General features: G+C 44.5%; 31 protein-coding genes, 1 tRNA gene and 2 pseudogenes. 18 read left to right on the top strand and 16 right to left on the bottom strand.

Annotation, left to right across the window (positions count from 1 at the left end; translation table 11 throughout):
* Positions 1–989, bottom strand: a pseudogene (locus tag C510_RS0115275) (hypothetical protein); the annotation flags it as partial.
* A 546-nt stretch (positions 990–1535) separates the two neighbouring features.
* On the opposite strand from C510_RS0115275, the gene C510_RS0115270 reads away from it, so the two are divergent.
* Complete coding sequence (locus tag C510_RS0115270) at positions 1536–2867, top strand: AAA family ATPase (protein WP_026320252.1); 1332 nt, start codon at positions 1536–1538, stop codon at positions 2865–2867.
* On the top strand, positions 2851–3006 hold the full coding sequence (locus tag C510_RS17435; protein ID WP_018712141.1) for a hypothetical protein: 156 nt from the start codon (positions 2851–2853) through the stop codon (positions 3004–3006). The genes C510_RS0115270 and C510_RS17435 overlap by 17 nt, the downstream gene beginning before the upstream one ends.
* Positions 3007–3288: 282 nt before the next feature.
* Here the strand turns inward: C510_RS17435 and C510_RS0115260 are convergent, their stop codons facing one another.
* The 4 genes from C510_RS0115260 to mnmA all read right to left on the bottom strand — a co-directional run bounded on the left by C510_RS0115260 (position 3289) and on the right by mnmA (position 7438).
* The gene (locus C510_RS0115260; RefSeq protein ID WP_018712140.1) at positions 3289–3723 is read right to left on the bottom strand and encodes a hypothetical protein; all 435 of its coding nucleotides are present in this window, start codon (positions 3721–3723) and stop codon (positions 3289–3291) included.
* A gap of 82 nt (positions 3724–3805) precedes the next feature.
* Positions 3806–4909 (bottom strand): site-specific integrase, encoded by a 1104-nt coding sequence (locus C510_RS0115255; protein ID WP_018712139.1) that lies wholly within the window; start codon positions 4907–4909, stop codon positions 3806–3808.
* Positions 4910–5031: 122 nt separating this feature from the next.
* Entirely contained in the window at positions 5032–6135 is a 1104-nt protein-coding gene (locus C510_RS0115250; protein ID WP_025893044.1) for an OmpA family protein, read from the bottom strand.
* 175 nt (positions 6136–6310) lie between these two features.
* A complete protein-coding gene (gene mnmA / locus C510_RS0115245; RefSeq protein ID WP_018712137.1) occupies positions 6311–7438 on the bottom strand; it encodes a tRNA 2-thiouridine(34) synthase MnmA in 1128 nt (375 codons plus the stop codon).
* A gap of 81 nt (positions 7439–7519) precedes the next feature.
* On the opposite strand from mnmA, the gene ruvB reads away from it, so the two are divergent.
* From ruvB to C510_RS0115230, 3 genes are all read left to right on the top strand, one after another.
* Positions 7520–8545 (top strand): Holliday junction branch migration DNA helicase RuvB, encoded by a 1026-nt coding sequence (gene ruvB, locus C510_RS0115240; RefSeq protein WP_018712136.1) that lies wholly within the window; start codon positions 7520–7522, stop codon positions 8543–8545.
* Between the two features lie 195 nt (positions 8546–8740).
* Positions 8741–10231, top strand: coding sequence for a lipopolysaccharide biosynthesis protein (locus C510_RS0115235; protein WP_018712135.1), 1491 nt, complete (start codon positions 8741–8743; stop codon positions 10229–10231).
* Positions 10232–10254: 23 nt separating this feature from the next.
* Positions 10255–11610 carry a TIGR00341 family protein gene (locus C510_RS0115230; RefSeq protein WP_018712134.1) on the top strand — a complete coding sequence of 452 codons (1356 nt, stop codon included), beginning with the start codon at positions 10255–10257 and terminating at the stop codon, positions 11608–11610.
* Positions 11611–11704: 94 nt separating this feature from the next.
* Here C510_RS0115230 and C510_RS0115225 read toward each other — a convergent pair whose 3' ends face one another.
* The 4 genes from C510_RS0115225 to C510_RS0115210 form a co-directional block, all read right to left on the bottom strand.
* Positions 11705–13633, bottom strand: coding sequence for a DEAD/DEAH box helicase (locus tag C510_RS0115225; protein ID WP_018712133.1), 1929 nt, complete (start codon positions 13631–13633; stop codon positions 11705–11707).
* A gap of 103 nt (positions 13634–13736) precedes the next feature.
* Entirely contained in the window at positions 13737–14672 is a 936-nt protein-coding gene (locus tag C510_RS0115220; RefSeq protein WP_018712132.1) for a bifunctional riboflavin kinase/FAD synthetase, read from the bottom strand.
* The gene (locus C510_RS0115215; protein ID WP_018712131.1) at positions 14669–15295 is read right to left on the bottom strand and encodes an HAD family hydrolase; all 627 of its coding nucleotides are present in this window, start codon (positions 15293–15295) and stop codon (positions 14669–14671) included. Before C510_RS0115215 ends, C510_RS0115220 begins: the two co-directional genes overlap by 4 nt.
* A gap of 6 nt (positions 15296–15301) precedes the next feature.
* Positions 15302–17932: a calcium-translocating P-type ATPase, PMCA-type gene (locus tag C510_RS0115210; RefSeq protein WP_018712130.1), complete on the bottom strand. Its 2631-nt coding sequence runs from the start codon at positions 17930–17932 to the stop codon at positions 15302–15304.
* A 162-nt stretch (positions 17933–18094) separates the two neighbouring features.
* Between C510_RS0115210 and C510_RS0115205 the strand changes: the two genes are divergently transcribed.
* From C510_RS0115205 to C510_RS0115160, 10 genes are all read left to right on the top strand, one after another.
* Positions 18095–18168: transfer RNA gene (locus tag C510_RS0115205), tRNA-Ile, on the top strand.
* A 613-nt stretch (positions 18169–18781) separates the two neighbouring features.
* Positions 18782–20275: a tyrosine-type recombinase/integrase gene (locus C510_RS0115200; RefSeq protein ID WP_025893037.1), complete on the top strand. Its 1494-nt coding sequence runs from the start codon at positions 18782–18784 to the stop codon at positions 20273–20275.
* A gap of 12 nt (positions 20276–20287) precedes the next feature.
* A complete protein-coding gene (locus C510_RS0115195) occupies positions 20288–21532 on the top strand; it encodes a DUF6043 family protein (protein ID WP_018712128.1) in 1245 nt (414 codons plus the stop codon).
* Positions 21533–21711: 179 nt separating this feature from the next.
* Positions 21712–22032: a DUF3853 family protein gene (locus C510_RS0115190; protein WP_018712127.1), complete on the top strand. Its 321-nt coding sequence runs from the start codon at positions 21712–21714 to the stop codon at positions 22030–22032.
* A 1-nt stretch (position 22033) separates the two neighbouring features.
* Positions 22034–23419: a virulence-associated E family protein gene (locus C510_RS0115185; protein WP_018712126.1), complete on the top strand. Its 1386-nt coding sequence runs from the start codon at positions 22034–22036 to the stop codon at positions 23417–23419.
* A 135-nt stretch (positions 23420–23554) separates the two neighbouring features.
* Entirely contained in the window at positions 23555–23902 is a 348-nt protein-coding gene (locus tag C510_RS0115180) for a hypothetical protein (RefSeq protein WP_025893036.1), read from the top strand.
* A gap of 50 nt (positions 23903–23952) precedes the next feature.
* A complete protein-coding gene (locus C510_RS0115175) occupies positions 23953–24483 on the top strand; it encodes a hypothetical protein (protein ID WP_025893034.1) in 531 nt (176 codons plus the stop codon).
* A gap of 165 nt (positions 24484–24648) precedes the next feature.
* Positions 24649–25047, top strand: coding sequence for a plasmid mobilization protein (locus C510_RS0115170; protein WP_018712123.1), 399 nt, complete (start codon positions 24649–24651; stop codon positions 25045–25047).
* Between the two features lie 5 nt (positions 25048–25052).
* Positions 25053–26264: a relaxase/mobilization nuclease domain-containing protein gene (locus C510_RS0115165; RefSeq protein ID WP_018712122.1), complete on the top strand. Its 1212-nt coding sequence runs from the start codon at positions 25053–25055 to the stop codon at positions 26262–26264.
* Between the two features lie 24 nt (positions 26265–26288).
* Positions 26289–26831, top strand: a complete 543-nt coding sequence (locus tag C510_RS0115160; protein ID WP_018712121.1) for a hypothetical protein — start codon at positions 26289–26291, stop codon at positions 26829–26831.
* 313 nt (positions 26832–27144) lie between these two features.
* Here the strand turns inward: C510_RS0115160 and C510_RS0115155 are convergent, their stop codons facing one another.
* From C510_RS0115155 to C510_RS0115130, 6 genes are all read right to left on the bottom strand, one after another.
* Positions 27145–29568 carry a DNA-directed RNA polymerase subunit alpha C-terminal domain-containing protein gene (locus C510_RS0115155; RefSeq protein WP_018712120.1) on the bottom strand — a complete coding sequence of 808 codons (2424 nt, stop codon included), beginning with the start codon at positions 29566–29568 and terminating at the stop codon, positions 27145–27147.
* Between the two features lie 124 nt (positions 29569–29692).
* On the bottom strand, positions 29693–31363 hold the full coding sequence (locus C510_RS0115150; RefSeq protein WP_018712119.1) for an RNA-binding domain-containing protein: 1671 nt from the start codon (positions 31361–31363) through the stop codon (positions 29693–29695).
* Positions 31364–31520: 157 nt separating this feature from the next.
* Entirely contained in the window at positions 31521–33518 is a 1998-nt protein-coding gene (locus C510_RS0115145) for a radical SAM protein (RefSeq protein ID WP_154651999.1), read from the bottom strand.
* Positions 33508–35331: an ATP-binding protein gene (locus tag C510_RS0115140; protein ID WP_081621859.1), complete on the bottom strand. Its 1824-nt coding sequence runs from the start codon at positions 35329–35331 to the stop codon at positions 33508–33510. Before C510_RS0115140 ends, C510_RS0115145 begins: the two co-directional genes overlap by 11 nt.
* Positions 35332–35343: 12 nt before the next feature.
* Positions 35344–36999 (bottom strand): ATP-binding protein, encoded by a 1656-nt coding sequence (locus C510_RS0115135; protein WP_018712116.1) that lies wholly within the window; start codon positions 36997–36999, stop codon positions 35344–35346.
* Positions 37000–38172 (bottom strand): hypothetical protein, encoded by a 1173-nt coding sequence (locus C510_RS0115130; RefSeq protein WP_018712115.1) that lies wholly within the window; start codon positions 38170–38172, stop codon positions 37000–37002. It lies immediately after the preceding gene.
* A gap of 368 nt (positions 38173–38540) precedes the next feature.
* Between C510_RS0115130 and C510_RS16725 the strand changes: the two are divergent.
* Positions 38541–39714, top strand: a pseudogene (locus C510_RS16725) (IS4 family transposase).
* A 1129-nt stretch (positions 39715–40843) separates the two neighbouring features.
* Here the strand turns inward: C510_RS16725 and C510_RS0115115 are convergent.
* A complete protein-coding gene (locus C510_RS0115115) occupies positions 40844–41431 on the bottom strand; it encodes a porin family protein (protein ID WP_022339043.1) in 588 nt (195 codons plus the stop codon).
* Between the two features lie 363 nt (positions 41432–41794).
* On the opposite strand from C510_RS0115115, the gene C510_RS0115110 reads away from it, so the two are divergent.
* Positions 41795–42709: a site-specific integrase gene (locus C510_RS0115110; RefSeq protein ID WP_018712112.1), complete on the top strand. Its 915-nt coding sequence runs from the start codon at positions 41795–41797 to the stop codon at positions 42707–42709.
* Between the two features lie 426 nt (positions 42710–43135).
* Positions 43136–43610, top strand: a 475-nt coding sequence (locus tag C510_RS0115105; RefSeq protein ID WP_018712111.1) for a DUF3575 domain-containing protein, incomplete at its 3' end; no start/stop codon positions are given.

The raw sequence follows: 43610 nt of genomic DNA, 5'->3' as shown, positions 1-43610 counted from the left end.
CTCAAGGCATATTTAATGTTGGCATTGTTGTCGCTTGTAGCAAAATCATGAATCATGTCTTCTGCTGTCTTGTTCTTGTCGAATTCAAGTGTCAACACGTAGTCACCCTGCTTAACATCTTTATATGTAACTGATGCCTCTCTGCTTCCTGTGTTAAGTGGTCCGTTGTCCTGTGAAGGATGTGCAATTACTTTAACAGCAGCTTCTTCACCTACTGAAGGAACCAATTTCAACTCAGCAGTTTTAAGGTCAAAGTTAATCGGACGAACAGAAACTTTAGCAGCAGTAATCTGACCTACGACCATTTCATTAGCTTTCGGAGCTCCTTTCGGACCGTCCCATTCGAAATCCTTGCTGGCAATAGCCCAATGGATACCGTATTTCTGGTCATCGCAGTTATACCAACTAGTAGCCTGCTTGCCTTCATTGTATTCGGTAAATACAAAGAATGTTTTACCATCATCATCAAACTCATTAGCATTCTGTAATGAAATTTTTACATTAGCGAAAGCAATCGGTAACTGGATAGTCTCGTTGTTTACTGTGAGTGAATAAGTACCGGCATCATTGTTTTTAACACCAATCACATTGCTGTCAAAGTTTACGTTCAGTTCCTGAGCTTCACCGTCGATGTAAAGAATACCGTTCTTTACTTCTACTGTCTGAGCCTTGCCGACTTCTACACCGTCTACATACAAAACACCGTTAGTCAGTTCAACCTTAGTGATGCCTACCTTGTCAGGAATGTTATAGGTAGCGCTTCCTGCATCTGTAGTCACTGTCAAGACACCGTCCGCAAAGGTTACATCCTTTACACCGCCCATTGATTCAACCTTAGTCTTCAGGTCGTTCAGGCTGCTTGCGATGGTGTTAATCTGTTCCTGCAAGTTGTTGATGTCGTCATCATAGTCTTTACAAGAAGTAAAAGTTCCTGCTGAAGCGAACAGAAGCGCTCCGAACAGAAGTGCACTTAAATACTTTTTTCTCATAATAATAAAAATTTTTAATTTATAAATCAAAAAACTCAAATTGTTTCAACTCAAGTTATCCCCGCTCCCCATATACAGAAACGGTTAGAGGCAGCTGCCATCGGAGGGACGGATAAGGGACGGTGGAGGGACAAAAAGCGAGGAAGAAACAAACAAATACCCCGCCAGAAGGCCTTCTGGACGCGATTTCAGCCGGTTCTGTAGCCGCGGCGTGAATGAAAAAGTCTTTGTTACTGATTTATTATAAGAGAATTAAGTGTTTGGGTACCTGAAAAGAGACGGATGGGGGGCGGAAAGACTACAGAACAACAAGATTTTTGATATGTACAATGGTATATGCAGACATGGATAATCTCTTCTTCCGGTATTATAAACATCAGAGGTGAAAATTTCACGCTTATCTGTTTACTTAATCATAATTTTGCCTATATTTGTATAGTTGAAAGTATTACCTGACAGAGCCAGACATGAGAATCGGTTTCTCATACGTCTCTATGTGTAACTTTCCATGAATTATATTGGCCTTGTGCTCTAAAACTTTAATATATGTTACTTAGATTGGTTATACAGAATTTTCTGTCTTTTGATGATGTGATGCAGTTTGATATGTTTCCAAACATGAAACGTACCAGCCTGTCTAACCATGTCTATACGAAAGATACAGATGTACCCCTGCTCAAACAAGCTGCTGTATATGGGCAGAACGGTGCCGGAAAATCCAATCTGGTCAAGGCTTTGGAGTTTATCAAGTCATTTGCACTCGACAAGAATTTCCTGAAAAGCATCGAACTCGATAAGTTCTTCTACCGACTGAAAGAGAATTATATGGAAACTCCCATCTGTCTGGCCATAGAGTTCAGTCATGGAGGTAAGTATTATTTCTATGAGATGGAAATCGGCAACAAGTCCGTCATCCGGGAAGCCCTTTCTGAGACATTTCCGAAGTCCGGACAGATAGAACTTGTGTATGAGCGTAAAAAGGGGAAAGTAGAATATGCAGACAAGGTGGAAGTGGATGACGTAATCCGCTCAGCCACAGAAGTCCTACTCAAGAAGAACCCTTTGTCTTCATTGCTTTCGCTAAACCGTGAGTTCCCGATACTGCAGGACCCTCGTGCCACCGCAGCCTACAGATGGTTCAATGGGAATCTGGAAATTATCGGAGTACATACCCTGCTGCCGACACTCATTGAGATACTTCGTAAGGATACACAGATGATGGAATTCGCGCGCAGGCTGATAGCCGGACTGGAGGTTGGGGTGCAGGATTTCAACCTCACCGATGAAGATTTCGAGCAATGGGCACAGAAGCACATCCAGCTGGCAAGCATGCTTCCGGTAAATCTGGAGAAAGGACAGCACCTGGCACTTCATGCTGACAACACGCCTGTCCTGTCCATCAACATAGAGAACGGTATCAAGAAAGTCTACCAGCTGATATTCGACAATATCGGGAAGAATGGCTTTATCGGACATCTTGATGCCAGAGCCCAGTCCGACGGTACTTTAAGAGCCCTGACCCTACTTCCGGCCTTGTATATGGCCTCCCGGCAACGAAAAACGGTGGTGGTGGACGAGATTAACTTCTGCCTGAGCCCGACCATGGTCAAAGGAATTGTCAGTTTCTTTGCCCATACTGAAGACACCAACGGACAGCTGATATTCACGACTCACGATACCCAGCTTCTGGATGAAAAGGATGTACTGAGATCGGATGAAGTCTGGTTCATCGACAAGAAGGAAGGTGCTTCTGTTCTCTATTGTCATAACGATTTCAAGGAGCATCATACCATTTCCATGATGCGCGGATACAACGAGGGCAGATACGGAGCCATCCGGTTTGTCAATCTGATGGATACCTATGAAAAAAAACAGTAGGCTTACATACACGAAGAAGGATGGAGGCCGTGAACTGAAACAGTCATCGGTAACACCGGAACAGGTGGCAACCGAATCTGTACACCCTTTCCCTACACTCTCGCTTCCCGAGGGATATACCAAAACGGACGGTATCTAAGTCCTACACAAGCTGGGGGATGAGTTCCTTCGGTGGAAGCAAATAAAGGCAACGCAACGGATTAACAGAAGGAAGAGGTGAAATTAATCTTTAGGAACGAAAAAGAGGATGCATCATTTTGACACACCCTCCCTGAATATAGTATTGTATTTTACAATCAAGATTCCACTATAAATCCTTTAATTATTTTTTCAAGTTCCGCAAGTTCAACCTGCTTACTGAGAACGTCTTCTCTACAGCGTTGGGCAAGCTGCGGAACTTGAATGATAGATAGGTGATTTATCAGTATTTTTTAGTTAGCTTGATCAGTTCGCTGGCACCACCGAACGGGAGGTAAGCTCCTTCCAGGCGGGTTCCTACCAGTTTCTGAGCCAGCAGCACACGAGCCGTAGCATAGACATCGGTCAATACAGCTTCCAGGAAGCCTTGTGGAAATTTATAATCGTGTGTTCCTTTTTCCGGGTTACTTACATATTCCAGGCTGCTCAGGCTGATGACTTCGAGGGTGAAACGGAAACGCAGGAATGCGGCGATTTCCTTTTCGGGAGTAGTGAAGCCTACCTGTGCCACGATGGTAAGCAGGTTTTTCTTGATATCAGACATCAGTTCGAATCCCATCTGCGGGTGAAGTACTTTCGAGGTGTCGGCCAGGATTTCATCGTTCTTGGTAAATCCGTCCTCGGCAATGCGCCGAAGGCTAATTTTAAGTTCTGCCATAATTTTTTGTATATTAGGTTATTAATTTCTCTGCGCAAATGTAGGCAAAAAGATTGATTTTTCGTATAGCAAATGTGGGAAATTAATCGAAAGGTAGCGGAGGAAGGTTGTCTACAGCCTGTTGTTTCTGTGTATCGATAATGTGGATGTACTTTTCGGTATGTCGTGTGCTGGAATGTCCGGCCAGCGAAGCGGCGGTCTTGATGTTGGCACCGCTGGCCATCAGGTTGGTGATGAAGGTATGGCGGGCGCAGTGGAAAGAGATATGCTTGCGGATGCCGGCTTTGCGGGTCCATTCGTTCAGCATGCGCAGGCAGTAGGAGTGCGACGGGAGGCGGAATACCCGTTCTTCGCTCAATCCGGACTGTACCTTCAGCAGGTAGAGGGCACTGGCGTTCAGATTCAGGTGAAGTACCGAACGGCTGGAATGGCCGGCCACCTTTTTTTGGATAAGTGTAATCCTTTTCTGGGCGAAATCAATGTTCCGGTAGCACAGAAGTTTTACATCGCACCAGCGCAGACCGCTCATGCATGAAAACAGGAAGGCCCGTTTCACTTCCGGACTGCGGCAGGGGGTCAATGCCAGTTGGGTCAGTTCCTTTTCAGAGAGAATCTCTTTCGTTACATCGTTGTACTGGTGCAGGCGGATGCCGCTGGCCGGATTCTGGAGGATTAGCCCGGATTCTACGCAGGCACTCAGGCACATCTTGAATTTCTTGAAGTAGTTTACCGGCGAGTTTCCGTTCAGGTTCCGTTGCAGGTAGTCCAAAAAAGCGTTGCAGAAGCGGGGAGTGATATTGTCCAGCAGCAAGACTCCCGTGTGGAATTTCCGTAACTGGGTAAATGCTCCTCGCACCAGCCGGATATCCTTCTGGTGATACTGTGTCAGGTATTCTTCGGCGTAACTGAAGAAGTCGATGCCGTTGCCGGCGGTTTGTGGCAGTCTGAATGGCATTTCGGTCATCCGGAACGGATACCGTTCCTTCAGGTATTCGATTTCTTTTTGTGAGCGTAATACTTGTGCCAGTTGGAGTTTGGCACGGTTGGTGGCACGGGTGTGTTTGTCGGTAGGGGAGTCCAGAATGATTCCCAGGTATTGCCTTTGGCGTTTCCCGTTGAAACAATAGTCCAGATACAGTGATAAGCGCCCGTTTCGGAGCGATTTTCTTCCAAGTGTGATTCCCATAACGTTGAATTTAGACAAAAAAAAAACTGTATTCCATGAGAAAACAAACTTATGAAGTCTGTTTCTCACGGAATACAGTTATTTATGAGACACCGGAATTTCCGGCAGGTCGTTATTCAGGCTTATTCAGCGATACAGATAGTTACGCGGTTTTCTTCTGCGGTACCGAACGGCTGTGCGGTATCACCCTTGTAGTCTACCGTGATACGGCTTTCAGCGATACCCTGTGCCTTCAGTGCCTCAGCTACAGCTTCTGCACGTTCTTTAGACAAGCGTTCGTTGATACGGGCATTACCGGTCTGCTTGTCGGCATAACCACAGAGACTGACTTTGGCATTGCTGTGCTCTTTCAGGTAAGATACCAGGCTGGCAATCTTGTTTTCTTCTGAAGTACGGATTTCAGCCGAATTGATTTTGAAGAATACATTCTGTGTCATTGGTTTTACCTCTTCTACAACCGGAGCAGGTGCCGGTTCTTCTTTTACAGGAGCCGGTGCTGGCGGAGGAGTCGGAGTCGGTTCGTAGTAAACCGGTTCGGTAGTTCTGGACGGTTTGCCGAACTTGAATGTGAAACCTGCCAATGCATTGAACTGCCAGTCAGCATTACTTGCTTTCTTTGAGTTGAACTTGTCGCTCATCACGTTGGCATTGGCTTCGATGTTGAAGAATACCTTTTCAGCCAAACGGATAGCCACACCCAATCCGGCACGTCCGGCAGGACTGATCTTGTTCTTGTCCCACAGATAAGCCATTTCGTAGCCTTGATTGTTTAAAGCTACAGCTTCATCGTTGTTGAATGCGCCGTTCAGACCAACTCCTACAAAGAAATACGGGTTGAACAGGCGGTTGGCTTTGTAACCGCAGAAAAGATTGCCTAAATCGAGGGTTACATCGACGTTACCCTGCAGGTAGTTATATTTATAGGTAGTAGCCGGACTTGCCCAACCACCTTTGGCCTGCCAGCCGCTTACGCCAAAGCGGAGTCCCCAAACGGGAGTGAACTGGTAGCCGAAGTTCAAGGCAGCTGCCGGAGAAATCAGGTCTCCGAAATCAGCTTCTCCTACGGTATAACCAACTCCACCCTGTACCTGCATAAACCAATGCGGGTTAAATACAGTTTTGCCTTCTTCCTTAATCTGGCGTGTTTCTGTGTTGCCTGTCTGGGCAAACGCTGCAACGGTGCTTAGTCCAAGCGCGATTGCGGTAAGATCTCTTCTTAGTTTCATAATCCTTTTATTTTTGTGTTATACAATTTCTGTTTTTTATGACAGGTTTGTGAATGTAAAGATAGACAAATATTTCAGATTCTTCTTATTATTTGGTTTATATTTTTATAAATTTCACGTTTTTCGCTTTGAAATTTGGTAGAATTCCATTATTTTCCGTCCCATTTTTCAGAGACTAAATATTTTCTGCATATTCTTGCGCTAATTTCCTGATTCCTTGCTGGAAAGCAATAAATCCACCGCCCAATACCCGGTTGCCGTCATAAAATACAGCTGATTGTCCCGGCGTGATGGCTGAAGCCTCTGCCAGGAAGCGTACCAGCAGGTGACCGTTTTCCAGGGGAAAGACCCGGCAAGGAATGGGCCGGCTGCGGTAACGGATACGGACTGAGAGTTCCGGACAAGAAAGCAGTTCCTCCCTGTTTATTATACTGACATCTTCCAGCAGCATGTATTCGGCTTTCAGCTGTTCAGCGTCACCGAGCATGACGGTGTTCTTGGCCGGATTGATTTTCAGTACGTAGGCCGGTTTTCCTAAGGCTATCTCCAACCCCTTGCGCTGGCCGATGGTGTAATAGGCGAAACCTTTGTGCTGTCCGAGCTTCAAGCCTTTGCTGTCGACAAACCATCCCGGACCGATACGTTCATCAATGTCGGGGCAGTGTTCCTTCAGAAATTCCCGGTAATCCTTGTCGATGAAACAGATTTCCATACTTTCTCCGCCCTGGGCCTTTGCTTCGAAGCCTTTCTCTGCCAGATAGGTGCGGACATCGGTTTTGTTCATGCCTCCCAGTGGGAACATCATTCGCCGGAGAATGCTCTGTGGCAGTTTCCAAAGAAAATACGACTGGTCCTTGGTGGAGTCGTCGCCTGTCACGATATAACGGTGACCGTCCTTGTCTACCAGCCGGCAGTAATGTCCGGTGGCAATACAGGCACATCCGGTACGGTCCGCCCACTCGCAGAGTACCCGTTCCTTGAAGAGGGGATTACACAGTACACAGGGGTTCGGAGTCCGCCCCCGCATGTATTCCTCGATGAAATAACGGACGATGACCTGCCGGAATTCTTCGCGTACGTCGGCTACATGGTGTTCGATGCCTAACCGGCGGGCAAGTGACCGGGCTTCCAGTACTTCGTCCGGCTCCTCTTGTCCGGGAGTGGAAAAGTGTGAGGGAACATCCCAGGTGCGTAAGGTGACGCCTACCACTTCATATCCTTGTTCCTGTAGCATGAGGCAGACTGCAGAACTGTCTATACCGCCACTCATACCTACCAGAACGCGTTTCTCGGTTGTTTGCATAAGTTCTGTTTTTGAGTTTGGAACAAAAATAAGGTTTTTCACGGAATCTTTTGTACTTTTGTTTTCGTATTCAGAAAAGATATGGAAGAACAGTTTGATATACGTGACTATCGGCCCAGCGGCAAGGAACGCGATTTTGAAAACGCCTTGCGTCCGTTGCAGTTCGAGGATTTCAGCGGACAGGACAAGGTGGTAGATAACCTGCGTATCTTTGTCAAGGCGGCCCGTCTGCGGGCGGAAGCGCTGGACCACGTGCTGCTGCACGGACCTCCCGGATTGGGAAAGACTACATTGAGCAATATCATTGCCAACGAACTGGGGGTAGGTTTCAAGGTGACTTCGGGACCGGTACTTGACAAACCGGGCGACCTGGCAGGCGTACTGACCAGCCTGGAGCCGAACGATGTGCTCTTCATCGATGAAATCCATCGGTTAAGTCCGGTGGTGGAGGAGTATCTGTATTCGGCCATGGAAGACTATCGCATTGATATCATGATAGACAAGGGACCTTCGGCCCGCAGCATCCAGCTGGAACTGAATCCGTTTACGCTGGTGGGGGCGACTACCCGCAGCGGTCTGCTGACGGCTCCGCTCCGTGCCCGTTTCGGTATTAACCTGCATCTGGAATATTATGACGATGCGGTTCTGACGCGCATCCTGCTCCGTTCGGCCGGTATTCTGGGAGTACCGTGCGATGTGGAGGCGGCGGGAGAAATCGCTTCGCGTAGCCGGGGAACACCCCGTATCGCGAATGCCCTGCTCCGGCGGGTGCGTGATTTTGCGCAGGTGAAGGGCTCCGGACGCATCGATGTGGAGATTGCCCGCTTCGGACTGGAGGCATTGAACATTGACCGGTACGGTCTGGACGAGATAGACAACAAGATTCTCTGTACGATTATCGATAAATTCCGTGGGGGACCGGTGGGGCTGACTACCATTGCCACGGCTTTGGGCGAAGACCCGGGTACGCTGGAAGAGGTGTACGAGCCGTTCCTGATTAAGGAAGGTTTCCTGAAACGAACACCACGCGGACGGGAAGTGACGGACTTAGCGTATAAACACCTGGGACGCTCACGCTACAGCACGGAAAAGACATTGTTTGATTAGTTGGTTGGTTAGTTGACGTAGATACTAGTTGACGTAGATACTAGGTGATTAGTTCTTGAGTTTGTTGATGTGTACAGTGCCATCGGATCTGTAAACCGATAATCTGTAGGGGCGGGGTCTGCCCGCCCGGCAAGCGTTTGTCGGGTGAATCTGCATCCGTTTTTCATTATTCATTATTAATTATTAATTATCATCATGGCCGGATTAAAATCTTTGGCAAAGGATACTGCCATCTACGGTATGAGCAGTATCATCGGACGCTTCCTGAATTATCTGTTGGTCCCTCTCTATACGGCGGTGCTGCCTGCGGCTTCCGGAGGGTATGGCGTCGTTTCGAATGTATATGCCTATACGGCGCTCATTCTGGTATTCCTGACCTTCGGAATGGAAACGGGTTTTTTCCGTTTTGCCAACAAGGCGGGCGATGACCCGAAAAAAGTGTATGCCAACGTGCTGATGTTCGTAGGAGGACTCTCGCTGGCGTTTGTGGCACTGTGCCTGACGTTCCTGCATCCCATCGCCTCGTTCCTGGAATATCCCGACCACGCCGACTACGTGGCCATGATGATTCTGGTGGTGGCGCTCGACTCCTTCCAATGCATTCCTTTCGCCTACCTGCGATTCCAGAAGCGACCCATCAAATTTGCGGGCATCAAGCTCTTCAACATTGTGGGGAACATTTTGCTGAACCTGTTCTTCCTGTTGCTTTGCCCGTGGCTGTATAAGGTACAGCCGGGACTGATTGACTGGTTCTACGACCCGGACTATCTGGTGGGTTATATTTTCGTGGCCAACCTGATTATGTCAGCAGTACAGATGCTGTTCTTTATTCCCGAACTGTGCGGATTCTCGTACCGGATTGACCGGAAACTGCTGAAGGAGATGATTTCCTATTCATTCCCGATCCTGATATTCGGGTTGGTAGGTATCCTGAACCAGACCGTAGACAAGATGATCTATCCTTTCCTTTTCGAGGACCGGCAGGAGGGACTGGTGCAGTTGGGTATCTACAGTGCGACGAGTAAGGTAGCGCTGGTGATGGCGATGTTCACCCAGGCTTTCCGGTATGCCTACGAACCTTTCGTGTTCGGCAAGAACCGCGAAGGGGATAACCGGGACATGTATGCCAAGGCGATGAAGTATTTCTTTATCTTCTCGCTGCTGGCATTTCTGGTGGTGATGGGGTATATGGATATCCTGCGTTACATGGTGGCCCGCGACTATTGGGAAGGGCTGAGTGTGGTAGCCATCGTGATGCTGACCGAAATCTTCAAGGGCATCTACTTCAACCTGTCTTTCTGGTACAAGCTGACGGACGAGACCCGGTGGGGGGCTTATTTCTCTCTCATCGGCTGTGCGGTGATTCTGAGTTTAAATATCTGGCTGGTGCCGGTGTATGGCTATGTGGCTTCCGCCTGGGCTTCGGTAGCCGGTTACGGGGTGATAACCTTGCTTTCTTATTTCATCGGTCAGAAGAAATATCCGGTGGATTATCCGCTCAAGGACATGGCGGTGTATCTGCTGTTGGCCGGTGTGCTGTATGCCCTCAGTGTCTGGATACCTGTGCATAACACCGTGCTTCATTTGTTGCTGAATACCGTGTTAATTCTGGTATTTATTGGGTATATTCTGAAAAAAGACTTACCTTTGAAAAGTATACCGATTCTGAATCGGTTGGTCAGATAACGGAATGAAAACATTAGTGCATCATGGAAACAAGGAATCATAAGAAGTTCTTGCTGCGCAAGTTCTTCGATGAATATATGGACCTGAACCGGAGTAAGGAGGACGAACAGGTCACGGTAGACTCCATCCGAAACGGGGTTGAATTCAAGGGTACCAACCTGTGGATTCTTATCTTTGCGACGTTCATCGCCTCACTGGGGCTGAATGTCAACTCTACGGCGGTCATTATCGGTGCCATGCTGATTTCTCCGCTGATGGGGCCGATTATGGGTGTGGGACTCGCCATCGGGCAGAACGACTTCGAACTGATGAAGCGCTCGTTGAAGAGTTTCATGGTGGCTACTCTCTTCAGTGTGGTGACGGCCACCCTGTATTTCCTCTTCACGCCGCTGGATGAGGTGCAGTCGGAGCTGCTGGCCCGTACCTCGCCTACCATCTACGATGTGTTCATCGCCTTGTTCGGTGGTCTGGCAGGTATCGTAGCCCTTGCTACCAAGGAGAAAGGGAATGTGATTCCGGGTGTGGCTATCGCTACGGCCTTGATGCCGCCTTTGTGTACGGCCGGTTTCGGACTGGCTACGGGGAATCTGCTGTATTTCCTGGGGGCCTTCTACCTGTATTTCATCAATTCCGTATTTATCAGCCTGGCTACCTTCCTGGGGGTCCGTTTCATGCACTTCAAGCGGAAACAGTTTGTCGACAAGGAACGGGAGAAGATGGTGAAGCGTTACATCATCTGGATTACCATCGGTACCATGTGTCCGGCGGTTTATCTGACGTACAACATCGTGCGTGAAACCTTTTATCAGACTTCGGCGAATAACTTCATTTCGCACGAACTGCAGTTCCCTGATACGCAGGTGCTGAACCGGGAAATCAATTATTCCGACAAGACCATCAAGGTGGTGCTGATTGGAAAGGAAGTGCCCGAGAACCTGATTGTGGCGGCTCAGACAAAACTGCCCGACTATAAGCTGGGCAATACGAAACTGACGGTGTTCCAGGGTGTGAACAACGGGGTAGAGGACCTGAGCAGCATCAAGACAATGGTCATGGAGGATTTCTACAAGAACAGTCAGCAGAAGTTGAACGAGCAGACCGAGGAAATCGACTCGCTGCAACGGGCCTTGTCGCTGTTCAGTGGCTCTTACGTGGTGAATGAGCGGATGGGGAAGGAGATGAAGGTTATCTTCCCGGAAGTCCAGTCGTTCTCCGTATCGAAGGGGATGGAGCTGAACATTGACAGTAACCGGATTGATACGGTGACGTACGCGGTCATTGGCTGTAACCGGCCGATGTCGGTGATGGACAGGGCCAAGATGTTGCAGTGGCTGCAGGCCCGGACGGAAGCGAAGAAGCTGAAGCTGATTATTAATTAAAAGTTAAAAATTAAAAGTTAAAAACTAAAAACTAAAAAGCGGGAAGACTCTGACGAATCCTCCCGCTTTTCAGTTTTGACTGTTTATACGCAGGTTATTTCTTTCGTTTGGCCCAGCCTTCTTCGGCGAAGTCTGGTATCTCGCCTTTCAGCGGGCGGTCGTTGTCGTGCTGGAAGAACTGTTTCCAGTCATCCTTGTGCTTCGGACCGCGGGCTGCGGTATAGCCCCGTTCTTCGCGGCTTGGTTTGGCCTTCTTTTCGGCTTTAGAAGCCGTTTCGCGGCTTTCTTTCTTACCGCTACGCTTGCTTCCTTTCTCTTCTCCTTCTCTTTCCTTGCGGCTGCGTTTTTTGCCGTCCTTGTCGCTCTTGCCGTTGTTCTCGCCGGCTACTTCGACGATGACCTTGCGTCCGCCGTTCAGGACTACCTTGTTCAGGGCCTTGATGACCATCGGAGCCTGGGCCTCGATGATTTCGAAGAACGAGAAGTTCTGCATCAGGTCGATACGGCCTATCTGGATACGCTCCTTCTTCAGGTTGCGGTTGATAAGCTCAATAATCTGGTTGGCGTAGAAGCCGTCTGTCTTTCCGAGGTTCAGGAAGAGGCGGGTATATCCCTTTTCGGCCTTGCGGCTGGATTTCTCCTTGTCAGTTCCCCGTTCCTTGCGTTCTTTCGGTTCGCCTTTCTTGTCGCTGTTCTTCGGCTGTTCGATTTCGGGAGCGTTCTTGTAATATTCCAGGAAGCGGTTGAACTCCATCGATACCACCCGCTTGATCAGGTCTTCCTTGCTCAGCCATTCGAACTTGCGGTAGATGCCCGGCAGGAAAGCTTCGATTTCCTCTTCGTTCACCTTTACCTTTTCGATTTCGTCAATTACCTTGATGAGCTGCTGTTCACAGATTTCCTTGCCGCTCGGTAACTGGCCGACCGTAAACTGTTTCTTGATGATGCGTTCGATTTCGCGCATCTTTCCCTTTTCGCGCAGGTTGATGATGGCGATGGAGATACCGGTCTTTCCGGCACGTCCGGTACGTCCGCTGCGGTGTGTATAGCTTTCAGTATCGTCCGGCAATCCATAGTTGATGACGTGGGTCAGGTCGTTTACGTCAAGACCACGGGCAGCCACATCGGTAGCTACCAGCAGCTGCAGGTGACGCTGGCGGAATTTCTGCATCACCAGGTCACGCTGTGCTTGGCTCAGTTCGCCGTGCAGGGAGTCGGCATTGTAGCCGTCCTGTATCAGCTTGTCGGCTATCTCCTGTGTTTCTTTACGGGTACGGCAGAAGATGATACCGTAAATCTGCGGATAAAAGTCCACCACGCGTTTCAGTGCCAGGTATTTGTCTTTGGCATGGATGATGTATGCGATGTGGTTGACGTTCTTGCTGCCTTCGTTCTTGGTACCGATGGTGATTTCCTTGGCATCGTGCAGGTAAGTCTTGGCGATGCGGGAAATCTCGGGACTCATGGTAGCCGAGAACATCAGGGTGTTCCGGTCTTGCGGTACTTTTTCCAGGATGGCGTTGATGCTGTCTGTGAAACCCATGTTCAGCATTTCATCGGCTTCGTCCATCACGACATCGCGGACCGTAGACAGGTTGGCCACCTTACGTTCCATCAGGTCGATGAGGCGTCCCGGTGTGGCCACGATGATGTGTACCCCTTGTTTCAGGCTACGTATCTGGCTGTCGATGGAGGAACCACCGTATACCGGCAATATTTTCAAATCGGTGATATACTTCGAGTAGTCTGTCAGGTCACCGGCTATCTGCAGGCAGAGTTCGCGGGTAGGGCAGAGTATCAATGCTTGTGGAATACGACGGGTTACGTCAATCTTTTGTATCAGCGGCAGACCAAATGCGGCTGTTTTTCCGGTTCCGGTTTGTGCCAGAGCCACTACATCGTTTCCGTTTCCTAATAGATATGGGATTACTTCTTCCTGTACGGGCATGGGACTCTCATATCCCATTTCTTCAATCGCTTTCCGTATTTCTAAGGAAACGCCGAGTTCTTCAAATGTCTTCATTCAGTTTTTCTAAAATTTCGGGGGCAAAGATACGCACAATCTTTGGATAAATTGCTATACCAGTGGCGATTTATGAAGCGGAAACCGAATTAAATGATATTCATCAACGAACGGGCATCTGCAACAATTTCCGCACCTGTTCCCGGTCGGCTTTCAGTTGGGCCATGAGCTGCTCCAGTGAATCGAAGCGTTGCTCGGAACGGATGAAGGCGATGAACTCGATGCGCATCTGTTTGCGGTAGATGTTTTCCGAGAAGTCGAGGATATTGACTTCGATGCTCAGGTCGCTGCCGTTGTTGACGGTGGGGCGGTGTCCGATGTTCAGCATACCGGCATAACGGATGCCCTGTACATAGGTGTAGACGGCATAGACCCCTTCGGCCGGAATCAGTTTCTCGGGGCAGGCCGGCAGCAGGTTGGCGGTAGGGAAGCCCAGTTTCCGTCCCACCTTGTATCCGTCGGTCACGGTGCCGTCCAGGTAATATTCGTAGCCCAGGCAGCGGTTGGCCTCGTGTACGGCACCCTGTTTGAGCAGGCTGCGGATGTGGGACGAGCTGATGGATACTCCGTCTTCTACCAAGGCCTTGGCCCGGATGACCTCCATGCCCAGTTCCTGTCCGTACCGGCAATAGTCTTCAAATCCTTCGCTGCGGTTGTGCCCGAAGCGGTGGTCGTAGCCGATGACAAGTACCTGGATGTGGTAATGTTCCTGTAGAAGCTGCATGAACTCCCGGGCCGACAGGTGTGACAACTCGCGGGTGAAAGGCAGCATGAAGCAATAGTCGGCATCGAGTTGGCTGATGAGGTCGGTCTTTTGGTGCAGGCAGGACAGCAGTTGAGGCTGGTAGTCGGCCTGCATCACTTGGCGCGGATGCACCGGAAAGGTCACGATAGCGGCATGCAGCCCTTTCTCCGCGGCCACTTCGCATACCTGATTGATGAGGTAGCGGTGTCCGCGGTGTACGCCGTCGAAACAGCCGATTGTGGCTACACAGGGTTCTAAGGCTTCTGTCCGGTCTGTATCGGTAATGATTCTCATAAGACGGTAGCGAGTAGGGAGCGGAGGTCTTCGCCCGGTGTATAATGGACAGCCTGTATACCGACTGATTTCGCTGCCTGGCAGTTGACCGGTGAGTCGTCGATGAACAGGGTTTCTTCGGCTTTCAGACCGGCATTTTCCAGCGCGGTGAGGAAGATGGCGGGGTTCGGTTTGGCCAGTTTCATCCGGAAGGACAGGAATACCTGTTGGAAGAAATCGGAGACCTGGTATCCCCGCTTTGCGAAGGCCTGCCGGACAACGTGTTCCCAGTGAAGGTCGTTGGTGTTGCTTAGCAGATACAGGCGGTAATGCCGACCGAGTTCGTGCAATAAATCCAGTTTCTCTTGAGGCAGGTGTACCAGCATGCGGTTCCACATCCGGTCGATGTCCTCGTCCGTCAGTTGGGGGTTACCGATAAGTCTGCGTACTTCTTCGCGGAACCGGGGAGTGGAGAGTTCCTCGGTTTCGTATGCCTGGAAGATACCGGCTTCGTTGGTACCGGTTATCAGGTGACGTACCTCGGTCAGGCCCGCTTGCTCGAATGCCTGCAGACAACCTTCAATGTCGAGGTCGTACAAGACCCCGCCCAAGTCGAATATCAGGTTATGGATTGTCGGATTCATAACGCATCAATTCTTCTTTAACCGTTGGATTCCCCGCCAGATTTCACCGATCCACAGTACGATGGAAGTTCCTCCGATGATGTACAGCCATTCCATGAGCGGAAGGGGCTCGGTACGGAATACTTTCCCGCCGAAGGTGACAATCAGGAACTGTCCCACCAGGATAATTAGGGCAACGCTAAGCATACCCAAAGCATGGCTTGCATCCTTGAAAATGGAATGGTTGGTGCCGAATACACTGGCATTGAACAGGTTCCAGAACTGCAGCATCACGAAGATGGTGAAGAAGACAGTCAGGTGATGTACATCCATACCTCCCGGAAGTGTCTTGAAGTAAGCCAGAAGTCCCATCAATATGACCAGGAATCCGAGGCCTACACCCAGGATGTTGTTACGCATGGCCGGAGTGATGATGAAGTCCGTCCGTTTACGTGGCTTTTCGTTCATGACATCCATGCTCGGAGAGATGGAAGCCAAGGCCATGGCGGCAAAGGTATCCATGATGAGGTTCACCCACAGCATCTGGGTTACGGTAAGCGGCAATTCTGTTCCGAAGAACGCTCCGAGCAATACGCTGAGCAAGGCCACCACGTTGATGGTCAGCTGGAAGACGATGAATCGCTGGATGTTCTTGTACAATGAACGGCCCCACATGACGGCTGTCGCGATGCTGTGGAAGGAGTCGTCCAGCAGGGTGATGTCGCTGGCTTCCTTGGCTACCGATGTACCGGTACCCATGGACAGACCCACCTGGGCGTGGTTCAGGGCCGGCGCATCGTTCGTACCGTCACCGGTAACGGCTACCACAGCCCCTTTCTGTTGCAGAAGCTGTACCAGACGCTGCTTGTCCATCGGACGGGCACGGCTCATCACCTTCAGGTCGAGTACTCGATCCAAGGCTTCTTCGTCGCTCAAGGCGGCAAATTCTACTCCTGTGATGCGGTTACGTTCCGTATCTTCGGGTTGCCAGAGTCCGATTTGTCTGGCGATTTCGGTGGCGGTTCCCGGAGTATCGCCCGTAACGATCTTTACACCGATACCCGCTGACTGGCATTTCTTGACAGCATCCGGCACGTCCGGACGGATCGGGTCACTGATGGCGAAGATACCCTGGAAGGTCAATCCACCTTCGTTGACCAGGGTGGCGCAATCGGACGATTCGCCTTCGGCTATTTCCCGGTAGGCGATACCCAAGGTACGCATGGCCTTGTTCTGGTAGGCGAGGAGCTGTTCGTTATAGCGGGCAATGGCGTCTGCCGGTAGGTTACATTTGCTCATCACGATTTCCGGTGCTCCCTTTATATAAAGGATACGTTTCTGCCGGATGGGCGAATCAACCAGGGTAGCCATGTATTTCCGTTCGGTCGAGAAGGTAAGCTGATTGACGACTTTGGCCTGGGTACGTAAAGACATGTAGTCTTTTCCCTGGCCGTTCAGCCACAACAGCAAGGCGATTTCGGTAGGGTTACCTACACCCGAAGGCTTTTCTCCCGCTGCTTTCTCTTCCAGGAAAGCGGTAGAGTTCACTGCAATTCCTTCGGCTACCAGGTCTGGTTGGCTGTTGTCTACCTGTGCTTCGTATACCTGCATCAGGTTCTGGGTCAATGTCCCGGTTTTATCGGTACAGATAACAGTGATGGCCCCCATGGTTTCGCAGGCGTGCATTTTCCGAACCAGATTGTTGGTTTTTAGCATGCGGCGCATGTTCAGGGCCAAGCTCAGGGTTACACTCATCGGCAGTCCTTCCGGTACGGCCACTACAATCAAGGTAACAGCCATCATGAAATATTTCAATACGATACGGGCAATGGCCAGCCATGAATGCCAGTCGCCGGTATATGCTCCGGAGGTGAAATAGGCATACAAATCCTTGCTGGTAAAGATGATGAAAGTCAGGGCAGCAATAGTGAATCCAGCTTTCCCGATAAGGTTTGCCAGTTTGGTGAGCTGGATATTCAGCGGAGTCTGTTCTTCGCTCTGTTCGGTTGCCTGGCGGGCCACTTTTCCGATTTCAGTGGCATCGCCTACCTTATCTACACGCATGATGCCGTGTCCGTCGGTAACAGTTGTTCCTCTCATAACGGTATTCGACGGGTAAGTGGCTTCTTCGTCGAAATGAGCTTCATCCACCGTTTTGTTGACCATCAGCTCTCCGGTCAGACTCGATTCGTTGATTTGTAGGGAAACTGCCTCCAGCAGAGTTCCGTCGGCAGGAACTTCCTCACCGGTATTCAGAATGACGATGTCGCCTACAACGATGTCTTTCCGGGGAATTTCGTGTATTTTTCCGTTACGGATGACTGTTACAGGAGTTTCTTCGCCCACCGCATTCAGCAGGTCGAACTTCTTGTTGGCATCGTATTCAAAATAGAAGCCGATACCGGTTGCCAGAAAGATGGCGAAGAAGATACCGATGGTTTCGGCGTATTCGCTTTCAATGATTGAAATAATCAGGGAAAAAAAGGCAGCTACCAGCAGGACACGGATAACGGGGTCCTGGAACTTTTCGAGGTAGAGTTTCCACATGGAGGGACGTTTGGGAGGAGTCAAAAGATTGACACCATACTTTTCGCGGCTCGACAGCACTTCCTGGTCGGTCAGTCCGGTCAGTTTAGGCTCTGGATTGGTTTGTGACATATTGTTTACAATTGGTTTAAGAACTTGTGTCGCAAAAATACAACTTAAATCTTGAGAGTAAGGCGAAAAACGTTTTTTTCTTCATTTTTTTGCTGTTTTTTTTGCAGATTACAGGTAAAACCTTTACTTTTGCATCACATTTCGTTACAGGATTGTAACATCGGACTTGTAGCTCAGTTGGTTAGAGCAACAGACTCATAATCTGGAGGTCCCAGGTTCAAGCCCTGGCTGGTCCACATTAAGAATCAAGCACTTACGAGAAATCGCAAGTGCTTTTTTCTTTGTCTGCGTAAACAATGCGTAAACAAACGGTTTGAGTTGGCTCTGTTCACGCATAGAACTCCCGTGAAACTCCGTGCAATCCTATAACACCTTTATTAAGGTATGTTGTTAATATGACGATGATTGGCGGTTAAATAAGCTCAAATATATTCCATTTATACCTTGATTTATAGAATAATATCGTACTTTTGTATCGCGTAATGCATTTGTGGCAAGCCATGACCTTGGTGGTGCTCTTTCTTGAAAAAGAAAAGTGAGTTTGCCTAACCGCCGTGGGAGGGTTATCCCATTCCGATGAATCAATGCGTAGAGGGAGTGCCAGTCGGAGGGTACTCTATGACAAACGAAACGCGAGAGTTGCTTCAGGGGTTGAGACCGATTAGCATAAGCCCGGTTACCAGTCAGCGACAGAAGACGACGAGATTGCACCGCTGCATATAACGACAATGTTTTTATCCGCCTAAAGGATAGGGACTCTGTGGTTATATGCAGTGTTTTGTATATGTATGCCTCACATTGCAAAGCGTCTGTATTCAGAGGTTATGTTGAACATAAACAATGAATGCAATGGAAAAACTGACAAAGTCCCTGTCGCTTTTCAAGGAACGGAACTGTTCTGTTTCTGTCGTGTTGGACTCACGTACTCGCAGGAAAAACGCGTGCGAGTTTCCGTTATCTCTCCGTTTCACGATAGACCGCAAATTCTTTTATCTTACTGTCGGAAGTTCTTTCACTGAAAGAAAGTTCTCAGACATCTGTAATGCGACTAAATGCAAGAGCGAGAACTACAAACTTCAAAAAGAGTGGAAAGATAGCTTTGTCCCCAAATACAAAGAAATTCTGATGAACCTAAACAAAGGTGGTATCCTGACATTTGAAATGGTACGCCAATGTATCATGGGTGAGGGAGTGATGCCATCCAAAGAAGATACGACCAAGGCACAAACCTTTGTTGGTGTATGGGAACAAATCATCCATGAATTACGGACAGACGATGGTGGCGCACGTTTTACCACAGCAGAGAGCTACGAATGCGCACTCAAATCATTCAGAAAAATTCTCGGAAGCAATATGATTAGAGGATTCTGCATCAGTGCTGCAGAAATTCAGAAGTGGAAAGACGGAATGCATGATGGAGTAAAAGACGAGAATGGGGCGATAGTCGGGAAAATCAGCGATACTACCGCCGGGATTTATCTCCGTTGTTGCCGTGCTGTATGGAACAGGTGTATACATGAAGGCTATCTCAAAGATGTTCCTTATCCTTTTTCTAACAAGAAGGAGAAAGGGCTTGTGAGCATACCCAAGAGTGCAAAGCGCAAACAGAGCTTCCTGAATGTCTGTCAGATGACGGAGCTCTACAACCTTTTTGTCTCAAAGAAATATCCCGAACATTGGTCGGAAGAATATACCCAACGTGCCCACTACTCATTGGGGTTGTTTCTTGCCCAGTACTTGTGCAACGGCTTCAACATGGCAGATGCAGGGCGATTGACTTATGACAGTTATTATTATCAGACAGATGGTAAGGCTTTTCGCTTCAACCGAAAGAAAACTTCCCGAAGAAGCGTTGACGGTTCTGAAGTTATCGTTCCCATCATCCCTCCTTTACAATATGTGTTAGATGAAGTGGCGGCACCTCCGACTCGGGGTGGCTTTGTTTTTCCTCATATATTAAAAGGTGCAGAAACGGAAGAGTTGCGCCGTAAATATACCATGCAGGAAAACTCAAACGTAAAAGACCGTGTTATTAGGATATGCCATGAAGCATTGAATTGGGATAAGTCCATCTGTCCGTCCGGGACTTGGTGCCGACACTCGTTTGCCACCAACCTGCATAATGCCGGAGTGGATATGGATTATATCTCGGAGAGCATGGGACATGCTTCTTCAGACCATGCCATTACTCAAATCTACATCGAGCATTATCCTCTCGACATACAGATGCAGAACAATTCAAAGCTGCTAAACCTGGGTAATACTTCTGAAAGGGATGCTCTGTTGGCAAAGCTGGCAAGCATGTCCACGGAAGAATTGCTCAAACTGTTCAGACAACCTTAATACCATAAGACAATGAAAAATTTCATAGAAAGGATAAAATCCTATTCCAAGAGAAAGGACACTGCAGATATGGCTATCCGTGCATGGAAATCAGTCAATGAAGAATCGTATGCCGATTTCTGTAAACGCATGGATGCTATAGGCAAAGGGTACTTATCTATTCTAATGGATATATACCGGATGATGCGGGAGTGTACACCGCCAGAAGCCTTGTTACTATATAACTGGCTTTCTGATTTCATAAACGGTAAAGATGTACAGCATATAGCCAATCAGCAATGGGCTGGCAAGTATACAGATATTATTGCCCAATGTATCACCAACAAACGGTTATGGATAGGTATCAATGTAAAAACGGGTACGGTAGAGCTGCTCACATCCCCAAAGTCAGAATTATTGATGGTTCATTCCGGAACACCTATTGAAATTTGGAACCGCTTACCGCAGGAAACGAGATCCTATTTGATAGAGCAATTGGATGTACTTATGAAAAACAGCAAAGGTTGTTATCTGTTGAGTAAACTGGAAAGAAAAATGGTCTATCAGTTCCTGGCCTATATCTCTCAAATTGTTTTCCTCTCCCATGCGGTGTTTATTGGTGGATTTATGGCTAACCTCTATGACCGTGTGATGGAAAAGAAAGAAGACTTGGCTTATTGCGTGTACTATTTCGTGGTATTTGACCACGGTCTTTCACGTATGGCTAAGTTACTTGACCATCTGCTGAACAGTGAAGAGGTTGACCATGGTGATATGCTTTTGGTAAAGTCATGCATTACCATGCTTGTCAATGGAAGTATAGAGATGGGCACAGAAACCAAAGCGGATTGGGAAGATACTGTAGAGAAGTGTAACCCTGAAATATGGAAGGAAGTTATATTTGCCTTGCGAAAAATCAAAGGTAGACGTGGGAACAAAAAGGTTATGCAATCATTGGATGATATCCTCATTGGGGACAAGGAACGCATCAAGCAAGGAATCTGTTTATTCCTTGAAGAGAATACCGAGGACATAAGCCTTGCCTATCTGTTGAAATCATTGGCGAAAGCGGGCAGAATAAAAGCGTCTACAAAGTACATGGCATTCCATCGTGCCATAGAACAGTTCTCTCAACGGCATTACGGACACGATATACCACAGAAGCGATATGGCGAAATCAAGGATATGGTTTTAGACTTGCCTCAAAGAGGGAACAGCTTCGTCAAGGCAAAACGAATAATAGACCGATGGACGGACTTTTTCATCAATAACGGGTAGTTGGGAAATCTAGCTATTCGTTTTTTTACTGCAAACATCTGTTGTTATTCGGTCGGTAAAATTAAGCTATAAATAAACCGACCAATACGCAGAGTTTCATAAACTACTTTTGCTTGTGAAATCGGTTTCACAGAGTTGAGCCGAAACTTAAAGTATCTAATAACTAAACAAGTAAAGGTATGGAAGAAAGATTCAATTTTAACCAATTACTTCAAAAACCTATCGCCATGATGACTGGCGAGGAGCTTTGCTTTCTCATTACAAAAAGTGTAGAATCCGCCGAGAAGCCCACATCTCCAATGGCCTCCAAAGGCAACTATTATGGTATAGAGGGTATTGCCCGTGTGTTCGGATGCAGCGTACCCACGGCAAACCGCATTAAGAAGAGCGGTATCATAGATAAGGCTATTACGCAGATAGGACGAAAAATCATTGTGGACGCAGACCTTGCACTGTCTTTAGCAAAGGAATCAGGTGGTATCCATATTAAGGAACAATAATATGGACGATAATTGGAAAAAAGATTTGGTAACAGACAGCTATGGAAATCCAGCCCGTTCCATCAGCAACCTCCGACTTATTTTCACTTTGGATGAGAATCTTAGTCAGATAAGATATGATACCTTTTGTCAGGACGATGTATGTTTCAGCCCTTTGTTTCGCAATGTCAATGGCAACAAGATTGATGAAGAATCGGCAGGAAAGATACAAGACTATTTGGAAAGGACATACAGATTACATCTGACACAGAATAAGGTATTTGAAATGCTAAAAACGACCTCTTCAGAACGGAGTTTTAACCCTGTACAGGATTTCATCACCCAAGAGACATGGGACGGACAGCCTCGTATAGCCACAACCCTCATTGATTATTTGGGAGCGGAGGACATGCCGCTTATCAGGGAACAGACAAAACTATGGTTCGTGGCGGCTGTTGCCCGGGTTTTTACCCCTGGTTGCAAGTTTGACAACGTACTGACTTTGCCTGGTCCGCAAGGTATCGGGAAAAGCACCTTTTTCAAAACCATCAGTGGAAAGTGGTTCAACGATTCGTTCTCTTTTGCCAGTGGTGACAAGGAGAAGGTAGAAACCATAACCAATGGTTGGATTATTGAAATCAGTGAGTTGAACGGTTTGAAACGGGCGAATGACGCAGAGGCCGCCAAGGCCTTTCTGAGCCGCTGCAGCGACTATATGCGCCCGGCATACGGACATAAGGTTGTGGAGTTTATGCGGCACAATGTCTTTGCGGCTACTACCAATGAGACAAACTTCCTGCAAGGGGATAACGGAAACCGCCGCTGGTGGATAATTCCGGTAAAAGGTAATGGTCATGTTTCAGAATGGCTGGATGCGCTACAACGTGTTGTTCCTCAACTTTGGGCAGAAGCATACGCCTATTATCGGCAAGGAATGAAACTTTACCTAACACCAGATTTAGAAATCAAAGCCAATGAAGTGCAGGTACAACATTCCAACATCCTTGTTGACCCCATCATGGAAGATCTGGAAATGTATTTGGAGCGTGAGATTCCCGTCCAATATACAAGTTGGACCATTCCGATCCGACAGGCTTATCAAAAGGGAGCATACTCAGAACCAAACTCAACAATGACCACACTCAACATGGTTTGCGCCCGACAGATTATAGAGGAAATGCCCAATGACTTGGTCAGACGCAATCCTGCCAAATACACATCACAATATATCAATCGCCTGATGTCCATGATTCCTAATTGGAAACGGAGTGATCAGGAAAAGGTCAAAGGGTTGCATCCTGCCTATTGTGACAAGACCGGACGGGCAAAGCATCCGTGGGTGAGAGTGGACGCACCAAACGAAGAAGTCTGTACTTCATTACCTAGTGAACAGGAGCTACCATTTTAAATCTCAAACTAAGGGAAAAGAAGAATATCTGTCCCTTTGTCCCTCTTTTCCCCTAAAAAAAGGATGAAAACAAAAAACAAATAAAAGAGAAAGTTATAAGAAATGCTTGGGACATGGGACAAAATAGTTGAAAACATGAGAAAGGAAGAACTTATCAAACAACTACAAAATCGTGAACCGTTGCTGGCAAACGCGGTCAGCCACATGGTGGAGTATATTCAAGACCGTTACCCTGCGGCATATCCAAGCAAAGCACAGACCGAAGCTGTGAACGATTATCTGCGGAGCGTCTATGCAGATGGGGACGGCAGCATGTCAGAGAGGAACCGCGAACATCGACGTATCGCTTCGCAGAACATCACTATTGCCGCCATCCGTGTATTGGATAGTCGCCAACTTGACAGACTGCAAGACGTACTTGACCATATTGCGTACGATAGGGAGTATTATATGCCGGAGAGAGGACATGAAATGCACCGCTGACTTTCTCTTTTGGCTGTACCATTTATAAAATATCTTCAAACAGACAGATGATGAAAACAGACTTGAATTATTGTATAGTGCTTTCGTCAGAGCAGCTTGCGTATCTGGCAGGAAGCAAATACGGCATTGACCGCATGAAGATTCTGCACCGACTTATTGAGGAGGCAGTGTTGAAAGAAACCGATTATGCCATAAAAGGTTTCTCCACAACCTTGCAAGTGGGGCAAGCCGTTCTTTCAGAAGTGGATTTAGCTAACAAGTTGGGCTATGACAAAAAGACCATATCCCGCGTGCTTGACAAGATGAACCAGTTGGGAATTGTCGCATCCACGCAGAGTAATCGGACAAGCATCCATACGCTGAAATGTATATCGGCGTGGATGCAGGATGGCAACCGCATAGACAATCCTTTTTATGTCCGACTGAAAGACCGGCAAAACGATAAGGAGGATATGCCTGCTATATCAGATGAAGGCAAACAGCCTTCCCCCTCTTCTTCTTTCCCTTCTGTTTTAGTTTTCTCACAGACTGCGGCAACGGAAGATTCCTGCGGAGATATTCCGGCTGACAACCAGATATAGCCGTACCAGAAAGTTGGTGTGTCCGAAACTGTTGTATGCAGTATTGCAAGAAGTTCCTATGTCGCACAAATTCGCTTCGCTTATTTGTACCACATAGGCATATTCGGCAGTCGCAAGCTCCCACCGTGCTGCCCCTTTTTATTGATGTTTCACCCATAACAGAACATGAAGAAGAAAAAGAATACCGACAAGGAAGTTGATGAAGAAAACGAGAAGAAAGTTACAAGGCGCACTCTGCGGCTTGAAGCTAGGGTAACAAAGCAGGAATATACCCAAGCGGCAGAACTTGCCAAGACCTGTGGCTTATCCATGAGCGATTATGTGCGCCGTACCGCCTTAGGGCAACATCCACGACAACGGTTGTCTGAACGTGAGGTGGAAGCCTTGTGTAGTCTGACGGATGCAAGGGGTGACCTTATCCGTATTGCAGCAGCCGTGAAATCCATCCAAGCAGACAAACGGGCAATGTATATCAGCGATACCCGATTTGTAGAACAATGGATGAGAGCCGCTACTCAGCTTATCAACCGCTGGAGCCAGATAGAAAATTACCTTACTGAATAAATTTTATGATAGCAAAAGCCTCTACCATATCGCATGGCTCAAATGCCATAAGATATTCCGTCAACAAGGAGAAAGCGGATATAGTCAAAGCCAACTTCTTGCCCGATGATATTTCGCCGGAAGCGATGTACGGGCGTATGATGCTCGTGCAGAAAAAGTTTGCAGAGAACATCAATAAGGGCAGACCGCTTGGCAGGAATGTGATAAGAATTGAGATTTCCCCATCCGAGGAAGAAAGCCTGGACTGGACGATGGACGATTGGGTACGTTTGTCAAATGAGTTCATCCGCGTGTTTGATTCTATTGACCTCTCCGGCAAGACCAAACGGGTCTCCTCAAAACAGACCAACCTCAAAGGTTCTCAATACATAGTCGCCCTGCATCGTGATTCTAAAAGTGGCATTCTCCATCTGCACATTGATGCCAACCGTGTGGACATGGACGGAAAAATCAATGACAGCCATAAGATTGGCGAGAGGGCTGTCATGGCTGCGAATATCATCAACGAGAGACGAGGCTGGGTACAATCTGAAGAAATAGGCATACGTCACAGACAAGAAATCTCAGACAGTTGCATGGAGATACTCCGCACGATGGATGAATTCAGTTGGCAGAGGTATGAAATGGAACTGGTGAAACGGGGCTATAAAGTGCACCTGCAAGAAAAAGACGGTGGCGGAGTTTATGGCTATTCTATCAAGCGTGGCAACTCCATTTATAAATCATCCATGTTGGGTATCGGGCGAAACCTGACCCCATCAAAAATTGAGGCTACTTGGGCAAAACTACATCCGCAGGAAAGGATATCTAAGCCGGCAAAGCCTGTTCCCCAACAAACATGGACAGCAGACACGACTCCTCTTATACAACCTTCGACTGCTTCGCATCCTGTTATGAAACATTACGATATAACGACAGACGAATATCACAGTTTCCATATCGAGATATCCGAAGCCGCTGATACTATCATTCGGCAGAATTGTTCTTTGGAGGAAGCACATCCGTTGGCTAAGATTGAAGAAATACAGCACACGGCCCTTTTGCTCTTTGCTGGGTATTTGGATGCTGCCACAAGTATGGCGGCGTCAAGTGGCGGTGGTAGTTCTGACACAAGTAGCTGGGGACGGGATAAAGATGAGGATGATCTTGAATGGGCACGCCGCTGTGCAAGAATGGCAAACAGCATGTGCAAGCGCAGGAAAGGACTTCACAGATAAATTAACAATCAAAAGACAAGAATCATGGGAATTGGCAAATCAAAAATTACTCCATCAATAGACGTTGATGATATGTTGAAAAAGGTTGAAAGCAATCATGAATTAGAGGCTGAAAAGCAGGATGCAGACAAGCGGCTCACAGAAATCCGTGAAGCAAAAGAGGCATTGTTGAAAATCCATCAAGACCTTCAAGACGCTATTAAAGCAGAGCGTGATGCTGCAATGATATTGAGAAATGCTATTGATAGTTCCGGCAATATCATTAACGGTATTTGCAATGCCATTATAAAAGCAGAGCAAAACACACAGTTCAAGGCAACTATAAGTCCCGAGCATCTTGCCCAGCTTCAACAGCTCTTAAACCAAGCTATCAAAACATGGAAAACTGTATTGGAGAATCACCACTCTGAACTGATGAAGATGCTAACGGAGCATGAATCCAATATGCGCAAACTTCTTAGGCGGAATGAAGGCGTTTGGTTCTCTGATTTCTGGATGAAAGTCTTGGTGATATTTTTGTTCGTTTATACGGTGGCATTGGGACTGGTTGTATATTGTGTTAGATGAAGTTTATATGGAATGCAATCCGATAGTGGCAACTATTCGCACTTATTCTTAACTATCTGGCAAATTACAAGCAAGTTAAAATTAAAATAATATTTATTGATTTCCAGTTTGTTGCACTTGCGTGATTAACTTCTTGGCAAGTTGCCAGCAAGTTAAATCACGTCGTACTGATGCAGCGACAATCTTCTATGTCCTCGTCCCTTACCTTGTCGCGGAAGATGATTTTGCCTACAGAATTTCCCACATAACTAATGTACTTCACCGAATTTGAGCCAATACAACATCATAATAATGTTGTACTATTTCTATATCGCTAAATACAAAATCCGAAAGATAGCACATAATTCAGTAAATCTGTCATATACTGACGGCGTTTGTCTGTAAAGCTATCGTAGTTATCGCGTGAGCGACGAAGCCAAGCATATAGTTCTGGCGCTTCTTTGTTAGTGGGTAGCGTATGATGTTGACGGATATAATCCTTCACATCCAAGCACTTTGTTAAGAATTCATATTCAGTTGCAGAACGGGGATAGCCAAGATCATCGTACTTTTTCATAGTTGCATCTAATAGCAATTTCTGCTCCTCAGTAAGCACAAGGACATCATTTGTGGCATTATATAGCCATCGCATCAGCGAGGCTTCTTCTTCACTTCCATTATAGCTTGGAAAACGATGATACATCTCTATAAAATTCTTTAACATTTCAAAACGTGCCTCAAAACGATAGCGCTGAACCGACGACGCAACAACATATTCTGCCGGATAATCTTTCGACGTTAATCCAAAATAGTTTCCCTCAAACTCCACAAAGCGCTGTAAGTCTTCATCTTCCATCGTGGCTGCAATACTCGCTTTTGTGGTGTTAGGATAGTGTTCTGTTACTCCATCGTATAAATTGTCGATATGAAGAGGCAGGTTAGACCTTTCCAATAAATTGATAAGCAAATCGCGAATACTTCCGAAGTATATTCCCTCCCAATAGTCAAGAGCATAACATGAAGTTTTTCCGATGGCCTTAATATGCTTATGCCTATACAAAAACGATTTTATCTGTGAAGCATCGGAATATTTGTGGTCTGGGTATCGCGTCTTGAATTCTTTGAAAATATCCTCGACATGCATAGGCTCACCTTTTTTCGATAATATATCGTATAACTCTTCTGGTATGTCAATGTAGTTCTGAGGCAAAAAAAGTCTTCCGTCCTCAGTAATATGAACTTTAAAAATATCTGATGCAATGTGTGTAATGAGTTCTTTCGTTGATGATTTGTACTGGTTAGGAACTGTAAATAGGATAGTTTCAAGAGGAACGAATGTGTCTGTAGAATATTTACCATCAATAATACTAAAGAGAGTATCAATGCAATCGGTAAATTTCAATTCACGGTACTTATTGTTTATAAGAATAGAATGTCCATCGACTTCTTCAATTTTAAAGTCTGCAACCAACACCAACAAAGAGGCAAATACATCAAAGCTAATGGGCAAATGCTCGACTTCTATCAGTTTAACGTATTCTTCCGTTTTCTCATAAATGAATGCTAATTCAAACATTTGATTATAGTAATCCCAGTCATCGTTGTTAACAAGTGTCGATTTCTGTACTTCTATTGTTCCGCAAACTATTTGACGAACTCTTTCCCTGCTAAGACTCATCGCTTCAGCTATTTCGTTTAACGAACGCCGCTTTCCGTCAAAGATACCCTTAGCAATACTATATATTTTATCTGACTTGTTTTCAGACAAACGAAGATAATAATACAGTAGGAAAAACAACGGTGCATGACCATGCTCCTTTATAAAGTTGAATACAAACTGCCGTTGTTTATTTATCAAGAAGGGATAGTCACGCTTCAGGGATTCTGTTTGAATCTCATCGTCAGAAAGCATTGCCACCCTGTCAAACTCACGTCTAAACCGTTGATTAAACTGGAATATTTCCGTTAGTGTTTTCACCATATTTTGCCCTGGGCAAATGTTACGATAGGTAGTCAAAGGTTCATCGGCATACTTGATGAGATCTGTAAAATGAGGAAGAAATTTGTCAGAGAAATTCTTGCTCCTTACGCTCATAGTCGTGGAACGTTGTTCCTGATAAGTCCTCTCCAAGTAGTCACATGCAATAGTTGATAGGAAGTATCTCGCAATTTGTTCATAGGTGAAACTTTCCATTCTCAAAGATAGTTCCATGTTCTTTTGCTTATATTCCTTATAAATGCTGTTTACAGCCTCTTGAGCATTTTCCATTTCATGCAGCACCTTCTCTATAAATTGCTTATAAGAGTGGCGTATTTCTAAATTCTCATCGCGTGAGTATTCTTCTACTACAGTAAGCATATTGTCAACCTTCCCCATTACAAGGAAATGCATACTGCCGGGATGAGGATAAGCTGCTTGCAAATAGGCTTTCACTTCAGAATCACCTGTAGTTACCTCGTTATATGCTTCTGTAATAATCGCTATAATTGTGTTTCCTAATGCAGCAAACTGCAACTCTTTCTGTTCAGGAACTATTGATTTATGTTCCCGAATCATCTGATTCAGAATTGCGTCTACCTCTGTGTACGACTTTCTGCCAAACTTGGGCAGTTTTAGCAAATCCACTGGCGTTTCGATATTATCTAATATACCCCCCAGCGTTTCATATCCTGCAGTATTCAGACAATTGAAAGTGCGAACAGAAATGACACCATGTGTGAGCAGTTCCTTGATGTTCGTATCTAAATTAAACTCCATATTTCTGTTTATTTTTGAGTCTATTGCTTAAAATTTCTTGTTATTCAAATATTTAGCAATATATTGTTTATCAGCATATTGCAGAATAGTTTGCTGGTTTTTATGCAAATCTCTTGTTAATCCGTCACTTAACAAGAACCCAATTGCGATTCTTATCCACGACTATTCTTTTTTTGCGTTTTAGCGAGGATAACAGATTAGTTATCTTATCAAATTTTTGACGCTCAGTTAATGCATCCGATAGTTTATTATACAGTAACGCTTCAATTTCCTTGCGAGAAGCTTTGTGAAATGTCGATATGTAATCGATAATCAATTTTTTGAAGTAGTCATCATCAAAACTTTTGTTTTTGATATATGAAGTTTTCAACCCCACATGTTTCGATTTGCCTGCGATAGACATAGAAAGATATATATGTGGCTTCCGACCCTCGATATACTTTTTCTTTCTCAAGTAGCTTATGCTGTCATCGGTGAGTGGCTTGTGCTTCTGAACCGAATCCAACAATATGATTTCTTGAAGGCTCAGGTCGGGATTGTTGACGAGTATCTTGGCAAAGTTCTCATCCAGCACATTACCTTGTATCGTACATTTTACCTGCATACCAGTCAAATCGTATTCTGGCATAGGAAAAAAACGCTTCTTCTGTTGCATATAAAGTTTCCTGATACCACCTCCCTCTGTATCAACCATCTTGACATTACGCATGGTTTCAGCTAAATACCGATTTCTGTAAAAAGACTCCGGAATATCTTCCGTCACAACATCTTCTACCGACTTCGGAATAAACTGCCCTTTGTTCAGGAAAACCAGTTTCTCGTCTTCATATTCTATCACATCAATCATACTACCTTTCGAATAATCCTGATGGGCAATAGCATTATTCAAAGGTTCGCGTAGGGTAAAAACATCGTAGCGCTTCATATCTTGAGGAAATAGATTTCCCTCTATCGTATACACGTACTGAGTATTGGAGATCTTGTTCCCCAGTTCTTCTACGGCAAGTATCATTGGAATATTGAAAATCTCGAAATCAACATCTTCACCACCAACTTCTTTTTTCCTTCTATAACGTATCTTGCAGACAGACGGCGATAGATAATACTCCGCCTCCTTTCTTCCTAAAATGATAATGGCTGTTCGCGTAATTTTTCCCTTTACGGTGAATCCCGTTTTATTCAAAAACTTAGCGTCATCCCATTCGGCAACCTCTGCTTCTTTCTGTGGGAATAGCTCCACGAACTTCTCTCGAGCTTTACGTATTGCCGCAGGATCAAGGTCGTCTATAGTGGCATCAGCAATAATACCAGCAGACCAATCATCCTCCGTCAGGTACTCAGATAAAATAGCTCCCAATCTTGACGGCTTCATCTCCACGAGAGAGTCTTCTATGCGTTGCCAAGCTCTTTTGTGAGCATATACAGGGCAACGAGGTTGATGTTTCGGAATGCAAATTACCCAAACCGTCAACTGTGTATCATCGGTTGTGAACTCCAAAATTTGCAACCCTTCCGTTGGCAGATTGGTACAGTTCTCCGTCAACCTGAACGTGGCATTCTGACGAGTATAATTCTCGAAGTTCTGGATTCCCACAATCTCCAAAGTCTTATCCTTAACACCAAGCACTATATATCCGCCCTCCATATTTGCAATGGCGGAAACGTAAGAGATTACGTCATCCTTAGGTTTCCCATTAAATTGGTGCTTCAAATTCGTAAACTCTTTCCACTCACATTTTGCATTTTCTTCCGGATAATTCTCCATTAGAAACTCATGTAGTTCTTTTTCCGTCATATCTCTTGTATTTTCTTGTTATTCTTGTTAATTCTAAATTCATCAACAGCGTTAAAATTCAGCGAGTTACATAATTTTCTTGTTAAGTTCGACCGACGCTCTTGTTAAGACATCACCTCATTTTCTACAATAAATGCTAGCGGTCTGTCTACTCTCCTTATTCATATTCTTGTTTTTTACGTCTTAATTCAATTGTTGGGTGAGCATCATACTCCTGTTTTAGCTCATAGAGTTTTGTACCAGGTGTAATAATATCTTTTCTGTAGTTAGTATAAAAGGTCAGGAGTGTTAAAGCATCTTCGGAATCAACAGAATCAATCTCCTTTTGCGAGAAAATGTTTCTGTGAATGATGTTAAGCACGTTCTGCTTTTCCACTTCGTCCAATGTTCCCATACAATGCCTCCAACATTGTCTCCAATGGGCAGTTCCCATTGAACCTTTTTCATCCAGCCATTTAAAGAAGAAGCGATAGAGAATAAATGTCTCGGGCATTTCAAGCAATTCGAAATACTCTTCTTCTGTTTTGCCAAAAGCTTCAAGGAAGAAAGACATTCCTTTACCAATTTTTCCTTTTGTACTATTCAAGATGGCTTGAACCGCACGGATATATTTACGATTCCAGTATTTTCCTATATAGTCACGGTTGTGTGAATAGTCTTCATTATCACATTTTCCTTTGCGTATCGGATGATATTTCATCGGGAATGAATAGATGTTCACATTCAATTCATCACATAATTCCACATTGATACGCAGGCGTTTATACAAATCTACTGGTCTATCCATGAAGTTGTAAAGCAGGTAGTTTGAGAACTCTTTCATACCAGCCTTTACACTCATACGAATTGCCTTGTTGTAATAGTAATAAGTCTTAATATCATCAAAAGCAATACGGAGAGGTCGTATAGCAATTCTTGCTAACTGAGAAACGATTTCTTCCGTGAACAAACGCGCATCAACCCCCTGATTAAAGTCTACGTACCTTGCTTTTGGTAGTGGATGCTGATGCCTGTCGTAAATAGGTTGTATTTCCTCATATGCGGCAATCAATGCTTCTTTCTTAGTTGTAGACAATTTATTAATATGATAACGGCTCATAATTTTATACACCTCATAAGATTCGTCACCTTTCAGTGGCTTCAGCTTCTGATAGAACTCCTGTATCAACCCCTGGCTCTTACGGATATAAGCTCGATCATTTATTCCATTTTTAAGATTGCGAATGGAAATCGCAAGCATATTGGGCTGAATGAACTTTGCGCCTCTGCCGAATCCAGAAGCTACAATATCATCAATAATATCTTTCAGATTCTCTGAGGCAAGGACATTATTATCCATCAGGAGCAAATCTTTTTGGTCACCATATACTTCGCGCACTTTTTCCACTCGTTCGCGCATCGGAATATATGAAATATACTTGCTCTCAAGAGTAGGTACTGCACAAAATGCACAATGCCGTATGCAACCACGAGTCATATATCCGTAGAAAGCGTTTGCCATCGGGTATTTGTATTCTATCTCGTCAAGAATCGAGTAATCAAGAGGGAGATTGTCAATAATCTGAGTGTCGCCTTTATCCAATATTCCAGGAGCACCAAGAATACCAACCCAAGGTTTGATGCCTGTTGCGGTTTCAAGCTCCTTGGGTTGAATGGAAGCCAAAACACCGCCAACCATCAAATCTTTTTTTTTCTTGACAAGCAACTTTGCAAAGTTGATAGTTTCTACTGTAATATCCCAGTAAAATGTAAACAGTGTGGTTACGCCCACTCTGTCCCATTCAGGTTCTTTTTTCCAAATACCCTTCCAATAGAAGTCTTTCCACTCTGTTAGTTTTGCTAACAGTATCAATTCCATATCAGACCTATCAATTGCAATCTTCTCAACGGTCTCTTTTTTTCTGGTCTTTATATACTCCACAAACTCGTCACGCTTCAACCACCAATCAATACTTTTATCGGTTTTTTCAAAATCTTCTATGCATCGGTCGGCTATACGTTCTATAACAAATGTTTTTAAGTCACCTTTATAGAAGGTAACATCCCATCCACCTAAATTTTTATAATAAGTAGAAAGCTTCATTAGACCAATAGGAGGGTACTTATTGGCATAATTAGGTTCTATCAGGAGTACTTTTTTTCTCTTAGATTTCATCATTAAATTCTTTCACAATTAGCCTTTCCATTTCGGCAATCAACTTCTGGTCGTGTTCATTATCTGGGCAGAATGAGTTCAAGACCTTAAACACACGACGTAGCAACCATATTTCACTTGGATCAAGCACATTGTTCAATTGTGCAATAATATCCTGCTGACCAAGTAGCGGCGTTGATGTAGGTGTCACAATACGCGGACCAGGAATTAGAGATTCATGCTGATAGGTTGCTGGTTCTTGAACAGAAACAGGATCCGATTGATTGGCTGTTGTTGGAGGTTCTACTGTGTTATCAGTAGCCGAGGAAAAATCAATGTTTGCTTCCGTTGGAGAACTTGGCGCAACTAGCGTTGTCGCGGGTTCCCCATTGTCCGTTTGGATGTCAATAGGTGCAGGTGTAGGAATCTCTTTTTTAATACTTATAGGCTCTTGTTGGACTGGCACTATAGGTCTTAACTTCTCCTCTCCTTTTGCCTTTGCTTCAATAAACTCTGGCTGATAGAGAAGAAGCATTCGTTTGATAGCTTCAAAACCGAATGAGGTTTTCATGAGTTTTTCAAACTTTCCTATACCTCGATTATTAATCAGATCCTTCGCATTATAATCTATAGTACCGCCGTGATCATCTATGCGTTTAATACCGTCATAGATTTTATCGATACTCTTTTTAGCTTCATTGGCTTTAGTGTAAAGGGTTTTCAGATTTTCAAAATATGTCCTCAATCCATTTTCTAAAGCCCTGGTTTCTGGAGTCGGAACTAGTCCGTCGCGGGCACCATTAGGGCGAATATGAGGATGAGTTACAAAAAATTCTCCATAAAAATACGAGTTACTTCTATCTTCTTTCCAATAATTTGTACCTGATAGCAGGTTTGCATCGCCTATCTGTATGTTATGAGCTCTGAGACGAATACCAGCAAGCCTATCTTCTTTAGGTATCTGTATAGTGTATTTTGTGAGGGCATACCATCCCCAACCCAAAATTCCAAAGATTCTATCTTCAATTTTAAAATATTCAAGATTGTTTATTTTGTCTTTCGTCCCCTTTATAGACAGGCCGTATTGCTTCTGAATTCTTGTTTCGCCAACAATTACTTGAATTTTCTCTAGACCTTCCTGTCGTTCTTTGAATTCTGGATTATCTGCTGTACTTTTATAAATCAGCATATTCTTAAATTCTGGCTTATATTCGACAGGAGCGACTTCTCTTAAATAGTCAATGATTGCATTTACATCTAATAGTGATGGCGCAGCATCATCTTTGACACCATTCAATTCTACTTCGAAATAATGGTCGGATTCCTCAGCAGGAATAGATTCTCTCTTTGTACACTTATTAATGACATAGGTCGCAAGGTAGTCTTCTTCCTCCTTTTCAACCATCTGCCATATTTTATCCACATCAAAAGTAATCTGAGTGCCAATAGCCTCACCTTTTGCGGAAGTACGGAAAATTAGTTCATGACAATAGCCACCACCAACCAAACGACCAATGCCATACATTCCCGCTTGATTAACACCGTCTTTGTTTGACGGTGAAATGTCGAGCAAAGTGCGTACGGCATTTGCAGATTCTATGCCTGCACCATTATCTCTTATTTTAATTATCTTGTGCCTCTCATCTATGTCGATGGTAACAATACCATCTTTAGCTTGGGCCAAAACATGAGCGTCTATGGCCTTATTGATAGAGTCAAGGGCATTCTGAACATACTCTCGATAAATTGTTTTTTCATCGGAGTACAGTTGAAACATCAGCATACTTAAAATTCTTTTCCTTACTTCGGAGGAGTAATTCAAGTTATTTTCCATAATTGGTGTGTTTTAGCCGTTGGGAAATTGTTTGTAAGCGGGTCTTGGGAATTTCACATTCACGAGAGAGCGTAATGCTGGATTGGATATGATGTATTCGCCTGGTGATAATCGGGTCATCATGTTCTGATAAACTTTCGGAATGTATCTGTAGTCGGGCTTAGAAACTTCAATAGCGTTTGTCCTACCGTAGGCTTGTGTGGCACAATTGCCTTTCACTCTATCGTGAATGGCACTACGAAATTGCTCGACAGAGAAAAGAATGATTCCCAATGAGCGGCCACGTTCTGCAATATCAAGCAATTGTTTCAAAATAGGAGAGTTCTTCGGAGAATCGCTTGAAGCATATTTGTTTAACTCGTCCACAAATAGGATTATCTTGTCTGGGATATCATTTCTATCACCATCAAGTTTCAAGTCATAGATAGCACGAGCTACTGTACCGAACACAAAACTTTGGGTATTGCCGTCAAGTCGCGCAATATCTATTACCATAACATTGTTTGCCCTAAGATGGTTTTGAATCTCGTTTGTCAAGTCAACTTCATTAACGAGGCTTTTACCGAAAACATCATTTGAAATGGCTTTGCGAATGCATCTTTTAAATTTTCTCCAGCTCACAACCTGTATTTCTTTTTTCTCGTCTGTAGTACCACCCGCTTTAGTATATTCACCTATAGTTTCTTTCAGAGTTTCCCACTTTTCAATGTTCTTAAATTTGCCTTCTTCGTTCATAATAAAGTTGGCACATGCTTCCAAAGTGTTTGTGGGGTCTTCTTCATTAGCAAGTAATAGATCGAGTTTGTCTTTGTTATCGGCGAATGTGAACTTATATATAAAAGCTTTCTTATTCCTCTTCTGCTGCTCAATATCACTTGGCGCAGCGTATGACTGAACCTTTGCCACATCGCTTTTGCTATAGGGATAGTAATAGCGGACATTCTCAAAGGGAGTGTCTGTTAAACCAAGATCTGAATATATCTGTTTATCGTCGCTACTAAGGCCTTGATTTGGCTCGTCAATTGCCATCAGATCACGGCCTTTCACGTTGAAGAATACAAAAGCACATGTGTCACCGTTGTCTGTACGAAACTTACTCTGAATGGCTCTGAGCAAGAACATAGAATAAGATGTCTTAGCTGCCAAACCTGAGATACCTGAGATGTTGATGTGCGCACCATCTGGGCCAATCAAGAAATGAGAATCTAAGATGACGCGAATCTTAATCTTGTCTTCGCCCTTATACATTTCAAGGTAACCACAGACAAGCGGATTCTTAACGTCATCATCAGTCAAACCTAATGCTTTCTTTACTTCTTCTGGCTCACAAAGTGATACCTGTTTACCATTAAGAACAGGCGTATATATACCTGCTGTATTGCCGCTTACACGCGCACGAACATAGTTCATTCCTAAGCGATTCATATTTCCAATCTTCTCATCCGTGCTGCCGAAGTCGCTGGAAATATATCCAGTAAAATGGCTAGGGGCATCTGTGATATGATTAATTTCCTCAATCACGCCGAATGTGATTGAACCCGATTCATGGTTCACCTTAACCACATCAAACGGGCTAAGGATTTGCTTCTTGTCTGTCCAGAAATAAAACTCGTCAATTGTTGACGGACATTTCTCGGTAGCTGAGACTTTTCCTATTATTTTTGCCATTTAGAATAAATTTAAGATGATGTCAGAATTATAATACTTTGATTTGCAGAAGGTCTCTGTGAGGAATACCGGATAAAGATGATTGGCCCAACGGGTGTCGTTGCCGTAACATACAGGGTAGGCCTCTTTGATAAGATTCGCACTAATGGTGTTTATCAGGTCTGTATCAATCTGTTCATCTTCGTTAATGATAACCATCTCACATTTTACGACATCAGAGAAATTGGTTTCACGGAAATCGCTATTACGCAGACGTAGATACCAAACGGCATATTGAACGCCGTTTGCTTCTGAAGTATATCGGTAGGCCTTAGTTCGCTCAAAGGGTTTGAGGTTTGCTATTGTTTTCGATAGACGGTGGCCTTCATAATCTGGAAGTAGTTCTGGATCAAAACGCTTTGATACACCAACAACGTAACGATAGTTCTCACGAAGCATAGTTTTGTCTGAGCGGTTGACGTTTGAGAAACTGGGGTTGTACTCAAGTGAGCCGTCTTTAATAAGGTAGTGCTCATCGTCTAGACGGTTATGGGTGCAAAGATCAGCCACTAATCGTTGTTCCTCATCGGTCATTTCTGCTTGGATCTTAGCCGTTCCTCTATTCTTATAGTTGTCCTTATCAGAATTGAACTTGTCTTTCTTATCTGTTTTGTAAAGCAGAATTTTGTCAATCTTGATGCCAATCTCACCAACATAAGGAAGCCTACTTAACTCCTCATTAATTTCATCACAATAGAGACGGCAGAAATCCTCGCCTTCATCATCAACATCGAAGTCATCTGGCAGGGATATTACTATTTTGTGGTAAGTTTGGTAGGGATGGAACGTGTCGCGGTCTTTGCGTTCACAGCAGCCAACGACTATCTGACCAGCAAGCACAGGAAAAATTTTCTTGCCAATAGCCATATCGTCAACCTTGTAAACATGGCGTGAACCATCAAGGAAAAAACTGAATATGGGACGTGAATAATCAATGAGCATATGGTCTATAACCACCGTAGGCACAAGGGTTAGGTCAGATTCTGCGATACGGCTCTTATTACGAGTTGAAGCAGGTTTGTCGTCGTAATCCAGAACATCTGTATCTGAGATATTCAGGCTCACCTTATTAGTTTTATAGCAAAGATAGTTGCCCTCACCCCTCTTGACGATGTAATCTAAAATTTTGCCCATATTTATTTTTGGTAAATATCATTCTACTACAAAGATAGTTGCATTTTTTAGGAGCGCACAAGAAATTTGGCGGAATAATTTTTAAGACTTGACATTTAACATATTTTGATTGTATCCTATTCGATTGTAACTATTCAGTGGGCATAATCAAATCGCTTCTCTACATTGAACCATCTTCCTTAAGCTCTTATTCAATTGACAGACTTTCATTAGAATGAATCTCAAAGATATCCTTTATTGCATTTTCATTACTGTCCACTAAAAATCGCAAATAGTTCTTTGAAATAATTGAATTACAGTTTGTTACAAGAGATTTTCTTGTGCAACGATTTGAAATCATAACTTTGCAGCCTTAACTTAGGCTGTATATGAATAAAGACAAATACGTTTTCGCCCAAATGGTTGAGTTTTTAGACAATTACAAGTTTCTCCGTATCGTAAAGAAGTATGATGGCAACAAGTATGTTAAGCATTTTACTTGCTGGAATCAACTCCTTACTTTGATGTTCGGACAATTGTGTAACCGCGAAAGTCTTCGTGATCTGATTGTTGCGCTGAATGCACATCAAGAGAAATGCTACCATCTTGGGGTTGGGAAACATGTCACTCGGAGTAACCTTGCAAAAGCAAATGAGAACCGGGACTACCGTATCTTTGAGGACTTCGCATTCTATATGATAAGCGAGGCCAGAAAGAAAAGAATAAATGACATATTCAAACTAAACGGAAATGTATATGCCTTCGATTCTACAACGATTGACTTGTGTCTGAAACTGTTTCCTTGGGCAAACTTCCGTACACATAAGGGAGGTGTCAAAATCCATACGTTGTATGATGTAGAGACTCAAGTACCTGCCTTTATCCATATAACCGAAGCAAAGATAAACGATGTCAAGGCAATGGATGTAATACCTTATGAGTCTGGCTCTTTCTATGTTTTCGACCGTGCATATAACGATTATCATCGTCTCTATAAGATACATATGATGGATTCGTTTTTTTGTTGTACGGGCTAAAACAAATATTAAGGCGAAAGTACTCAAATGGAAACGACGTTTACCTAAGAATATACAGTCAGACTGTGAGATTGAACTTACCGGTTTCTATACCCAAAAATCATACCCTGAAACGATTCGTTTGGTGAGGTTTTGGGATGAAGAAGACGAAAGGGAGTTCATTTATCTTACAAATGCAAAACATATTCCAGCCTTACAGGTCGCGGAACTTTACAAGAATCGTTGGCAAGTGGAACTGTTCTTTAAATGGCTCAAGCAACACCTTAAAATAAAGAAATTTTAGGGTACTTCCGAGAACGCTGTAAAGATACAAGTCTACTCAGCAATCATTGCCTACTGTCTTGTAGCTATCATGCAACATGATATGAAACTGGATAGATCGACATACGAGGTTCTACAAATTCTTGGCATTTCTCTTACGGACAAGACTCCATTAAGGGAGCTCTTCAGCAAAACTAAATTCAATGATGTCAAAGAACAAAGCGGTCTTGATGGACCAAATTTATTTAGTAATTATAATTTTTAACTCGTCCTCTAATTTTTAGTGGACACTAGTGTTGCATTTTGTCAAATCAATGTAACTATGAAGGCAGCAAAAGGAGGCGTTTCAATATCTCTTTCGTAAAATTTGAATATGATTTCAAATTGGTCATTAGGAAATGCCTTATGGATATATTATCAAATATGTCCAAGGTAAGATACAAGTTTTCTGCCACGCTGCCACTTGGAATTTTTAGAGGTCTCAAACTCTTTCTTGCTATACAAGATAAAGGAGTTGATTTTCTGAGCTGAGTCGTACTTGTATTCTTTTTCAGCAAAAGAACAGATGTGTTTTCGGAAAAATGTTGATTCTGCGTAAACAATGCGTAAACAAACTATTTCAGTTAGGGGGATTTAGTGAGTTTCATCAAGAGTAGCAAGCTATATAACTATTTGATACTCAATAAAAACTAAAATCGTTGGTTATCGTAGAATATCATTTTATCGTTCTCATAATCTGGAGGCCCCTGGTTCAAGCCCAGGCTGGTCCACGAAGGGTATAAGCGTTAATTGTACGAAAACAGGCAGTTAGCGCTTTTCTTTTTGGCTTTTTATGACTTCTGCTATTGCTCTTGCAAGTAGTTTATATATTCCAGGCACAGCATTTGTTGACTAATTAAATTAGAACGTAAAATGCTGACTATCAAATCGGAAATTAAGGAACAAAAGTTGGATGGAACTTACAATGTCAAATTCTTTCTTTCAATTTTCTTAAAAGGGGTTGTAGGGTATGCTGAAAATTAGACATGGAAAACATGGAGAACCTTTTTTGAAGATACTCCGTTTTATAGGGAGTATTCAGAAAAAGTTCTTATAAATAGCATATTTTACTATCTTTGCATTATAAGCAAGTTCGTTTATGAAGCTGATAAAAAACAACATACAGAAGATTTTCGCTTTGTGCAAGAAGTACAAGAAATAGAAAGTATCAATAAACATCCGTTCGTTTCAATCAAGATGTCCGTTCGTTTCAATCAAGACATCCGTTCGTTTTAATCAAGATGTGCGTTCGTTTCAATCAAAACGTGAGTACGTTTTTTAGGATAAAAAATCCCGGTTCCTGAAGTTAGGTGGGAACCGGGATTCTGCATGTTTATCAGTTAGTAAAGATATTGTCAGAAGATGTAAGCCAGTGAAACCTGCCAGGAGTTCTTGCGGATATTGGCTTCGAAATTTTCATCTCCGATATTAGCCAGTTTACTGGCTCCAATGTTGTAGTTGACTCCAATCTGCAGGTGCTGGATAAGTTTCAGACCGGCACCTACGTTTACGCTGACCGCGCATTTCTTGGCTTCTATATTATCCCACAGTTTATCATCCAGATTAAAACCGAATTGTGGACCGGCTGCCAGATATACACCCAGAGTACTTCCCAGTCCGATGGTCCACTTCAGGTTGATGGGGACTTCAATGGATTTCAAGGTCTCTGTTTCTGATTCCAGTCCGTCTTTACTTTCGGCTTTCAGACCTGACTGCGCATACAAGGCTGCCGCGTCAATTCCGATTCCAAGTACAGGAACAGTGAATTCCATCATCGGACCGATAAAGAAACCGGTGCGGTTATCTCCTTTGAACATATCGGTAGAACAGCTTAGCTTGGATACGTCCAGACCGCCCTTTACACCGAAATGTATTTGAGCCTGTGCCGGTATAGCCAGCCAACAGCAGACTACCAGCAATAAAGTTGATAATACTTTTTTCATTGTTTTCTAGTTTTAGTTATCGGGACAAAAATAATCATTTCTTTGAATGAAACTATCAGTAAAGTCTAAAAAAGAGGTTAAAAGGTTGATTTATAGAAGAAAATAAAGTCTGGATACCCGATGTCCTTTTAAAAACTTCGTTTTTTTGAATTGTTTTCTACTTGATTCCGGCATATTGAACGAACTATTTCCGCTTGTTTTTGTCTGTTTGATGGGGGAATTACCGGTTGTTCGGGAAGATATTTTTGGAAGTTTCCCGATGAATAAGGTATATCATGAATTTTGCGAAATTTGTATATCGTGTCATGTATCGGTATATAGCCGGTATTGAATCTTGGTTATTTATCCTGAAACAATGAATGTATGAAGAAAAAGAAGAATCTGATGGAATTCATGAAACGGGTCATAGCCGGTTTCGTGAAGGAAGGACGTCCGGGTACAGCACATGTGTACCAGAGTACCTATAACCGTATTCTTGACTTTATGGGAGGCCGCCCGTTGCCGTTTGCGGAACTGACTCCCTCGTGGCTGAAAGCTTTCCAGAATTATCTGCTGTCCAGGCAGCTTCAGTGGAACAGCATTTTTACGTATATGCGGATGCTCCGTGCTGTCTATTTCCGGGCGGTAGACCAGGGGCTGGCTCCGGCACGGTTCCGCCTGTTTCATGGCGTATATACCGGTACACGGGTAACGGTGAAGCGGGCGGTCGAAGCCGGAGTGTTCCGTAGACTGCAGGAACCGCTTCCAAAGCATACCGGACTGGAGAAGACGAGGATGCTCTTCCTGCTGCTTTTCATGTTACGGGGAATTCCGTTTGTAGACATTGCTTTCTTGCGCCGTTGCGATTTGGAAGGGGATATCCTGACGTACCGGCGCCGGAAGACCGGAGCCTGGCTGACAGTACGTATAGAGCCGGAAGCCAGGAAGCTGATCCAGGCATTGCAGAGCACCGATACGGAATCCCCTTATATTTTCCCCTTTATCCGTTATCCGGGTACCGGTGAGTACCGGCAATACCAGCATGCCTTGCGGAAATTTAACCAGCATCTGAAGAAACTTTCCGGTCTGCTGGGACAGAAAATAGCATTGAGCAGTTACAGTGCCCGTCACAGTTGGGCTACTCTTGCCAATTTCTGCGACTATCAGCAGGAACTGATATCGAATGCCATGGGGCACTCTTCGGTAAAAGTAACGGAAACTTACTTCCAGCGACATACCGACGACCGTATTCATGCCATGAACCGGGGAGTACTTTCGTATGTGTTTAGGAATGGATAAATATAAGAATCTGTATATGAGGAGATTATGATTAATCCTTCTTGAAAGGATGATACTGTTACTTTGTAGGTAACGGAATTGATTTAATGAAGCAAAATTAGTAAAAACGATTTAATTATTCAACAACTTAAAAAAAATTATCAAAAAAAATAGAGAAGTTTGTCTAATAATACATTTTCAAAATCAAACAGTTATCCTACCGACAACCGAAATGTGAACAGATGTTTATGCTGTTCCTTCCTGCCAGTGTGAATAAAGGAGCATGGATTAGTCTGCCGATTCAAGGCAGAAGCGCTTTCTTGTCCTTTTTTTCCTTATGTCTGAATAGTTTAGTCTGTCTTTTCTGTTACCTACAAAGTAATGGAAGTGGGGAAAAATACAGCATACAGATTGAAAAACATACATTCTTACTAAAACATACGGGACATGAGAAAGATCTTTTGCGTACTTTTTCTGTTGGTAGGTGTTTCTTTATCGGCACAGAATATAGCAGTCAAGACCAATCTGCTTTATGATGCTTCGTCTACCATCAATTTAGGAACAGAAATCGGTTTGTCACCCAAGTGGACGTTGGATTTATCGGCCAATTATAACGGTTGGACCTTCAGTGAGAACAAGAAATGGAAACACTGGATGGCGCAACCGGAGGCCCGTTATTGGCTGTGCGAGAAGTTCAACGGTCATTTCGTAGGTGCCCATCTGCTGGGCGGTCAGTACAACTGGGGCGGTATCAAACTGCCGTTCGGGCTGTTCGATGACCTGGAGAAACACCGCTACGAAGGTTGGTATGCCGGCGGTGGCTTGGTATACGGCTATCAATGGTTGTTGGGCAAACGTTGGAGCATCGAGGCTGCCATCGGTGTAGGTTATGTCCGTGCCCATTATGATAAATATGAATGCG

It is taken from the genome of Phocaeicola barnesiae DSM 18169 = JCM 13652, assembly GCF_000374585.1.
GTDB classification, from domain to species: Bacteria; Bacteroidota; Bacteroidia; order Bacteroidales; family Bacteroidaceae; genus Phocaeicola; species Phocaeicola barnesiae.
This window is presented reverse-complemented; position numbering and strand designations above follow the sequence as displayed.

Excerpts from the sequence above, each read along its gene's own strand:
- C510_RS0115270 (WP_026320252.1), top strand. The coding sequence starts at position 1,536 with ATGTTACTTAGATTGGTTATACAGAATTTTCTGTCTTTTGATGATGTG.
- C510_RS17435 (WP_018712141.1), top strand. The coding sequence starts at position 2,851 with ATGAAAAAAAACAGTAGGCTTACATACACGAAGAAGGATGGAGGCCGT.
- C510_RS0115260 (WP_018712140.1), bottom strand. The coding sequence starts at position 3,723 with ATGGCAGAACTTAAAATTAGCCTTCGGCGCATTGCCGAGGACGGATTT.
- C510_RS0115255 (WP_018712139.1), bottom strand. The coding sequence starts at position 4,909 with ATGGGAATCACACTTGGAAGAAAATCGCTCCGAAACGGGCGCTTATCA.
- C510_RS0115250 (WP_025893044.1), bottom strand. The coding sequence starts at position 6,135 with ATGAAACTAAGAAGAGATCTTACCGCAATCGCGCTTGGACTAAGCACC.
- mnmA (WP_018712137.1), bottom strand. The coding sequence starts at position 7,438 with ATGCAAACAACCGAGAAACGCGTTCTGGTAGGTATGAGTGGCGGTATA.
- ruvB (WP_018712136.1), top strand. The coding sequence starts at position 7,520 with ATGGAAGAACAGTTTGATATACGTGACTATCGGCCCAGCGGCAAGGAA.
- C510_RS0115235 (WP_018712135.1), top strand. The coding sequence starts at position 8,741 with ATGGCCGGATTAAAATCTTTGGCAAAGGATACTGCCATCTACGGTATG.
- C510_RS0115230 (WP_018712134.1), top strand. The coding sequence starts at position 10,255 with ATGGAAACAAGGAATCATAAGAAGTTCTTGCTGCGCAAGTTCTTCGAT.
- C510_RS0115225 (WP_018712133.1), bottom strand. The coding sequence starts at position 13,633 with ATGAAGACATTTGAAGAACTCGGCGTTTCCTTAGAAATACGGAAAGCG.
- C510_RS0115220 (WP_018712132.1), bottom strand. The coding sequence starts at position 14,672 with ATGAGAATCATTACCGATACAGACCGGACAGAAGCCTTAGAACCCTGT.
- C510_RS0115215 (WP_018712131.1), bottom strand. The coding sequence starts at position 15,295 with ATGAATCCGACAATCCATAACCTGATATTCGACTTGGGCGGGGTCTTG.
- C510_RS0115210 (WP_018712130.1), bottom strand. The coding sequence starts at position 17,932 with ATGTCACAAACCAATCCAGAGCCTAAACTGACCGGACTGACCGACCAG.
- C510_RS0115200 (WP_025893037.1), top strand. The coding sequence starts at position 18,782 with ATGGAAAAACTGACAAAGTCCCTGTCGCTTTTCAAGGAACGGAACTGT.
- C510_RS0115195 (WP_018712128.1), top strand. The coding sequence starts at position 20,288 with ATGAAAAATTTCATAGAAAGGATAAAATCCTATTCCAAGAGAAAGGAC.
- C510_RS0115190 (WP_018712127.1), top strand. The coding sequence starts at position 21,712 with ATGGAAGAAAGATTCAATTTTAACCAATTACTTCAAAAACCTATCGCC.
- C510_RS0115185 (WP_018712126.1), top strand. The coding sequence starts at position 22,034 with ATGGACGATAATTGGAAAAAAGATTTGGTAACAGACAGCTATGGAAAT.
- C510_RS0115180 (WP_025893036.1), top strand. The coding sequence starts at position 23,555 with ATGAGAAAGGAAGAACTTATCAAACAACTACAAAATCGTGAACCGTTG.
- C510_RS0115175 (WP_025893034.1), top strand. The coding sequence starts at position 23,953 with ATGAAAACAGACTTGAATTATTGTATAGTGCTTTCGTCAGAGCAGCTT.
- C510_RS0115170 (WP_018712123.1), top strand. The coding sequence starts at position 24,649 with ATGAAGAAGAAAAAGAATACCGACAAGGAAGTTGATGAAGAAAACGAG.
- C510_RS0115165 (WP_018712122.1), top strand. The coding sequence starts at position 25,053 with ATGATAGCAAAAGCCTCTACCATATCGCATGGCTCAAATGCCATAAGA.
- C510_RS0115160 (WP_018712121.1), top strand. The coding sequence starts at position 26,289 with ATGGGAATTGGCAAATCAAAAATTACTCCATCAATAGACGTTGATGAT.
- C510_RS0115155 (WP_018712120.1), bottom strand. The coding sequence starts at position 29,568 with ATGGAGTTTAATTTAGATACGAACATCAAGGAACTGCTCACACATGGT.
- C510_RS0115150 (WP_018712119.1), bottom strand. The coding sequence starts at position 31,363 with ATGACGGAAAAAGAACTACATGAGTTTCTAATGGAGAATTATCCGGAA.
- C510_RS0115145 (WP_154651999.1), bottom strand. The coding sequence starts at position 33,518 with ATGAAATCTAAGAGAAAAAAAGTACTCCTGATAGAACCTAATTATGCC.
- C510_RS0115140 (WP_081621859.1), bottom strand. The coding sequence starts at position 35,331 with ATGGAAAATAACTTGAATTACTCCTCCGAAGTAAGGAAAAGAATTTTA.
- C510_RS0115135 (WP_018712116.1), bottom strand. The coding sequence starts at position 36,999 with ATGGCAAAAATAATAGGAAAAGTCTCAGCTACCGAGAAATGTCCGTCA.
- C510_RS0115130 (WP_018712115.1), bottom strand. The coding sequence starts at position 38,172 with ATGGGCAAAATTTTAGATTACATCGTCAAGAGGGGTGAGGGCAACTAT.
- C510_RS0115115 (WP_022339043.1), bottom strand. The coding sequence starts at position 41,431 with ATGAAAAAAGTATTATCAACTTTATTGCTGGTAGTCTGCTGTTGGCTG.
- C510_RS0115110 (WP_018712112.1), top strand. The coding sequence starts at position 41,795 with ATGAAGAAAAAGAAGAATCTGATGGAATTCATGAAACGGGTCATAGCC.